The 55,677-nt window shown below is 74.2% G+C and carries 53 protein-coding genes (2 of these 53 only partly in view); 26 read left to right on the forward strand and 27 right to left on the reverse strand.

What is annotated here, in order from left to right:
* Positions 1 to 106, forward strand: the final stretch of a protein-coding gene (locus tag ABT112_RS08480; RefSeq protein ID WP_351506979.1) for a condensation domain-containing protein. 2,921 nt of this gene lie to the left of the window's left edge; only the last 106 of its 3,027 coding nucleotides appear in the window; its start codon lies off the left edge, out of view; its stop codon occupies positions 104 to 106.
* A 193-nt stretch (positions 107 to 299) separates the two neighbouring features.
* On the opposite strand, the gene ABT112_RS08485 is transcribed toward ABT112_RS08480, so the two are convergent.
* The 4 genes from ABT112_RS08485 to ABT112_RS08500 form a co-directional block, all read right to left on the reverse strand.
* The gene (locus tag ABT112_RS08485) at positions 300 to 746 is read right to left on the reverse strand and encodes an SRPBCC family protein (RefSeq protein WP_351506980.1); all 447 of its coding nucleotides are present in this window, start codon (positions 744 to 746) and stop codon (positions 300 to 302) included.
* A 228-nt stretch (positions 747 to 974) separates the two neighbouring features.
* A complete protein-coding gene (locus tag ABT112_RS08490; protein WP_351506982.1) occupies positions 975 to 2,171 on the reverse strand; it encodes an aminotransferase-like domain-containing protein in 1,197 nt (398 codons plus the stop codon).
* 644 nt (positions 2,172 to 2,815) lie between these two features.
* Positions 2,816 to 3,037, reverse strand: a complete 222-nt coding sequence (locus tag ABT112_RS08495) for a CsbD family protein (protein WP_351506985.1) — start codon at positions 3,035 to 3,037, stop codon at positions 2,816 to 2,818.
* A gap of 383 nt (positions 3,038 to 3,420) precedes the next feature.
* Positions 3,421 to 3,900 (reverse strand): NUDIX hydrolase, encoded by a 480-nt coding sequence (locus ABT112_RS08500; protein ID WP_351506987.1) that lies wholly within the window; start codon positions 3,898 to 3,900, stop codon positions 3,421 to 3,423.
* Positions 3,901 to 4,110: 210 nt separating this feature from the next.
* Between ABT112_RS08500 and ABT112_RS08505 the strand changes: the two genes are divergently transcribed.
* Entirely contained in the window at positions 4,111 to 5,187 is a 1,077-nt protein-coding gene (locus tag ABT112_RS08505) for an O-antigen ligase family protein (RefSeq protein WP_351506990.1), read from the forward strand.
* 148 nt (positions 5,188 to 5,335) lie between these two features.
* Here the strand turns inward: ABT112_RS08505 and ABT112_RS08510 are convergent, their stop codons facing one another.
* Positions 5,336 to 5,899, reverse strand: coding sequence for a hypothetical protein (locus tag ABT112_RS08510; RefSeq protein ID WP_351506992.1), 564 nt, complete (start codon positions 5,897 to 5,899; stop codon positions 5,336 to 5,338).
* A 215-nt stretch (positions 5,900 to 6,114) separates the two neighbouring features.
* Positions 6,115 to 6,903 (reverse strand): glutamate racemase, encoded by a 789-nt coding sequence (locus ABT112_RS08515; protein ID WP_351506994.1) that lies wholly within the window; start codon positions 6,901 to 6,903, stop codon positions 6,115 to 6,117.
* A 313-nt stretch (positions 6,904 to 7,216) separates the two neighbouring features.
* Between ABT112_RS08515 and ABT112_RS08520 the strand changes: the two genes are divergently transcribed.
* The gene (locus ABT112_RS08520) at positions 7,217 to 8,542 is read left to right on the forward strand and encodes a glycosyltransferase (protein WP_502975282.1); all 1,326 of its coding nucleotides are present in this window, start codon (positions 7,217 to 7,219) and stop codon (positions 8,540 to 8,542) included.
* Positions 8,543 to 8,546: 4 nt separating this feature from the next.
* On the opposite strand, the gene ABT112_RS08525 is transcribed toward ABT112_RS08520, so the two are convergent.
* Positions 8,547 to 9,881: a TerD family protein gene (locus tag ABT112_RS08525; RefSeq protein ID WP_502975285.1), complete on the reverse strand. Its 1,335-nt coding sequence runs from the start codon at positions 9,879 to 9,881 to the stop codon at positions 8,547 to 8,549.
* A gap of 296 nt (positions 9,882 to 10,177) precedes the next feature.
* Here ABT112_RS08525 and ABT112_RS08530 point away from each other — a divergent pair, with 296 nt between their 5' ends.
* From ABT112_RS08530 to ABT112_RS08545, 4 genes are all read left to right on the forward strand, one after another.
* Positions 10,178 to 10,630, forward strand: a complete 453-nt coding sequence (locus tag ABT112_RS08530) for a DUF6643 family protein (protein WP_351506998.1) — start codon at positions 10,178 to 10,180, stop codon at positions 10,628 to 10,630.
* 60 nt (positions 10,631 to 10,690) lie between these two features.
* Complete coding sequence (locus ABT112_RS08535; RefSeq protein ID WP_351507000.1) at positions 10,691 to 11,515, forward strand: MOSC domain-containing protein; 825 nt, start codon at positions 10,691 to 10,693, stop codon at positions 11,513 to 11,515.
* 90 nt (positions 11,516 to 11,605) lie between these two features.
* Positions 11,606 to 12,208, forward strand: coding sequence for an Rv1733c family protein (locus tag ABT112_RS08540; RefSeq protein ID WP_502975286.1), 603 nt, complete (start codon positions 11,606 to 11,608; stop codon positions 12,206 to 12,208).
* A 95-nt stretch (positions 12,209 to 12,303) separates the two neighbouring features.
* Positions 12,304 to 14,757 (forward strand): right-handed parallel beta-helix repeat-containing protein, encoded by a 2,454-nt coding sequence (locus tag ABT112_RS08545; RefSeq protein ID WP_351507004.1) that lies wholly within the window; start codon positions 12,304 to 12,306, stop codon positions 14,755 to 14,757.
* 56 nt (positions 14,758 to 14,813) lie between these two features.
* Here ABT112_RS08545 and ABT112_RS08550 read toward each other — a convergent pair whose 3' ends face one another.
* On the reverse strand, positions 14,814 to 17,189 hold the full coding sequence (locus tag ABT112_RS08550; protein ID WP_502975283.1) for a hypothetical protein: 2,376 nt from the start codon (positions 17,187 to 17,189) through the stop codon (positions 14,814 to 14,816).
* 218 nt (positions 17,190 to 17,407) lie between these two features.
* Here ABT112_RS08550 and ABT112_RS08555 point away from each other — a divergent pair, with 218 nt between their 5' ends.
* Complete coding sequence (locus tag ABT112_RS08555) at positions 17,408 to 18,250, forward strand: DeoR/GlpR family DNA-binding transcription regulator (protein WP_351507006.1); 843 nt, start codon at positions 17,408 to 17,410, stop codon at positions 18,248 to 18,250.
* A gap of 64 nt (positions 18,251 to 18,314) precedes the next feature.
* Positions 18,315 to 18,797 (forward strand): SRPBCC family protein, encoded by a 483-nt coding sequence (locus ABT112_RS08560; protein WP_351507008.1) that lies wholly within the window; start codon positions 18,315 to 18,317, stop codon positions 18,795 to 18,797.
* Positions 18,798 to 18,864: 67 nt separating this feature from the next.
* Here the strand turns inward: ABT112_RS08560 and cds1 are convergent, their stop codons facing one another.
* Entirely contained in the window at positions 18,865 to 20,010 is a 1,146-nt protein-coding gene (gene cds1 / locus ABT112_RS08565) for an L-cysteine desulfhydrase Cds1 (protein WP_502975284.1), read from the reverse strand.
* A gap of 149 nt (positions 20,011 to 20,159) precedes the next feature.
* On the opposite strand from cds1, the gene ABT112_RS08570 reads away from it, so the two are divergent.
* Both ABT112_RS08570 and ABT112_RS08575 read left to right on the forward strand, forming a co-directional pair.
* The gene (locus tag ABT112_RS08570; RefSeq protein WP_351507012.1) at positions 20,160 to 20,489 is read left to right on the forward strand and encodes a hypothetical protein; all 330 of its coding nucleotides are present in this window, start codon (positions 20,160 to 20,162) and stop codon (positions 20,487 to 20,489) included.
* Between the two features lie 153 nt (positions 20,490 to 20,642).
* Complete coding sequence (locus ABT112_RS08575; protein ID WP_351507014.1) at positions 20,643 to 21,185, forward strand: ATP-binding protein; 543 nt, start codon at positions 20,643 to 20,645, stop codon at positions 21,183 to 21,185.
* Between the two features lie 279 nt (positions 21,186 to 21,464).
* On the opposite strand, the gene ABT112_RS08580 is transcribed toward ABT112_RS08575, so the two are convergent.
* Both ABT112_RS08580 and ABT112_RS08585 read right to left on the reverse strand, forming a co-directional pair.
* Positions 21,465 to 21,770 carry an SHOCT domain-containing protein gene (locus ABT112_RS08580; RefSeq protein WP_351507016.1) on the reverse strand — a complete coding sequence of 102 codons (306 nt, stop codon included), beginning with the start codon at positions 21,768 to 21,770 and terminating at the stop codon, positions 21,465 to 21,467.
* 520 nt (positions 21,771 to 22,290) lie between these two features.
* A complete protein-coding gene (locus ABT112_RS08585; RefSeq protein ID WP_502975287.1) occupies positions 22,291 to 23,511 on the reverse strand; it encodes an ROK family protein in 1,221 nt (406 codons plus the stop codon).
* A 23-nt stretch (positions 23,512 to 23,534) separates the two neighbouring features.
* On the opposite strand from ABT112_RS08585, the gene ABT112_RS08590 reads away from it, so the two are divergent.
* From ABT112_RS08590 to ABT112_RS08600, 3 genes are all read left to right on the forward strand, one after another.
* Positions 23,535 to 24,770 (forward strand): MFS transporter, encoded by a 1,236-nt coding sequence (locus tag ABT112_RS08590; protein ID WP_351507020.1) that lies wholly within the window; start codon positions 23,535 to 23,537, stop codon positions 24,768 to 24,770.
* Positions 24,771 to 25,194: 424 nt separating this feature from the next.
* Positions 25,195 to 26,313 carry a DUF5937 family protein gene (locus ABT112_RS08595; RefSeq protein WP_351507022.1) on the forward strand — a complete coding sequence of 373 codons (1,119 nt, stop codon included), beginning with the start codon at positions 25,195 to 25,197 and terminating at the stop codon, positions 26,311 to 26,313.
* Between the two features lie 256 nt (positions 26,314 to 26,569).
* Complete coding sequence (locus ABT112_RS08600; RefSeq protein WP_351507024.1) at positions 26,570 to 26,881, forward strand: DUF6332 family protein; 312 nt, start codon at positions 26,570 to 26,572, stop codon at positions 26,879 to 26,881.
* On the opposite strand, the gene ABT112_RS08605 is transcribed toward ABT112_RS08600, so the two are convergent.
* The 3 genes from ABT112_RS08605 to ABT112_RS08615 form a co-directional block, all read right to left on the reverse strand.
* The gene (locus ABT112_RS08605; RefSeq protein WP_351507026.1) at positions 26,842 to 27,507 is read right to left on the reverse strand and encodes a response regulator; all 666 of its coding nucleotides are present in this window, start codon (positions 27,505 to 27,507) and stop codon (positions 26,842 to 26,844) included. The genes ABT112_RS08600 and ABT112_RS08605 overlap by 40 nt on opposite strands.
* Positions 27,508 to 28,797, reverse strand: a complete 1,290-nt coding sequence (locus ABT112_RS08610) for a sensor histidine kinase (protein WP_351507028.1) — start codon at positions 28,795 to 28,797, stop codon at positions 27,508 to 27,510.
* Positions 28,798 to 29,136: 339 nt separating this feature from the next.
* Complete coding sequence (locus ABT112_RS08615) at positions 29,137 to 30,366, reverse strand: geranylgeranyl reductase family protein (RefSeq protein WP_351507030.1); 1,230 nt, start codon at positions 30,364 to 30,366, stop codon at positions 29,137 to 29,139.
* Between the two features lie 187 nt (positions 30,367 to 30,553).
* On the opposite strand from ABT112_RS08615, the gene ABT112_RS08620 reads away from it, so the two are divergent.
* The gene (locus ABT112_RS08620; protein WP_351507032.1) at positions 30,554 to 31,927 is read left to right on the forward strand and encodes a dipeptidase; all 1,374 of its coding nucleotides are present in this window, start codon (positions 30,554 to 30,556) and stop codon (positions 31,925 to 31,927) included.
* Between the two features lie 66 nt (positions 31,928 to 31,993).
* Here ABT112_RS08620 and ABT112_RS08625 read toward each other — a convergent pair whose 3' ends face one another.
* Positions 31,994 to 33,031, reverse strand: coding sequence for an NUDIX hydrolase (locus ABT112_RS08625; RefSeq protein ID WP_351507034.1), 1,038 nt, complete (start codon positions 33,029 to 33,031; stop codon positions 31,994 to 31,996).
* A gap of 404 nt (positions 33,032 to 33,435) precedes the next feature.
* Between ABT112_RS08625 and ABT112_RS08630 the strand changes: the two genes are divergently transcribed.
* The gene (locus ABT112_RS08630; protein WP_351507036.1) at positions 33,436 to 34,071 is read left to right on the forward strand and encodes an MmpS family transport accessory protein; all 636 of its coding nucleotides are present in this window, start codon (positions 33,436 to 33,438) and stop codon (positions 34,069 to 34,071) included.
* Between the two features lie 313 nt (positions 34,072 to 34,384).
* On the opposite strand, the gene ABT112_RS08635 is transcribed toward ABT112_RS08630, so the two are convergent.
* A complete protein-coding gene (locus ABT112_RS08635; RefSeq protein WP_351507039.1) occupies positions 34,385 to 34,699 on the reverse strand; it encodes a hypothetical protein in 315 nt (104 codons plus the stop codon).
* A gap of 204 nt (positions 34,700 to 34,903) precedes the next feature.
* Complete coding sequence (locus ABT112_RS08640; protein ID WP_351507040.1) at positions 34,904 to 35,917, reverse strand: ROK family protein; 1,014 nt, start codon at positions 35,915 to 35,917, stop codon at positions 34,904 to 34,906.
* 118 nt (positions 35,918 to 36,035) lie between these two features.
* Between ABT112_RS08640 and ABT112_RS08645 the strand changes: the two genes are divergently transcribed.
* Positions 36,036 to 37,082 (forward strand): LacI family DNA-binding transcriptional regulator, encoded by a 1,047-nt coding sequence (locus ABT112_RS08645; RefSeq protein ID WP_351507043.1) that lies wholly within the window; start codon positions 36,036 to 36,038, stop codon positions 37,080 to 37,082.
* A 182-nt stretch (positions 37,083 to 37,264) separates the two neighbouring features.
* On the opposite strand, the gene ABT112_RS08650 is transcribed toward ABT112_RS08645, so the two are convergent.
* From ABT112_RS08650 to ABT112_RS08670, 5 genes are all read right to left on the reverse strand, one after another.
* Positions 37,265 to 38,545, reverse strand: coding sequence for a DUF6986 family protein (locus tag ABT112_RS08650; RefSeq protein WP_351507045.1), 1,281 nt, complete (start codon positions 38,543 to 38,545; stop codon positions 37,265 to 37,267).
* A 161-nt stretch (positions 38,546 to 38,706) separates the two neighbouring features.
* Positions 38,707 to 39,669, reverse strand: coding sequence for an electron transfer flavoprotein subunit alpha/FixB family protein (locus tag ABT112_RS08655; RefSeq protein WP_351507048.1), 963 nt, complete (start codon positions 39,667 to 39,669; stop codon positions 38,707 to 38,709).
* 90 nt (positions 39,670 to 39,759) lie between these two features.
* A complete protein-coding gene (locus tag ABT112_RS08660; RefSeq protein WP_351507050.1) occupies positions 39,760 to 40,545 on the reverse strand; it encodes an electron transfer flavoprotein subunit beta/FixA family protein in 786 nt (261 codons plus the stop codon).
* A gap of 461 nt (positions 40,546 to 41,006) precedes the next feature.
* Complete coding sequence (locus ABT112_RS08665; RefSeq protein WP_351507052.1) at positions 41,007 to 41,528, reverse strand: flavin reductase family protein; 522 nt, start codon at positions 41,526 to 41,528, stop codon at positions 41,007 to 41,009.
* Positions 41,529 to 41,727: 199 nt separating this feature from the next.
* Positions 41,728 to 42,141 carry a TlpA family protein disulfide reductase gene (locus ABT112_RS08670; protein ID WP_351507054.1) on the reverse strand — a complete coding sequence of 138 codons (414 nt, stop codon included), beginning with the start codon at positions 42,139 to 42,141 and terminating at the stop codon, positions 41,728 to 41,730.
* Between the two features lie 75 nt (positions 42,142 to 42,216).
* Here ABT112_RS08670 and ABT112_RS08675 point away from each other — a divergent pair, with 75 nt between their 5' ends.
* Together ABT112_RS08675 and ABT112_RS08680 are read left to right on the forward strand one after the other, a co-directional pair.
* Positions 42,217 to 42,630 (forward strand): DUF4395 domain-containing protein, encoded by a 414-nt coding sequence (locus tag ABT112_RS08675; protein WP_351507056.1) that lies wholly within the window; start codon positions 42,217 to 42,219, stop codon positions 42,628 to 42,630.
* 169 nt (positions 42,631 to 42,799) lie between these two features.
* On the forward strand, positions 42,800 to 43,522 hold the full coding sequence (locus tag ABT112_RS08680; protein WP_351507058.1) for a lysophospholipid acyltransferase family protein: 723 nt from the start codon (positions 42,800 to 42,802) through the stop codon (positions 43,520 to 43,522).
* A gap of 156 nt (positions 43,523 to 43,678) precedes the next feature.
* On the opposite strand, the gene ABT112_RS08685 is transcribed toward ABT112_RS08680, so the two are convergent.
* From ABT112_RS08685 to ABT112_RS08695, 3 genes are read right to left on the reverse strand one after another with little or no spacing between them, the layout of a single operon-like run.
* Complete coding sequence (locus ABT112_RS08685) at positions 43,679 to 44,761, reverse strand: threonine aldolase family protein (RefSeq protein ID WP_351507060.1); 1,083 nt, start codon at positions 44,759 to 44,761, stop codon at positions 43,679 to 43,681.
* Complete coding sequence (locus ABT112_RS08690) at positions 44,740 to 45,495, reverse strand: SDR family NAD(P)-dependent oxidoreductase (RefSeq protein WP_351507111.1); 756 nt, start codon at positions 45,493 to 45,495, stop codon at positions 44,740 to 44,742. Before ABT112_RS08690 ends, ABT112_RS08685 begins: the two co-directional genes overlap by 22 nt.
* 23 nt (positions 45,496 to 45,518) lie before the next feature.
* Positions 45,519 to 46,916, reverse strand: a complete 1,398-nt coding sequence (locus tag ABT112_RS08695; RefSeq protein ID WP_351507062.1) for a DUF6421 family protein — start codon at positions 46,914 to 46,916, stop codon at positions 45,519 to 45,521.
* Between the two features lie 362 nt (positions 46,917 to 47,278).
* Between ABT112_RS08695 and ABT112_RS08700 the strand changes: the two genes are divergently transcribed.
* The gene (locus tag ABT112_RS08700; protein WP_351507064.1) at positions 47,279 to 47,962 is read left to right on the forward strand and encodes a glycerophosphodiester phosphodiesterase; all 684 of its coding nucleotides are present in this window, start codon (positions 47,279 to 47,281) and stop codon (positions 47,960 to 47,962) included.
* Positions 47,963 to 48,034: 72 nt separating this feature from the next.
* Here the strand turns inward: ABT112_RS08700 and ABT112_RS08705 are convergent, their stop codons facing one another.
* On the reverse strand, positions 48,035 to 48,583 hold the full coding sequence (locus ABT112_RS08705) for a GNAT family N-acetyltransferase (protein ID WP_351507067.1): 549 nt from the start codon (positions 48,581 to 48,583) through the stop codon (positions 48,035 to 48,037).
* 454 nt (positions 48,584 to 49,037) lie between these two features.
* Between ABT112_RS08705 and ABT112_RS08710 the strand changes: the two genes are divergently transcribed.
* From ABT112_RS08710 to ABT112_RS08735, 6 genes are all read left to right on the forward strand, one after another.
* Positions 49,038 to 49,430, forward strand: a complete 393-nt coding sequence (locus ABT112_RS08710; protein ID WP_351507069.1) for a VOC family protein — start codon at positions 49,038 to 49,040, stop codon at positions 49,428 to 49,430.
* Between the two features lie 330 nt (positions 49,431 to 49,760).
* Entirely contained in the window at positions 49,761 to 50,330 is a 570-nt protein-coding gene (locus ABT112_RS08715; RefSeq protein WP_351507071.1) for a DUF5134 domain-containing protein, read from the forward strand.
* 101 nt (positions 50,331 to 50,431) lie between these two features.
* Positions 50,432 to 51,367 (forward strand): M56 family metallopeptidase, encoded by a 936-nt coding sequence (locus ABT112_RS08720; protein WP_351507074.1) that lies wholly within the window; start codon positions 50,432 to 50,434, stop codon positions 51,365 to 51,367.
* Positions 51,368 to 51,619: 252 nt separating this feature from the next.
* Positions 51,620 to 52,339, forward strand: a complete 720-nt coding sequence (locus ABT112_RS08725; protein WP_351507076.1) for a phosphatase PAP2 family protein — start codon at positions 51,620 to 51,622, stop codon at positions 52,337 to 52,339.
* An 18-nt stretch (positions 52,340 to 52,357) separates the two neighbouring features.
* The gene (locus ABT112_RS08730; protein ID WP_351507079.1) at positions 52,358 to 53,062 is read left to right on the forward strand and encodes an HAD family hydrolase; all 705 of its coding nucleotides are present in this window, start codon (positions 52,358 to 52,360) and stop codon (positions 53,060 to 53,062) included.
* A gap of 449 nt (positions 53,063 to 53,511) precedes the next feature.
* The gene (locus ABT112_RS08735; protein WP_351507081.1) at positions 53,512 to 54,324 is read left to right on the forward strand and encodes a TetR/AcrR family transcriptional regulator; all 813 of its coding nucleotides are present in this window, start codon (positions 53,512 to 53,514) and stop codon (positions 54,322 to 54,324) included.
* Here ABT112_RS08735 and ABT112_RS08740 read toward each other — a convergent pair.
* Positions 54,293 to 55,677: the 3' portion of an LVIVD repeat-containing protein gene (locus tag ABT112_RS08740; RefSeq protein ID WP_351507083.1), read on the reverse strand. It continues 97 nt past the right edge of the window; 1,385 of the gene's 1,482 nt are visible here — the last part of the coding sequence; its start codon lies beyond the right edge, outside the window; its stop codon occupies positions 54,293 to 54,295. The genes ABT112_RS08735 and ABT112_RS08740 overlap by 32 nt on opposite strands.

A 55,677-nucleotide genomic window follows, 5' to 3' on the forward strand; every position in this document is an offset into this window, starting at 1 on the left:
CCACTGGCGGTACCGCGCGGACCGGCTGGCGCCGGTGCTCACCGAACGGCCGGGCGAGGACTGGCGGTCGGTGCTCGCCGCCATGGTCGACCCGGCCACGAGCTGATACGGGTCACCCGAGGGGGGTGAACGGGCCGGTGAACGGCTCGTGACGGGCCAGGGGCCCGGTGCCGGCGACGGCGCCGGGCCCCTGGCCTGCTTCGGGCGGCCCGTGACACGGGCGAGCGCACCGCGACTGCGCCCCCTCAGTTGCCGGGTCCGCCCCGCGCCAACGAGGGCCGTCGCCCGGGCGCGGCGGGTCAGGACGCCTCGACGGCCGCCTTGATCCGGTGGGCGAACGCGTCGGCGTCCTTGCGCGCGGCGCCGACCGCGAGCCCCGCGAGCAGCTTGCCGAGGCCGTGCCCCTCCAGGACGTTGAAGACGCGCAGCCTGGTCCGGCCGTCCGCGGCGGGCTCCAGGTCGTAGCCGCCCTCGGGGGCCGTCACCAGGTTCGTCGAGATCTCGGTCCAGCGGATTCTCCGGGGCGGCTCGAACTCGCTGATGCGGAACTCCCGGTGGGTGGTCATCCCGGCGTCCTTGACCGTGCTGCGGTAGACGGTGCCCACCGTCGTCGCCCCCTCGGTCGTCTTCTCCATCCGCTGCACCCGGGGGCTGAACTTCGGGTCGTTCTCGCCGTTGGCGAGGAAGGCGAAGACCTCGTCCACGGGCCGGTCGATCTCAACGGTCGCTTCGAACTTTCCTGCCATGGTCTCTCCCTGGGCGCTCCTCGGCGGGCGGTGGCGAGCGCATCGTCCCAGACAGGCGCCCGAAGACCCGGTCAACGCGTCGGGCGCCGCCGGGCATCGCCACGACGGCCGAATCCCGGCCACCCGGCTCGGGGCTGCCCTGCCCCGTTCGGCGCACACCGCCGCGCACCGGGCACCCTGCCGCTGGCCGCCCTCTCGGAGCCGCCCCGGAAGCGGAGACCGACCGGCTCAGGCGAAGGTCTTCGCCAGACGGCGCAGCCCCTCGGAGATCTCGTCGGGCGAGTGCGTCGTGAACGACAGCCGCATCGCGCCCGGATCGGGAGTGCCCGCGAAGAACGGCGCGCCCGGGACGTACGCCACCTCGTGCCCGACCGCGGTCTTCAGCAGATCCGTCGCGTCGTACCCCGCGGGGAGGGTGACCCAGATGAACATGCCGCCTTCCGGGCGGTTCCACCGGCTGCCCGCGGGCAGCGCCGCCGGGAGTCCGTCGAGCATGGCGTCCCGGCGGTCCCGGTAGGCGGAACACATCGTCCGGACATGGGCGTCGAGGTCGCTGTCCCGCAGATAGCGGGCCGCGGCGGCCTGATCGACGGTCGAGGTGTGCAGGTCGGCCGCCTGCTTGGCTATCACGCAGGAACGGCGGAGACCGGCGGGCGCGCGCAGGTAGCCGAGCCGCAGCCCCGGCGCCATGATCTTGGAGAAGGAGCCGAGCAGCACGGTGCGGTCGGCCGCGGCCTCGGCACCGGAGACCCACGGCACCCGCTCCCCGTCGTACCGCAGGTCCCCGTACGGGTCGTCCTCCACGATCCAGAAGCCGTGCCGGGCGGCCACCTCGGCCACCGCACTGCGGCGCTCCGCCGGCAGGGTCCGCCCCGTGGGGTTCTGAAAGGTCGGCACCAGGTAGAGGAGCTTGGCCGGCTCGCGCGCCACGATCTCCTCGAGGGCGGCGGGGACGATGCCGTCGTCGTCGGTCGGCACCGGGACCACGCGCGCGCCGGAGAAACCGAAGCACTGCAGGGCGGCCAGGTAGCAGGGGTCCTCGACCAGCACCACATCGCCCGGTTCCAGCATCGCGGTGGCGATGAGGGTGAGCGCCTGCTGCGACCCGGTGGTGATCAGCAGGTCGTCGGGCCCGGTGGAGAGGCCACGCCCCGTCAGCCGGTCCGCGATCGCGGTCCGGAGCTCCGTGTCCCCCTCGGTCGTGGAGTACTGCAGGGCCCGCTGCGGCTCCTCCGCCAGCACGCCGTCGTAGGCGGCCCGGATGCCCGCGATGTCGAAGAGCTCCGGCGCGGGCAGACCACCGGCGAAGGAGATCACTTCGGGGCGGGCGGTGAGCGCCAGGATCTCCCGGACGGGCGAGGAACCGACGTTGGCGAGCCGCGAGGCACCCGCGGGCACCGGCGCATGGGGGGCGGAGGGAAGCATGGCGCCAGCATATCGGCAGCCAAGTGGGCCCTCCAGATCGTTGATTCGCCCGGCCGTCAACACCTTGGAGTATCCAACTCCGATTACCGGCAACCGACGATTCCCCTTCCGTGTCGGCCGCCGGATCCTCCGCCATCTCCACTTCCTTTCCCCGCTGTTCCTCCATCGGCTCGTCCGCTCCGGGAACCTTTCGCCGCCGCGGCCCGAACGTCTATTTCCCCCGCGCACCGTGCGGCGCGACAAACACCATCCCCGTCCGGCACCCCGTCCGAACAGCCCGGAGGGCAGGCACTGTTCACCGCCGGGGTTGCACCCTCTTCCACCGGGAGCGCGGGCAACAGCCGGGAAGGCACCGAGCCACTCCTGCTTCGCGGACTCCGCCCGTACTCCCGCCCCGGGGAATACCGCACCGGTCATTCCCAGGCGTCGACTCATTCCCAGGCGTCGACGGATCGACACGGCACGTGGCATTCCCGGGGAAATCGCAGCCGCCACCGCCCGTGGCATCGACGCATTCCGCCCCGAAATCCGACGAGCACCAAAGAATTGCGCGATCCACGGGGCGAGAGGCGCCGGCCGACACCGCCCGCGGACCCGCACAGCTCGCCGTCACGGGTCGCGCGGGCGGTACCGGCACCGATCGCTCAGCCCTTCCTGCGCCGGTTCCTGTCCTTCAGGGACTCCCTGGCACCGGCCAGGTTCTCCTTGACGTCGTGCATCGCCTCCCGGGCCCTGCCCTTCACCTGGTCGGCCCGGCCCTCGCCCCGGAGACGTTCGTCGCCGGTGACCTTGCCGACCATCTCCTTGGCCTTGCCCTTCCACTTGTCCGCGGGGCCGTGACGGCCGCCGCCGGTCCGCTCTCTCATGGGAGCCGCCCTCCTGTCGGCGGATGCTGATGTCCGTCGTCCACGCTGCCGCAGGCACCACGGGTTCGCACCTCGGACACCGGTCACCGGCCGGCTCGGCCCTCTGTCACCGGGCCCGCGCAGCCCCCACGACCTGCGACATCGACGGATGCCGACGGCTCACGGCTCACGGAACGCGGGCACGCCGACCGTCCCGGCAGGACCGCGGAACACACGACACCAGGCAGGGCGGACGGACGGCAGGCAGGGCGGACGGCAGGCCGGGCGACCGGACAAAGGCGTCGACCACACGGGCCGCAGCGATCCGGGACGGAAATCCGGTCAGCGGCGGGGCCCGTCAGCCGGAGGGACGGCAGCCACAGGAACGGCAGCCACAGGAACGGTCACTCTCCGACGGCAGGGTCGAACCAGGCAGGCCCGTCCCCCAGAGCCTGCTTGATCCGCATCAGCGCGAAGTCCTCCAGCTCGGGCAGGCTGTCCAGGGAGAACCAGCCCACGTCCAGCGACTCGTCGTCGTTGACCCGGGCCTCGCCTCCGACCGCGCGGCAGCGCAGCGTGACGTCCATGAACTGGCACCGGTCGCCGTTGGCGTACTCCATCGGGTCCATGGCCTGGACGAGCACGACCCGCTCTGGTACGCACTCCACCGCCGTCTCCTCGAAGACCTCGCGCACGGCGGTGCGGGCGGGCTGCTCGCCCGGTTCGCAGATGCCGCCGATGATGGACCAGCGGCCGGTGTCGGCGCGCTTGCCGAGCAGCACGCGCTCGTCGTCGTCGAAGACGATGGCACTGACGCCGGGGAGCCAGAGGAGCTGGTGGCCGGCGGTTTCGCGCAGGGCGAGGATGAAGTCGGGCGTTGCCATGCGACGAGCCTAACGGTCGTCCCGATCTTGAGCCCGGCACCCCGGCGGCGCCCGGCGACGTCACCCCGCGCTCCGCCCCGCCGTCGCCGCATTGCTCCTGCACAGGGCTCCACAGCCCGGCGTCCCAGCGGATACGGTGGGCCGACCATGTGCCCGCTCGGCACCCGTAGTGCCGCGAGCGGTGCCCGTCAGAACTGGGGGGTCGACGGGATGGCACCGTCTGTCGCTGAACCCGCCGCGCGGGAGCGCGGCAGCACCGCCGATGTGACCGGTGTCGTCGTCCTGGGGTGCTGCGCGGCCTGGGCCCTGATCACCGCGGCCGGCCGTGAGTCCCGCCCGGAGGGCATGCTGCTCGCGCTGCTCGCGGTGGCGGCGGGATACGCCTGCGGGCGGATCGGCGGAGCGCTGCTCCCGGTCGCCGCCCCGGTCGCCGCCGCGCTCGCCGGGGTGGCCCTGGCGGCCGGCACCCCGTACGACCTGCCCGGCCCGGCCGTGGGGCCCGCTCCCGGACACACCGGTGCCACCGCCGCCCAGCTGGCGCTGGCCGCGGGCGCCGCGTGCTGCGCCGCCTGGGCCACCCGCAGGCCCGCGCTGCGGCTGTCGCTGCGGCTGATGGCGCTGGCCGTCGCCGGGGTGGCGCTGGTTCTCGGCTCGGTGGCGGGCTGCGTGGCGGCGCTGCTGGTCCTGGTCTGTTCGCTGGCGGCGGGGGCGGCCCGGCACCGGCTGCCTGCCCTCGCCGGGGCGGCCGTGCTGGTGGCCTGTGCGGCCGGCGGTTCGTGGGCGCTCGCGGAGGGCCGGCTCCCCGACGGACTGGTGACCCGGGCCGAGGTGCGCCTGACCGAACACCGGATGCTGCTGTGGCAGGACGCGGTCGGGCTCGCCGAGGACCATCCGGTGCTGGGCGCCGGCCCCGACCGGTTCGGCGACCTCAGCACCACGGTGCAGCAGACGGCGAACTCGGACGGCAAGCCCCACTCGGCGGTGCTGAAGCAGGCCGCGGAGCAGGGGGTTCCCGGGGTGCTGCTGCTGGGCGCGGCCTACGGCTGGGTGCTCCATTCGCTGTGGCGGTCGGAGCGGTCGACCGGGGTCGCCCTCACGGCGGGGGCGGCGCTGACGGTGCTGGCCCTGCTGTCGGTGGCCAGCAATGCGTTGAGCTTTGTGCAGGTGACGGCGGCGGCGGGGCTGCTCGCGGGCCTCGCCGCGGCCCGTCCGCTCGGCGAGAGCAGCGGCGTGGCGGCCCCCGCCACGGGCTCCTGGCCCCGGGTGCAGGGCGCCTTTCCTCCCTGACGGACGCCGGCCGGGGGCGGTTCAGGGGCGGGCTGCCCGGTACGGATCGGGTGTGCGGTACGGCCCGGCGGCGGTACGCGGAGGCGCCCGGCTCAGGAGCCGTCAGGGGCCGGTCGCGCAGGTCGGCCCAGGCCCAGCAGGTCGAGGGTCAGGCGGGGTCGTGGGTCGTCGTCATCCTGCGCAGCCGGTCGTGGATCACCCGGACCGCGGCCTCGGCCTCGTCGACCGTGACCGTGAACCGGCGGCCGTCCCCCATCCGGAGCAGCAGGCCCTCGCCCCGGCGGACGACCACGGCGGTGCCCATCTCGGGGCGCCACCGGCAGCCCCAGCCACCCCACTCGTGCGGGGTCACCCGGGGCACGTACTCGGCGCCGACAACGTTCTCCAGCGCGATGCGACGGCGCGGCAGACCGACGTGGCCGCACCGGACCTCCAGGACCTCGTCCTCGATCCGCACATGGACGTGGACGAAGGCGAGCGTGCCGTAGAGCACCAGCAGGCCCACGGCGAGGCAGCCGATCACCGACATGAGCAGCGGCACGATGCCGGACGTCCAGGGGGCCTCGACGGCGAGTTCCACGCCCAGGGCCATGCAGCCGACGCCGAGGACGGCGAGCGGCCACTGCGCGCGGTTGGTCGCGCGCCCGGTCCACACCGCGGGGACGGGCTCGGCCGGGCCGCCCGGATCGTCGTGGTGGAGGTCGTCCCTCATGAAGCGAGCGTACTCGCGTTCCCCCGCGACAGCAGAGCGTGTCCGGTCCGCTCCACGGCGCACACGCCGCAGTGCTTCCGCGCAGGAGCCCGCCACCCGCCGACCGCCGACACCTCCGCGGGACTGCGGATCCGGGCCTGCGCGACAGGACGTGGCCGTCGGCGGCGGCGGGCGACGTCCTCGGCGCGGCAGGCGCCGGGCGGTCCGTGGGGCAGTCAGCCCACGGCGGGGCTCATGGCCGCGAGGAGCCGGCCTTCGGCGTAGGTCAGGGCGACCTCGGGCAGGGTGGTCTCGCGGCCGCTGAGGATCACCGTCAGGTCGTCGGACGGGTCCGCGGCGGGCGCCGGCTGGGCACCGATCCGGCGCAGGGCCTGCGCGGCGACGGCATCGGCGGAGCCGTGCAGCGCGATCGCGGGCCCGGACGGCTGCTGCACCGCCTCCCGGATGCGCTCGGCGACCAGCTCGTAGTGGGTACAGCCGAGGACGACGGCCCCTACGTCGCGGGGGGTGAGGGCGGCCGCCGCGGCGATGGCGGCGTCGATCGCCTCCTCGTCGCCGCGCTGCACGGCGTCGGCGAGGCCCGGGCAGGGCACGCCGGTGGTCGCCACGCCGTCGGCGAACTCCGCGATCAGATCGCGCTGGTAGGGGCTTCCGGTGGTGGCCGGGGTGGCCCAGATGGCCACCGGTCCGCCGCCGGCCGCCGCGGGCTTTACGGCGGGCACGGTGCCGATCACGGGCAGCCCGGGCTCCAGTGCCGCGCGGAGCGCGGGCAGGGTGTGGACGCTCGCGGTGTTGCAGGCGACGATCAGCGCGTCGGGCCGGTGGGCGGCGGCGGCCTCCGCACAGGCCAGGGCGTGCTCGGTGACATATTCCGGAGTTCTGGGGCCCCATGGCATGCCATCAGGGTCGGAGGACAGCACGAGTGCGGCGTCGGGGCGCAGCCGGCGCACCGCGGCGGCGGCCGCCAGAAGCCCGATACCGGAGTCCATGAGCGCGATCTTCACCCGGCAACCTTAAGCGATGGGCCGATCGGGGCAACGCCGCGGACCTTCGTCGGGCCCGCCCCGCACCGTCCCGTAGGAGGCGGGACGGCTCGGCCGCCGCCCGGCGCCGGACAACGGGAACCGGAGAGCGGGAACCCGAGAGCGCGAACCGGCTGCGGGAACCGGACGACGGGAAGATGGCCGCCGAACCGGCCCCGCCGAGCGGGGAACGACCGGCGGGACAGCGGTCGGGGGGACAGCAGTCGGGGGCAAAAGGGGCGACCCGCCGTGGTGCCGCGCCCTGCCGCCCCGCACGGTCCGGCAGACTGCCCGGGTGAGCGCGCTGAGCTGGGTCGCCGTGGGGTCGCTCGCGGTGTGGATGTGGCTGCTTCTGGGCCGTGCGTGGTTCTGGCGCACCGACGTGCGACTGCCGGAGCGGGAGGCTCCCGCGCGGTGGCCGGCCGTGGCGGTGATCGTGCCCGCCCGGGACGAGGCCGCGGTCCTGCCGACGAGCCTCGGCTCGCTGCTCGCCCAGGACTATCCGGGCCCGGTGGAGATCTTCCTCGTCGACGACGGCAGCACGGACGGCACCGGAGATCTGGCCCGGCAACTCGCCGCGGCGGCCGGGGGCCCGCGGCTGACGGTGTCCTCCCCCGGTGAGCCGGGGCCGGGGTGGACCGGAAAGCTGTGGGCGCTGCGCCACGGCATCGCCCTGGCCCGCACCCGCACCCCCGCGCCGGAGTACCTGCTGCTGACGGACGCCGACATCCGGCACGCCCGGGACAGCCTGCGGGAGCTGGTGGCCGCCGCGCACGGCGCCGGGCTGGATCTGGTGTCCCAGATGGCGCGGCTGCGGGTGGTGACGTTCTGGGAGCGGCTGGTCGTCCCGGCGTTCGTCTACTTCTTCGCCCAGCTCTACCCGTTCCGCCGGGTGGCCCGGCCGGGGGCGCGGACGGCGGCGGCCGCGGGCGGCTGTGTGCTGCTGCGGGACGCCGCCGCCGCGCGGGCGGGGATCCCGGAGAGCATCCGGGAGTCCGTCATCGACGATGTGGCACTGGCGCGGGCGGTGAAGAGCGGCGGTGGCCGGATCTGGCTGGGCCTCGCCGGCCCGGTGGCCAGCGTGCGGCCGTATCCGCGGCTGGGCGAGCTGTGGCGGATGGTGTCGCGCAGCGCCTACGCCCAACTGCGCCACAGCCCCCTGCTGCTGGCGGGCACGGTCGGCGGGCTGGCCGTGGTGTACCTGGCCCCGCCGGCCGCGGCCGTCGGCGGAGCGCTGTCCGGGAACCAGGTGGCGGCGGTGGCCGGAGCGGGGGCGTGGGCGGTCATGGCGGGCAGCTATCTGCCGATGCTCCGCTGCTACGGCCAACCGCCCTGGTACGCACCGCTGCTTCCGTTCACCGCCGCGCTCTATCTGCTGATGACCGTCGACTCGGCGGTGCAGCACCACCGGGGGCGCGGCGCGGCCTGGAAGGGGCGGACGTATCCGGCGCCCGGCCGGACCGGCACCCCGGAGGCACCCGCGCGCGCCGACGCCGTGGCCGCCCCCGCCCGGCCCGGAGCGACGGACACCGCCGCCCGGCCCGCGGACGCCCCCGCCCGGCCCGGAACACCGGACGCACCCGCCAGGACCGGCGCCGCCGAGGAGGGCGCGGGGCCGTGAGGCGTCACTTGCGGCCGGGGGTCCAGTTCATGCCCCAGCCGTAGGCCCGGTCGACGGTGCGCTGCGGGCTGACCCCGCGCTCGGGGACGAGGTAGCGGGCCTCGCGCCGGACGACCAGTTCGCCGCCGCCGGTGTTGGTGATGAGCGCCAAGGCGCAGACGGTGGAGGGGACGGTGCACTCGTCGAGGGAGAAGTCGACCGGCGCGCCGTGCTGCGGCTGCAGCGTGACGGTGGCGTGGAGGTCGGCGAAACTGCGCGCGCCCTCGTAGACCGTGACGAAGATCAGGATGCGCCGGAACCGGTCCTTGTGGTCGAGGCTGACGGTCAGATTCTCGCCGGACGCCGTGGCTCCGGTCCGGTCGTCGCCGTCGAGGTGGACGAACGGCGGGTGGTGCAGCGATCCGAAGGAGTTCCCCAGGGCCTGGACGACGCCCTTGCTGCCGTCGGTGAGCTCGTACAGCGCGCACAGGTCGAGGTCGAGGTCGGCGTGCAGGGCCATGGCCCTGCCGAGCTTGTTCCCCCAGCCCTTGAACTGCTTGCGCACCTCCCAGTTGAGGTTCACCCGCAGCGCGCCCGAGGTGCCGCCCTGCTTGGTCAGCGACACGGCCGGGGCGTCCTTGGTCAGCGTGACCTTGCTGAGGCGCACCGGCGCGGCGGGCGGGGCGGCGGCAGGGGCGGGCACCCCAGCGGCGGGCGCGGGCTGTACCGGAGGGAGGGGCGCGGCGGCGGGCGCCGGAGCAGGCGCGGGCGCGGCGGCGGGCGCGGGCGCTGAGGCGGCGGACGGCGCGGCGGGCGCCGGCGCCGCGCGCCGGGGCGCGGGGTCGTCCACCGAGATCCCGAAGTCCGTGGCCAGCCCGGCCAGTCCGGAGCCGTAGCCCTGCCCCACGGCACGGAACTTCCAGGCCCCCTGCCGGCGGTACAGCTCACCGAGGACGAAGGCCGTCTCCACCGTGGCGTCGGCGCTGTCGAACCGTGCCAGCTCGGTGCCGTTCGCCGCGTCGAGCACCCGGATGTGCAGCCCCGGCACCCGGCCGAAGCCGCCGCCGTCCGCGGAGGCGGCCAGGACGACGGTCTCGACGGCGGGTTCGACCGCGCCGAGGTCGACGGAGAGCGTGTCGGTCACCGCCTCCCCGGAGGTGCGCTTGCCCTCGTGCCGCACCGCGCCGGAGGTGTGCGCCGGCTGGTTGTAGAAGACGAAGTCGGCGTCGGAGCGGACCTTGCCCGAGCCCTGGAGCAGCAGCGCCGAGGCGTCCGCGTCGGGCACGCCCGGCCCGGCGCGCCAGCCCAGTTCGACCCGCACCGCCGCGGCCGGAACCGGAACGTTCGCACCCTTGCGCATCGTCATGCTCTCCCCCTCGCCGCCGTGCCGGACGTCCGGCCTCCGTGATGTCCGGGAACAACCTATGCCCGCCGGTTCGTGTGCGGTACGGCGCCGGGCGGCAGCAAGCCCTTTCCATACCTCCTCCAACCCGCGGTAACCCGTCGGGCGCAAGGCCTTTACAGGATCTCAACGCGACAAGAAGCCCGTTTTCCGCGAGTTCATCCCCATTGATGATCCATCCGCGCTCCGAACTCGTGAAACAACCCTCTGATCGGTCTCCCCAATCAGCACATCGTGGGCTTAACTTATGGAGCATGACCTCCCCCCGCTCCACCTATGGCGGCGGTTACTACTCCGCGCCTTCCTTCCCGGACACTCCGATCTACGACAGCCTCGTCGCAGAGCGGGGAACCCCGCAGATCGCCCCGATCCGGGTGCCTTCCGCCTACGACAGCGGAAGCTCGTTGCCCGCCCTCCCGTCGGCGCTGCCCGCGCTGCCCTCCGGCCCCTCGCAGCAGGCGCCGTCCTACGGCTATCCGGCCGCCGCTCCGCAGCCCCAGCCGCTGCAGAGCGCCCCGGCGCCGTACATTCCGCAGCAGGCGGGGGCGCCGCGCGGGTATCCGGGGCCGCAGCAGTACCAGACCCCGGCGGGCGGGAACGGCTACGACCAGATGCGTCCCGCCGCGCCGCGCCCGGCGGCTCCCCGGCCCGCTCCCTCGCCGTACGAGGACCAGTACGGCCGCCCGTATCAGGGGCGCGGTTACTGACCTGCCCCGAACGGCCCCACCGATCGGTCATTTGTCCGATCCTGCTGGCAGACTGGACTCATGCCGAATCCAGTACTCCGAGCGGTCCACGTCTACCCGGTCAAGTCGGTGGCGGGCTGCAACCCCGACGAGGCGGCCGTGGAGCCGTGGGGGCTCGCCGGGGACCGCAGGTGGATGCTGGTCGACACCGCCGACCGCTTCATCACGCAACGGGCCTACCCGCGCCTGGCCTTGGTGGCCGCCGAGCCACTGCCGGGCGGGGGCGTCCGGCTCACCGCTCCGGGCATGGAGCCGCTGACGGTGGAGGTGCCGGAGCCCGTCGCGCCGACCGCTGTGGAGGTCTGGCGCGACACGGTGAAGGCGGTGCCCGCCGCCGCGGCCGCGGGTGAGTGGTTCAGCAGCCACCTGGGCACCGACGCTCGCCTGGTGCATCTGGACGACCCGGCCCGCCGGCGCCCGGTGGACCCCGAGTACGGGCGGCCCGGTGAGACCGTGAGCTTCGCCGACGGGTTCCCGCTGCTGCTGACCACCACGGCATCGCTGGACGCGCTCAACTCCCTCATCGCACAGGGCGACCACCCCGACGAGGGCCCACTGCCGATGAACCGCTTCCGGCCCAGCGTCGTGGTGGACGGCACCGCTCCCTGGGCGGAGGACGGCTGGTCCCGGGTGCGGGTCGGCGAGGTGACGTTCCGCGTCGCCAAGCCCTGTGGCCGCTGTGTGATGACCACGACCGACCAGCGGACCGGCGACCGCGGCAAGGAACCCCTGCGCACGCTCGCCCGCCACCGGCGCATCGGCGACCAGCTGATCTTCGGCCAGAACCTGGTCCCGGAGCACACGGGGACGATCCGGATCGGTGATCCGGTGGAGGTGACCGGGTAACAGGGCGGGTGATGGCGTTCTCCGTTGGACTTCCCGTACACCTGCCGTGGGGTGTGCGGGCCTGACAGACACGGAAGGGGGTGCATGACCGTGCGCGTGATATCCGGCCTCTGGCGCTGGCGGCGGAACCCGCTGCGCCGGAGGACCGACACCGCCGAGACCTGGGCCGCGCTGCTGGCGGCCGTGCTGATCGTCCTCGGGGCCCCCGCGGCCGGGGTGGCCGTGGGCACCGGTGTGCACGACAGACTGGCGCAGTGGGTGCAGGACCAGCGCCAGGCGCGTCATCTGGTGACGGCGACCGTGGTGCGCCGGGTTCCGCACCCGCCGATCGACCCCGACCCGGAGACCTCCTCGGCCCGCGACGCGCACCACCGGGTGGTGGCCACCTGGCGCGCCCCCGACGGCAGGGTCCGGACCGGCCCGTCGATCTCCCCCCGGTCGGTCACGCCCGGCGACCGGTTCCGGCTGTGGACGGACGCCCGCGGACGCATCGTCCCCCGGCCGATGGACCTGTCCACGGCCACCTCGCACGCGGTGCTCGCCGGAGCCGGCGCCGCGGCCGCCACGGCGGCTCTGGTGGAGGCCGCGCGACGGCTCGTCGTATGGCGTCTCATGCATCGGCGGTACACCCGGTGGGACCAGGCGTGGGAACGAGCCGGTCAGGACTGGGGCAGGACCGGCACAGGCCGCTGAGCGGTCAACTGCCCCGTCCCGCACACGCTACGGTGGAGCGCCGATACAGCCGTACGCGATGAAGCACACGCACGAGGTGGGGGCACGTCAGCAGCATGGCACCACAGGGCACGGTCCAGGTGACGCACACCGGCACTTCGCGGTGGCGGCGCCGCACAGGCGAGTACGCCTCCCTCGGCGCGGCCCTGGACGCCGCCGGTGACGGCGATGTGCTGACCGTCGCCGCGGGCACGTACCGGGAGAACCTGGTCGTGACGCGGGCCGTCACCCTGCGCGGCCCCGAGGGCTCCCGCGGCGCTGTCCGGATCGCGCCGCCGGACGGTGTCGCCCTCACCGTACGCGCCTCCGCGATCCTCCAGGACCTGCACATCGAGGGCCAGGACTCCGCCGCGCCCGCGCTGCTGATCGAGGACGGCACCCCCGAGCTGACCGCGCTGCGGGTGGTCACCCGCTCGGCCGTGGGCATCGAGGTGCGCGGCGGCTCCCGCCCGGTGGTGCGCGGCTGCACGATCGACAACCCCGGCGGCATCGGCATCGGCGCCGTCGAGGGCTCGGGCGGGGTCTTCGAGGACTGCGAGGTGGTCTGCGCCGGCCAGGCCGGAGTGGCCGTGCGGGGCGGCGCGCACCCCCGGCTGGAGCGCTGCCGGATCCACCACTGCTCCGGTGCGGGCCTCTCGCTGACCGGGGAGAACAGCTCGCTGGAGGCCATCGGCTGCGAGGTGTACGAGATCAAGGGCACCGGGGTGCACATCACCTCGCGCGCCACCGGCCACCTCACCGACTGCACCGTGCACCGCACGTCGACGGACGGGATCACCCTCGACACCGACGCCGTCCTCACGCTGTCCGACTGCACCCTCCACGACATCCCGGAGAACGCCGTCGACCTGCGCTCCCGTTCGGTGCTCACGCTCACCCGCAGCACGGTGCGGCGGTTCGGGCGCAACGGGCTGTCGGTCTGGGATCCGGGGACCCGGGTCGACGCCCACCAGTGCGAGATCCACGACAGCACCGGCGACTACCCGGCGGTGTGGGTGAGCGACGGCGCGGTCGCGGTGCTGGACTCCTGCCGGGTGCACGACGTGCCGGACGCGCTGTTCGTACTCGACCGGGGCTCCCGGGCCGATGTGGTCGACAGCGACATCGCGCAGGTCCGCAACACCGCGGTGTCGGTGAGCGACGGGGCCACCGCCCAGCTCGACGACTGCCGGATCCGGGAGGCCGCGACCGGCGCCTGGTTCCGCGACCACGGCAGCGGCGGCACCCTGGCCAACTGCACCGTCGACGCCGTGGCCACCGGTGTCATCGTCACCAAAGGCGCGGACCCGACCGTGGAGCGGTGCACCGTCACCTCCCCGACGGAGGCCGGGTTCTACGTGTCCGCCGAGGGCCGGGGCACGTTCACCGGCTGCCGGGTGACGGGCAGCAGCGGCTACGGGTTCCACATCATCGACGGCTGCCGCACCACCCTCACCCGCTGCCGCACCGAGCGCTGTGCGCGCGGCGGCTACGAGTTCTCCGACCAGAGCGCCGCCTCGGGCGACGGCCGCACCGGAGGGCCCGTCTGCGAGGACTGCACCAGCGACGAGAGCACCGAGCGCCGCACTCCGGCGGCGGCCGGCGCTCTCACCGCACCGGCGGTGCAGACCGCGACCGCCACCACCGGCCTGCTCGGCACGGTGCCCGCGCAGCCGGCCCCGGCCGCCGCTCCCGCCGAGCCGGCCCCCGAGCCGGCCCGGCCGTCCACCGCGGTGCTCGGCGAACTCGACGCGCTGGTGGGCCTGGACAGCGTCAAGCGCGAGGTGCGGGCGCTCACCGACATGATCGAGGTCGGCCGACGGCGGCAGCAGGCCGGTCTGAAGGCCGCGTCCGTGCGCCGGCACCTGGTCTTCACCGGCTCCCCGGGCACCGGCAAGACCACGGTCGCCCGGCTGTACGGGGAGATCCTCGCCTCGCTCGGGGTGCTGGAGCGCGGCCACCTGGTCGAGGTGTCGCGGGTCGACCTGGTGGGCGAGCACATCGGCTCCACCGCCATCCGCACCCAGGAGGCGTTCGACCGGGCGCGCGGCGGGGTGCTGTTCATCGACGAGGCCTACGCGCTCTCGCCCGAGGACTCGGGGCGGGACTTCGGCCGCGAGGCGATCGACACGCTGGTGAAGCTGATGGAGGACCACCGGGAGGCGGTGGTGGTGATCGTCGCCGGCTACACCGCGGAGATGGAGCGCTTCCTGTCCGTCAACCCCGGTGTGGCCTCGCGCTTCTCCCGCACCATCACCTTCGGCGACTACGCCCCGGAGGAGCTGCTGCACATCGTGGAGCAGCAGGCCGAGGAGCACGAGTACCGCATCGGGGAGGGCGCCGCGGAGGCGCTGCTCAAGTACTTCACCCTGATCCCCAAGGGGCCGGCGTTCGGCAACGGCCGCACGGCGCGGCAGACGTTCGAGGCGATGGTGGAGCGGCACGCGAGCCGGGTCGCCCAGCTCGCGGACCCCAGCACGGACGAACTCACCCTGCTCTACCGGGAGGACCTGCCCGAGCTGTCGCCCTGAGGTGTCCTTGCACGATGCCCGCCCCGGGTCGCACGCTCATCGCGTAAGGCCCCCCCTTAAGCCTTGGGCGGGCAGGCCGGCTCCGCGCCGGGCCCGGGGCGTTGCTCCGGGACGCCCGGGAGGCGGGCCAGCAGCCCGCCGCGTTCGACGGCGAAGGCCGGGTCGGCCTGGTAGTCGGAGTGGCCCAGGATCGGTGCGGGCAGCGGGTGTTCGGCGGTGCGGCCGTAGACGAGGGGGTCGCGCAGCGGCCCGCGGTCGACCTCCGGGTCCGTGCCGCCGAGCGGCAGGACCGGGCCCCCGATGGGGTCGGTGCGGCGCCACAGATTGCGCCAGCAGTGCACTTCGCGGTGGAGGGCGCGCAGCGGCCCGGGGCCGAAGTAGGCGGGGAACCAGCGTCCGTAGAGCCGTTCCAGCGGGGAGCCGTACGTCAGCAGGGCCACCCGGCGCCGGGTGCGCGGGTCGAGCTGCCAGACGGCCGCGGCGGCCAGCACGCTGCCCTGCGAGTGCCCGGAGATCACCAGGCGGCCGCCCGTCCGCTCGGTCCAGGTGGACATGCGCCAGGTGAGGTCGGGCACGGCCCGCTCGGCATAGCACGGGGGCGCGAAGGGGTGGGCGGCACGGGGCCAGAAGGTGCCGACGTCCCAGAGGATCCCGATGGTGCGGCGGGCGGAGGCGTCCCGGTAGGCCTGCCGGCCGGCGGCGATGAACAGGATGAACAGCCCGCCGATCAGCCAGGATCCGAGCGCCTGGGCCGCCTGCGCGCCGGCGGCCAGCGGCCCGGGGGCGTTCTCGGCGGCCTCCCCGGGCACCTCGCCGGTCACCCAGGCGCCCAGGACCGCGGCACCGCCGAACAGCAGGGTCACCACGGCGATGGTGCCGACGAACCACGGGGCGCAGTCGGTGAGCCGGGCACGGGCGACGGTCCCGGCGATCCGGCGGGTGCGGGAGGTGTCCGGCGGTTCACCGGGGTACGCCTCGGGCATGAGCCGGATCTCCCGGCGCCGGGTGCGCCACGTCCGGTTGCCGAAGTGGGCCGCGATCACCAGCAGGACGACGAGCAGCAGCGGAATGACCGCGGCCTGCCAGGAGAGCAGCACGGGCGGGCCGTCGATCGGGCCGCCGTCCATGCCGGGAGTGCCCGGGCCGTCCAGCCAGTCGGCGACCCGCTGGGCGACGCCGCCGGACATGACGCCGCCGAGGGCGCAGGCCAGCGTGGCGACCGCGGCCCCGCCGAGGCCGCCGAGGACCGTGCGGTGCTCGGGACGGCTGCGGGCCAGCCACCAGGCGGTGGCTCCGATGGCGAGGACGAGGGCGCCCTGGCCGAGGGCGATCACCCCGAAGGTCTCGTCGCCGGGCAGCAGCCCCCGGGAGGTCCAGTCGGGCCGCGACCAGGCGGCGTGCAGTGCCGCGGCGGCGAGGACGGCGAGGGCGGTCCCGGGCAGGGCGCGGACGACGGCCCGGTCCAGCCGGTCGTCGGGCTCGCGCTCGCTGCGGCCCCGGCCGGCCACGACCCAGACCACGAAGACGCCGCCCGCGACGAGGGTGCCGTAGAGCAGCCAGCCGAGGGCGTCCAGCCAGCCGCTGCCGCCGGGTCTGCGGTCGTGGCGGGTGGCTGCGGCGGTGAGAGCGGCGGCCACGGTCAGGAATCCGGCCGCGGTGTGGGCGGCGCGCAGCCGGGCGACCAGCCGGCGGCCGTACCAGAAGCCGGGCAGCCGCAGGGCGGGGCGCGCCGCCGCCTCGGGACCGTCCTCGTCGGTGGGGCGGCGCAGCGGGGGCTGCGACTCGTAGGCGCTCCAGGTGCGGTGGGAGAGCCACCAGAGCAGTCCGGTCAGCAGGGCGGGGACCAGCGCGGCGAGGGCCAGGCGCCGCCCCGGCTGGGCCCACCAGCCGCCGTGCTCCGGGGAGAGGAATCCCAGCCAGGACTTGTCGCGGGCGCAGGCCGGGGAGCCGGCGCACTGCCAGGCGGTGAGGTCGAGGGCCACCTCGCAGGCGGCGGCGACCAGCAGCACGGTCAGGCTGAGGGCGAGCAGTCGGACGAGCACGCCGTAGGCGCGTAAGGCGCGGGGGCGGCCGGTGGCGGCGGGCCGCATCCAGTGCGCCAGGTTGGCCACCATGAAGGGCAGCAGGACGAGCCACAGGGCGCGGGCGCCGTTGCCGGAGGTCAGGTTGCACCAGCAGTACGCCTCGGGGACGGGCCGGTCGCGGTAGTCCTGGGGGCGGCGCTCGGCGTCCGCGTCGTCGCACCGCCGGTGGATGCCGGCGGTGTCGTCCCCAGTGACGCGGACGGTCCGGGGGTCGTCGAGCATCGCCTGCGGTGTGGTGCCTCCGACGCCGTGCACCAGGAGTTCGAGGGCCAGTTCTCCCCCGGTGTCCGGTGCCGTTGCCGGGGCGCTCGTGGGCACGCCGGATTCCTTCTCCATGGCCGACGCCATCGCCACTCCCCGAGTCGTCGAGTGCGTTACAGGATCCTGCGGAGGCGGGGCGGGCGCACCCCTGCGAACGTCAGGAGAGGCCGGATCGTGATGCGACGGACCGGCGCACGGGAGCACGGGTGGGCACAAGGGCGCTCGCCTGCACGGTTGTCGCAGGCCCATGGGAGGATGATGGCGAGCGGGCCGGAACGATCAACGGTCGGAAGGGACGGGCCGGGGTGAGCGACAACCAGAATCTCCTCGCGGAACAGCGGCGGGCCCTGATCCTCGACGAGGTGCGGCGGCGGGGCGGGGTCCGGGTCAACGAGCTGACCCGGAAGCTCAATGTCTCGGACATGACGGTCCGTCGGGACCTGGACACCCTCGCCCGGCAGGGTGCGTTGGAGAAGGTGCACGGCGGCGCGGTGCCGGTCGCCGAGGCGAGCACCCACGAGCCGGGTTTCGAGGCGAAGTCGGGCCTGGAGCAGAGCGCCAAGGAGGACATCGCGCGGGCCGCGGCGCCGCTGGTGGCCCCGGGCAGCGCCATCGCCCTGTCCGGGGGGACGACCACGTTCGCGCTGGCCCACCATCTGCTGGACGTACCGGATCTGACGGTGGTGACCAACTCCGTGCGGGTGGCGGACGTCTTCCACACCGCGCAGCGCGCGGCCTCGCACGGCGGGGCGGCGCAGCGGCCGGGTCCGGCGACGGTGGTGCTGACGGGCGGGGTCCGCACCCCGTCGGACTCGCTGGTGGGGCCGGTCGCCGACCAGGCCATCCGCTCGCTCCACTTCGATGTGCTGTTCCTCGGGGTGCACGGGATATCGGTGGAGGCCGGGCTGTCGACGCCGAATCTCGCCGAGGCGGAGACGAACCGCCGGTTCGTCCGTTCGGCGCGCCGGGTCGTGGTGGTGGCCGATCACACCAAGTGGGGGACGGTGGGGCTGAGTTCGTTCGCCTCGCTGGACGACGTCGACGCGATGGTGACGGACGCGGGGCTGCCGGCCGCGGCCCGGGCGGAGATCTCCGAGCATCTGCCGCAGCTGGTGGTCGCGGGCGAGTCCGGGACCGAAGACATCTGACGGTCCGGCCGCTATGGTGTCCGCCCCCGTCCGAACGGCAGACACCGCTGGAGGTGCAGGCCCCATGGCCCGCCGACTCCGTCCCGTGGACCTCGACTTCGTGCGCACCGCCCCGGTGCGGCTGGTCTTCCGCACCGGCGCGGCCGCGCCGCCCGAGGCGGTGCACCGGGCGCTCGCGGAGGACGTCACCGGCTGGCCGCGGTGGTTCCGTGCCGTGGCCGCGGTCCGGCCGACGGACGGCGGCCGGGGCCGGGAGGTCCGGCTGCGGGGCGGTGTCCGCTTCGCCGAGACGGTCATGGCCGCGGAGGCCCCGGACCGCTATGCGTACCGGGTCGACGCGACCAACGCCCCCGCCCTGGGCGCCCTGCTGGAGGAGTGGCGGCTGACCGCGGACGGGGCGGGCACGCGGGTGCAGTGGACGTTCGCCGCCGACGGCCCCGCTCCGCTCCGGTTCGCCCTGCGGCTGCTCCGGCCCGGGCTGGGCCACGCCTTCCGCACCGCTGTGCGCACCCTCGACCGGCGGCTCATGGCGGGCAGCGCGGCGTAGGCCGCCTGCGGACGGGGCGGCGGCGGGCCCGGCCCGGGCCCGCCCGCGTCGGACGCGCCCCGGCCGCTCAGGGCCAGACGCCGGTGGCGAGGAAGGAGTCGATCGCCGCGCTGTACGGGGTGATGTCCAGGCCCTCGGACGACAGCCAGGCGTCGGAGTAGTACTTGTCGAGGTAGCGGTCGCCCGGGTCGCAGATCAGGGTGACCACACTGCCGGTGCGCCCCTCGGCCACCATCTCCGAGACGATCTTCAACGCGCTCCACAGGCCGGTGCCGGTGGAACCGCCCGCGCGCCGGCCGATGGCCCGTTCCAGGGCCCGCACCGCGGCGACGGAGGCCGCGTCCGGCACCTTCATCATCCGGTCGATCGCGCCGGGCACGAAGCTCGGTTCCATCCGCGGACGGCCGATGCCCTCGATCCGTGAGCCGGAGTCGCTGGACACCCCCGGGTCCCCGGTCGTCCACCCCTCGAAGAAGCAGGAGTTCTCCGGGTCCGGCACGCAGACGAGGGTGTCGTACTGCATGTAGCGCACATAGCGGGCGATGGTCGCCGAGGTGCCGCCGGTGCCGGCGGTCGCGACGATCCAGGCCGGTTCGGGGTACCGCTCGCGGCGCATCTGCTGGTAGATCGACTCGGCGATGTTGTTGTTGCCGCGCCAGTCGGTGGCCCGCTCGGCGTAGGTGAACTGGTCCATGTAGTGACCGCCGGTCTCCGCCGCCAGGCGGGCCGAGACCTCGTAGACCGTCCCGGGCTCGTCCACCAGATGGCACCGGCCGCCGTGGAACTCGATGAGCCGGGTCTTCTCCCGGCTGGTGGTGCGCGGCATCACCGCGATGAACGGCACCCCGATCAGCTTCGCGAAGTACGCCTCGGAGACCGCCGTGGAACCGCTGGACGCCTCGATCACCGGCCGGCCGGGGCGGATCCAGCCGTTGCAGAGGCCGTAGAGGAAGAGCGAGCGCGCCAGACGGTGCTTCAGACTGCCGGTGGGGTGGGTGGATTCGTCCTTCAGGTACAGGTCGATGCCCCACTGCTCCGGCAGCGGGAACTGCAGCAGATGGGTGTCGGCGGACCGGTTGGCGTCCGCCTGCACACGGCGGACGGCCTCCTTCAGCCAGGCCCGGTACTCCGGGTCGCTGCGGTCGATGTCGACAGTCGCGACCGGCTTTCCGGTCCGCCCCTGGTCCGTGGTGCCCACCGGCGCGCTCCTCATGATCTTCCCTGGTCGGCAGCGGTGCGGCCAGGTCCTGCGCATCATAGAGGGGGGACACTGGCGCACCGGCCCCGGCGCGGGCAGACTGCGCAGGAGAGGGGACAATGGGGGCGCGGACGGCGCATTCTTCGCCAAGGGGACGGTGCGGCATGGCAGAGCAGGAGTTCACCGCGACGGGGGTCCGGATCGGGCGCTGGCTGCGTCAGCTCACCAGCGCGGGCCAGGTACTCATCCGCGACGGCAGGCTGACCCTGCTGACCAGCTACGGCAGTGAGATCGACAGCGCACCGGTGCATCTGGTGCGGGCGGGCAAGCCGTGGTTCGCCACCCGCGACCGCGCGCTGGCCACCGTCAACGGCACCCGGTATCTGCTGACGCTCAGCGAGCAGGACCCCGCACCGGGCGAGGCGGGGCCGCCGTCGGCGCACCGGTTCCTCGACGCGGTGCGGACGGCGGGCGGGCACGCGGCGCGGAGTTGAACCGTTGCGCGAGTTGCGCGGGGGCCCTGCCGGGTTCACTCTGGTGGGACGTGACTGAGGGTTCACCGGCGGTGACGCACCGGCCGACCGGGCACAGCATCAGCCAGCACTGAATGCGTTCTTCGTCTTCCGAACCTCATCAGGGAGTCGTCCGTGATCAGTAAGCCCAGCAGGCACTGCGCGGTGGAGCTCCAGGCCCTGCCGTCGCGGATCGGCCAGGTCCGCAGAATCCTGTCGGCGCAGTTGCGCTACTGGCATCTCGATCCCCTGATCGACGCGGCGGCCCTCGGGGTCACCGAGCTGCTCACCAATGTCCACCGGCACGCCGAGCCGGACAAGCAGTGCAGCATCGAGATCGCGTTCTTCCTGGACCGGCTCACCGTCTCGGTGCGGGACAACGACCCGCGGGTGCCGAGCCTGCGGGGCGCCGACCTCGCCGCCACCTGCGGGCGGGGCCTGGCGCTGGTCGCCTCGGTCAGCGAGAGCTGGGGGGTGCGGCCGCACGACGACGGGGGCAAGGTGGTCTGGTTCTCGCTGCCGGCGCCCGTTCCCGCGGTGCCGGCGGCCCCGGCCCGCCCCGTGGCCCCGTACTCCCTGAACGCCCCCGCCCCGGCCGCCCGGGGTGCCGTGGACCCCGTGACGGTGGCGGCCGTGTGCCTGGAGGGGACCCGGGCCCGGCCGACCGTCGTGGGCTGACCGGGCGGGGGTCCCAGACGCGGCGGGCGGCACCCGCCGCGTCGCGGTGACGACGGCCCGCCGCAGGGCTCGTCGGACGGGCACGGACCGCGCAGGACGGGCCGCGCTTCCCGGCGCGCGGGGCGCCGGCCCGTGAGGATCAGGCCGTCCGCCCCGGCACCGCTCGTGCGTACCGGGGCGGCCACGTGACCACTGGGGCCCGCGCGCCGTGACGGGTCACGGTGTCCGCGGTCCCGTCCACACCACGGCAGGGCACCGACGGCACAGCGGCCGGGGCGGTCATCCCGTTGCGTCCCTGCGACGGCCGAACTCCTCGTCCAGGACGGAGAGTCGGCGCCAGTACTCGTCCTCGTCGATCTCCCCCGCCGCGAACCGCCGTCCGAGCAGGTGCAGCGGCGAGTTCTCGTCGTGGGCAGGCCGCGGCTGCCACGGCCCGTATCCGCGGCCGAGGCGGCGGCCGCGCAGGACGGTGCGGCGCAGCAGGACGACGGCTCCGGCCACGACGGCCGCCCAGACCAGCGGGAAGAACAGGATCCACGGGCCGGGGCCGGGACCGTCGTAGGCGATATCGGCAAGTGTGTTCATGGTGGCTCAGCTCCTCCGTGCGGTTCTCTCGATACGTCGAGACTCACCGCGGGAGGGGGTCCGCGTCGTCGTGCACCGGTCGGCTCCTGACCTGCTTCCCCGGGAGTAGGGCGGGGTGCGCAGGAGCGCCGGGGAGCGCCCTCCGGCGTACGGCACGCCCCGCCGCCTGCGACGGCGCCCCGGACCGGGCCGCACGCCGCTGCTGTACCGACTGGTGCGCACACGCCGCTGCCTGCCGAATCTCACCACCACCACGACCGCCACCACCGCCACCCACGGGCGCGGGAACGGACGCCGGTGTCAGCTGACCCCGGGCGCAGCTGACACCGGGCACAGCTGCGCACCGGCCGTCGGCCCGTCCCGGCCGCCGTGTCCGGGCCTCGTGTCCCAGTCCCGCCGTCCGGGCCCCCGTGTCCCGGCCCGCCGGAGCCGCAGCGGCGGCGGAGCGTGCGGCTGGGTGCGCTGTGTCCGGACAGCGCACCCGGGCCGCTCCGTTCGGACCGACCGACCGGGCCGAACGCTACTGGGGCAGCACCGACAGCGGATCGTCCAGCACCGGCTGCCAGGCCAGTTCGGCCGCTCCCACCAGGCTGTTGTGGTCGAGCGAGCAGGCTAGGAGCGGAACGCTGCCGCTCTGCCCCCACAGGCTGCGCTCCGCCACCACGGCGCGCAGCCGCTCGGGGTCGGCCGCCAGCAGCTCGCGGTGGAGGCCGCCGAGGATGACGCGGTCCGGGTTGAGGATGTTCACCAGCCCCGCGAGGCCCAGGCCGAGCCGGTCGATGAGCACCTGGACGGCCGTGCGCACCGAGGGCGACTCGCGCTCGTCGCGGAGCAGGTCCCGGGCCTGCTGGAGCAGCGACACCTCGGGCCCCGGGTCCCGACCCGCCGCGGTGAGGAAGGCGAGGGGGTCGGCCTCGATGTCCAGGCAGCCGCGGCTTCCGCAGTGGCAGGTCCTGCCCTTCGGGTTGACGGTCAGATGGCCGACCTCCAGGGCGAGGCCCGAACTGCCGCTGTGCAGGCGTCCGTCGAGGACCAGCGCCCCGCCGACGCCCCGGTGACCGGTGGCCACGCACAGCAGGTCCCGGGCACCGCGGCCCGCTCCGTGCCGGTGTTCGGCGAGGGCGGCGAGGTTGACGTCGTTGCCCGCGAAGACGGTGACGCCGGAGCCGGCCGTCGCGAGGATGCCGGCATCCCGCACCCGTTCGGCGAAGATGTCCCGGACCGGCGCGCCGGCCGGCCAGGCGACGTGGAGCGGGTTGAGGGCGGTGCCCTCGGGCTCCGCGACGGCGGACGGCACCGCCAGCCCCGCCCCCAGGCAGCGGCGGCCGGTCTCCCGCAGCAGCTCCGCCCCGGCGTCGACCACGGCGGCCAGCACATGTGCCGGGTCGGCGGGGACGGTCATGCAGCCGGGCGCGGTGGCGACGATCCGGCCGCCGAGCCCGACGAGCGCGGCGCGGAAGCCGTCGGCGTGCACCTGGGCGGCGAGCACCACGGGCCCGGCGGGGTCGACCGCGAGCCGGTGGGACGGACGGCCCTGCGAGCCGGCCGCGGCGGTCGGGCGGGAGTCGACCTGGATCAGTCCGAGCGCTTCCAGTTCGGCCGCGACGGCGCCCGCGGTCGCGCGGGTGACGCCGAGTTCCGAGGTCAGGACGGCGCGGGTGGGCGCACGGCCGGTGTGTACGAGCTCCAGGGCCGGTCCGAGGGCACTGCGGCCTCTCTCCAGGCGTGTTGTCCGAGTCAGGGTCACCCCTCTATTCTGACTTTGTGCCGAACTTAAACAAAACACGGACGGCCCTTTCCGGCGGACGGCGCGGAAATACCGCGGATCCCGCCCTCCGACGCCTCCGCATCGCCCTCACCGCCTTCTTCGCTCTGGACGGTCTGCTCTTCGCCGGCTGGGTGGTCCGGATCCCCGCCATCAAGCAGCAGACCGGTGCCTCCACGGGCGACCTCGGACTCGCCCTGCTGGGCGTGTCGGCCGGTGCCGTCGCCACCATGACGGTCACCGGACGGCTGTGCACCCGGTTCGGCAACCACCCCGTCACCGTGGTGACCGGGCTGCTGTTCTCGGTGGGCATCGCGCTGCCTCCCCTGGCCGGTTCGCCCCTGGTCCTCGGCCTGGTGCTGCTCGTCTTCGGCACGGCGTACGGCGCGATCAACGTGGCCATGAACAGCGCCGCCATCGATCTGGTCGCCGCGCTGCGCCGGCCCGTCATGCCGAGTTTCCACGCCGCCTTCAGCCTCGGCGGCATGCTCGGCGCGGGGCTGGGCGGGCTGCTGGCCGGGCAGTTGACCGTCACCCGGCATCTGCTGCTGCTCGCCGCCTGCGGACTCCTCATCACCGCTCTCGCGGGCCGGGTCCTGCTCACGACACCGGCGCCGGATTCCGGGGAACGCGGGCCGCGCAGGACCGGGATGGACCGCGCCGCGGCCCGGCCCGCGGGAGGGCACCGCAGGGCGGTGGTGTTCCTCGGGCTGATCGCTCTGTGCACGGCGTACGGCGAAGGGGCCCTCGCCGACTGGAGCGCGCTCCACCTCGAAGAGGATCTCGGCGCGCACGCCGGGCTCGCCGCCGCGGGCTACTCCGTCTTCGCCCTCGCCATGACCGTGGGCCGGCTCACCGGGACGGCGCTGCTCGAACGCCTCGGGCAGACCCGGGCGCTGGTCGCGGGCGGGGCGACCGCCACGGTCGGCATGCTCCTCGGCGCCCTCGCACCGAGCCTGCCCGTCGCCCTCGTCGGCTTCACGGTCACCGGTCTGGGGCTGTCCAACATCTTCCCCGTCGCCATCGGGCGCGCCGGGGAGCTGGCCGGCCCGAGCGGTGTCGCCACGGCCTCCACCCTCGGGTACGGCGGGATACTGCTGGGCCCGCCCGCCATCGGGCTGCTCGCGGACCGTTCTTCCCTGCCCGTCGCCCTGACCACGGTCGCGGCGCTCTCCGCCGTGGCGGCGCTGGTCGCCTGGGCCGTCCGGGACACGGCGGGGGCACGCTCGGGGTGACCCGGACGGTCCGTGGGTCCCGGCTCGGGGCGACCCGGACGGCCCGTGCGTCCGGCTCCGGGTGACCCGGACGGCCCGTGCGTCCGGCTCCGGGTGACCCGGACGGCCCGTGCGTCCGGCTCCGGGTGACCGTGGCCGGACGGCGGTCGTGGCTCCGCCGCACCTCGCGGAGCCGCCCGGCCAGGTCCCGGGCGATGACCTCACCCGCGTGCGGACATCACCGGACCCGCGCCCGACCTCGTCGGCCCGGGCCGCTGCCGTGACGGCACCCGGGCCGGGCCGGGAACGGCTCTCCGCGTGCCCGGCCGCTCTCCGCGCGCCCGGCCGCGCGAGGGCACCGGCGGCACCGACGGACGGGCACCGGCGGACGAGCAGGGTCGCTTCGATGGCGTCGGCCCGCGCCCGGGCAGGCAGCATGGAGCTCATGAGCGTGACCATCGACATAGCGGGACTCCCGCCCGAGCACCTGGTCTTCAGCCCGTCGCCCCTTGCCGAACTGTGCGCCGCGCTGCACGCCCTGGCCGAGCCGAAGCACCATCCCGGGCTGCAGGGCTGGACCACCGCGACGAACGCCGCCCTCCGGCCGGACCTCGCGGACCGGCTGTGCGAGGCGGAGTTCCTGTGGCGCTCCGCGCACAGCGACACCGATATGCCGTTCGCCGCGCTGCCGGACACCCGCGGCCGCCCGGGCGCCACCCTCGCCGAGGACCTCGACCTGCTGGACCGGCTGGACGACGACCTCTTCGTCGACGCGGCCCTGGACATCTCCTGCCACCGGGACTACGAGCCGAACGGCCCGTCCCCGCTGGTCAACGCCGCGGTCCGCGCGCATGCCCTGGAGCGCGCCACCGCGCGCGGCACCCGGCAGGCCGAGTTCGCGCAGCGGCTCCTGACGGACCCGCAGGCGGTTCGCGCCTGGCTCCGCCGGCTGTTCGAGGACTGCGCGGAGGCCTTCTTCGACGACCTCTGGCAGCGGGTGCGCCCCCGGCTCGCCGCCGACGCCCGGCACAAGACGGAGGTCCTGCGCCGCAAGGGCCTGGCCCAGGCGCTGGCCGAGATGTCACCCGCCCTCGCGCTGGACGACAGCAGCACCCGGATCGTCGTCGACAAGCTCAGCAGCGGACATGCGGACGCCCTCGACCCGGCAGCCGGCCCGGGCGTCACCTTCGTGCCGTCCTCCGTGGGCCGCCCGCATCTCTGGGTCCTCCACGCACCGGGCTGGCGCCCCGTGGTCCACTACCCGGCCGCGGCGCCCGACGTGCCGGGACCCGGCTCCCTGGACCTGCTGCAACTGCGGATGGAGGCCCTCTCCCACCCGCTGCGGATCCGGATGTGCCGCTACCTGGCCCGGTCCGCCGTCACCACCGGCGAGCTGGCCGCCGCGCACGGCATCACCCCACCCGAGGTGTCGCGGCACATCGCGGTCCTGCGGAAGGCCGGGCTGATCACCACACGGCGTCGGGGCCGCTATGTGCTCCACCAGCTCGATCTGACGGCGGTCGCGCGGCTGGGCAGCGACTTCCTGGAAGGGGTGCTGCGCTGACGCCGGGGCGGCCTCATGTCCGACGGCCCGGGACAGCCGGGGGAAACGACAACAAGACCGGGACGGCCAGGGGAACGGCACCAAGAGTCGACCGGCAGGCGGCCGCACCGGATCCGGCCCCGCTGCCCCGACCGCTCTCCGGCGCGGGGAGCCCGGACGATGCCGGACGGGTGCGGGTGCCCGTCGGGCCGAGCACGCACCGTCGGTATCCGGACAGAACGATGCCCCGAGCCCCGCCGAGTGGCACACTGCCCGCATGCCGCCCGCGCGCACACCACTCGACCGCGACGCCCTGACCGTCGAGTTGGTCTTCGCCTTCGTCACGGGAGCGGGGGTCGCCGCCGTGGTGTTCCTCGCGGTCGCGAGCCCCGCGCTGCTGGGCGACCTGTCCCCGGCCAAGGAGCGGCAGGTGCTGACGGCCGGCGCGGTCGCCGCCGGGGCGGGCTTCCTGTGGCGGGTGGTGCGCGTTCTGCGCGGCGTCCGGCGGGCGCCGGTAGGGGCGTGCCAGGCCGACCAGGAAGCTGCCCGTCAGCCCAGCCAGCCGGGCCGGACCAGCCCCGACTCGTAGGCGAGGACGACCAGTTGGGCGCGGTCGCGGGCGCCCAGCTTCACCATGGTCCGGCTCACATGGGTCTTGGCGGTCAGCGGGCTGACGACCAGGCGGCGGGCGATCTCCTCGTTGGACAGGCCGATGCCGACCAGGGCCATCACCTCCCGCTCCCGCTCGGTGAGCGCGGCCAGCCCCTCGGCGGCCGCGGGTTCCTTCGAGCGGGCGGCGAACTCCGCGATCAGCCGTCGCGTCACTCCCGGCGAGAGCAGGGCGTCGCCGTCCACCACCGCCCGTACCGCGCGCAGCAGTTCATCCGGTTCGGTGTCCTTCACGAGGAAGCCGGAGGCACCGGAGCGGATGGCCTCGAAGACGTACTCGTCCAGCTCGAACGTGGTGAGCATGACCACCTTCACGGCCGCCAGCTCCGGGTCCTCGCTGATCCTGCGGGTGGCGGCCAGACCGTCCAGCTCCGGCATGCGGATGTCCATCAGCACGATGTCCGGGCGGAGTTGCCGGACCAGCGCCAGGGCCTGCGCGCCGTCCGCGGCCTCGCCGGTGACCTCGATGCCGGGCTGCGCGTCGAGCAGGGCGCGGAACCCGGCCCGGACGAGCAGCTGGTCATCGGCGAGCAGTACGCGGATCACTTAGGTCTCCTCCTCGGCGACGGGGGGCCTCTCCCGGCTCACCGTAGCCGCCGCGCCGAGCGGAATGCGGGCGAGGACACGGAAGCCGCCGCCGGGCCGGGGGCCCGCCTCGACGCCGCCGCCCAGGGCGACGGCCCGCTCACGCATGCCGACGAGACCGTTCCCGCCGCCGCTCGCCGCTCGCCCCGCGGTCGCCGGGCCGTCGTCGTCGACCCGGATCTCCAGCCGCCGCGGCGCATAGCGGAGCAGGACGGCGGCGGTGCGCGAACCGGAGTGCCGGACGACGTTGGTCAGCGCCTCCTGGACGATCCGGAAGGCCGCCAGGTCCGCACCGGGCGGCAGTGCGACCGGCGTTCCCTCGGTGCGGACGTCGACCGCCAGGCCCGCGCCGGACGCCTGCTGGGTCAGCTCCGGAAGCCGGTCCAGTCCGGGGGCGGGCGAGCGCGGCGCGTCGCCGGGGGTGCGCAGAGTGTCGAGGACCTGCCGGACCTCACCGAGCGCCTCCTTGCTGGCCTCCTTGATGGTGATCAGAGCGGTCCGGGCCTGCTCCGGCCGCTGGTCGAGCAGGGCCAGTCCGACCCCGGCCTGCACGTTGATCAGCGAAATGCTGTGGGCCAGGACGTCGTGCAGCTCGCGCGCGATCCGCAGGCGCTCCTCGTTGGCCCGGCGCCGCTCGGCCTGCTCCCGTTCCGCGCGCTCCCGGGCGAGCCGCTCCCTGCGCATCCGGGCCAGCTCCGAGCCGGCGACGACCGCCGCCACCCAGGCGGCGACGACCAGTTCCTGGCTCCAGGGCGCGGCGCCGTCGTCCGCGGGCGGCAGCCAGGGGTGGAGCCAGTGGCCGATGACCAGGTGCCCCGCCCAGAGCAGTCCCAGAGCGGACCAGGCGGCCCACCGGTGACCGGCGACGACCGCGGTGAAGCAGGCGACGACGACGCTGATGAAGACCGGGCTGTAGGGGTATCCGGCGCCGAGGTAGAGCAGCGTGACGGCGGCGGTGCCGAAGACCACGCACCGCGGGTACCGGTGGCGCAGCAGCAGCAGGGCGGGCCCGAGGAGCAGCAGCACATAGCCGAACGCGGCGAGGCCTTCCCGGTGCGGCTGCTTCTCCATCGCGAAGCGGGAACCGGCCAGCTGGGCCGCCGCCACCGCGACGGAGACGGCCAGGAGCGGGATCAGGGCCGGGCGGGCGCCGGGCGGTGCGGGCCACCGCCACCGGGCACGCGCCCATCGGCCCGTGTCCCGGTCCTCCGTGCCCCGGTCCTCTGTGCCCCGCACCCGTCCCTCGCTCATACCGGCCACGCTAGACCGGCCGGGCTCCGCGGAACGTCGGACCGGCGGCGTGGTCGCGCCTACTCCCGGGGGAGTAGCGCGTCGGCCGCGGAGGGCCATCGGTGCCGACCGGGACGGTGGGGTGGCCGGGACGGTGGGGTGGCCGGGCACCCGTCTCTCGTGCGGCGGCGCGCGGCCCCCACGGCAGCGCGGCCACGGGGACAGTCGCGGCGGGTGCGGGCCCGGCGGGTACGGGCCCAGCGGGTACAGGCCCGGCGAGGGCGGGCCCGGCGGGTACAGGCCCAGCGGGTACAGGCCCGGCGAGGGCGGCGCGCCGTCCCGGCCGGGCCCGTACCGGAATCACTCGGGCGCGCCGGCCTCCGTACGGTCCCGGTCCATGGCCGTCAGCGCCCGCCGGGCCATCGGACGGGTCCGGACGATCTCGGCGAGCGTGGTCGTGCCGCGGGTGATCTTCGCGAAGGCGTTCCAGGCCGGGCGGAAGCCGGTGATCGCCGCGTGCAGCAGGCCCGGGCGGCGTTCGAAGGCGGCGAGCATCCGGCGCCCCACCCCCATCTCGACGCCCAGGCCGGCCTTGATGGCGAAGGCGTAGTTGAGGGCCTGGCGGCGGGCGTCCACCGCGTCGTGCGCCTCCGCGATCCGCACCGCCCACTCCCCCGCGAGCCGCCCCGAGCGCAGCGCGAAGGAGATGCCCTCGCGGGTCCAGGGCTCCAGCAGCCCCGCCGCGTCCCCGCACACCAGCACCCGGCCGCGGGAGAGCGGCGAGTCGTCCGCCCGGCAGCGGGTGAGGTGCCCCGAGGAGATGCTCGGCTCGAAACCGGCCAGCCCGAGCCGACCGATGAAGTCCTCCAGATAGCGCTTGGTCCCGGCGCCCTCGCCGCGGGCCGAGATCACCCCGACGGTGAGGGTGTCGCCCTTGGGGAACACCCAGCCGTAACTGCCGGGCATCGGGCCCCAGTCGATGAGCACCCGCCCCGCCCAGTCCTCCTGCACGGACTCCGGAACGGGGATCTCCGCCTCCAGACCCAGGTCCACCTGGTCCAGCTTCACCCCGACATGCGCTCCTATCCGGCTGGCGCTGCCGTCCGCGCCGACGACCGCACGGGCCAGGACGGTCTCCCCGCCGGAGAGCACCACCGCGACGGTGCGCCGGTCGGGCACCGCCGGGCCGTGCTGCTCCACCCGTGTCACGGTGACGCCGGTCCGCAGCGTGGCGCCGGCCTGCTGCGCCGCGGCCACCAACTGCTGGTCGAACTCCGGGCGGTTGATCAGCCCGAAGAGCATCCGGCGGGAGCGGCGGGTGCGGGCCAGCCGTCCGTTCAGGGAGAACGTCACCGCGTGCACCCGGTCGCGCAGCGGGAGTTCGAAGCCCGGCGGCAGGGCGTCCCGCGACGGGCCGATGATGCCTCCGCCGCACGTCTTGTACCGGGGCAGTTCCGCCTTCTCCAGCAGCAGGACCCGCCGCCCGGCGGCGGCCGCGGCATACGCCGCCGACGCACCCGCGGGGCCGGCCCCCACGACCACGACGTCCCACTCCGGCTCGGTGCCCTGTTCCGCGTTCTCGCTGCTCACCTGTGCTTCTGCTCCCGCTCGGCCTGGGTCCCCCGACCGAAGCCCAGAGGTGGCTCCGGCTACCGTTCGCATCCTACGGCTCATGGTCACCACGGCTCACTGTGGGAGGATCGGCAGCGTATGCACGGTACGTACGGCTCACCCCTGAACGTACCTCCGCCTTCGCACCCACGAGGAGCGCCGCCCCATGGAGCAGACCGCGGTCACCCCACTCGCCGAGACCGTCGCCTCGCTGCTGCCCCGCGCCCGGACGGAACTGGCCGAACTGGTCGCCTTCCAGTCGGTCGCCGACCCCGACCAGTTCCCCCGGAGCGAGTGCGAAGCGGCGGCCGCCTGGGTCGCCGAGGCACTGCGCGCCGAGGGCTTCCAGGACGTCGCCCTGCTGGACACGCCGGACGGCACCCAGTCGGTGTACGGCTTCCTGCCCGGCCCCGAGGGCGCCCCGACGGTGCTGCTCTACGCGCACTACGACGTGCAGCCGCCGCTCGACGAATCCGCCTGGGTCTCCCCGCCGTTCGAGCTGACCGAGCGCGACGGCCGCTGGTACGGTCGCGGCGCCGCCGACTGCAAGGGCGGCCTGATCATGCACCTCACGGCGCTGCGGGCGCTCAAGGCGCACGGCGGCGTCCCGGTGAACGTGAAGGTCATCGCCGAGGGCTCGGAAGAGCAGGGCACCGGCGGTCTGGAGCGGTACGCGGAGGCGCACCCGGAGCTCCTCGCCGCGGACGCGGTGGTCATCGGCGACACCGGCAACTTCCGGGTCGGGCTGCCGACCGTCACCGCCACGCTGCGCGGGATGACCCTGGTCCGGGTGCAGGTCGACACGCTCGAAGGCAACCTGCACTCGGGGCAGTTCGGCGGCGCCGCGCCCGACGCGCTGGCCGCGCTGATCCGGGTGCTGGACACGCTGCGCGCCGAGGACGGCTCCACGGTGGTCGACGGGCTGGCGCACGACGCGCGCTGGGAAGGCCTGCAGTATCCGGAGGAGGCGTTCCGCAAGGACGCGAAGGTGCTCGACGGGGTGGAGCTCATCGGCTCCGGCACCGTCGCCGACCGCATCTGGGCACGCCCCGCGGTGACCGTCCTCGGCATCGACTGCCCGCCGGTCGTCGGCGCCACCCCGTCGGTCCAGGCGGGTGCCCGCGCCCTGGTGAGCCTGCGGGTGCCGCCGGGCACCGACGCGGCCGAGGCGACGAAGCTGCTCACTGCGCACCTGGAGGCCAAGGCGCCGTGGGGCGCCCGGATCACGGTGGAACAGGCCGGCCAGGGGCAGCCGTTCCGCGCCGACACCGCCAGCCCGGCGTACGAGGCGATGGCGGCGGCGATGCGGGCCGCCTACCCCGGCGAGGAGATGCAGACCGCCGGGCAGGGCGGCTCCATCCCGCTCTGCAACACCCTGGCCACGCTCTACCCGGAGGCGGAGATCCTGCTGATCGGCCTGAGCGAGCCGGAGGCGCAGATCCACGCGGTGAACGAGAGCGTGTCCCCGGAGGAGCTCGAGCGGCTCTCCCTCGCGGAGGCGCTGTTCCTCACCGACTACGCGGCGTCCGCCCGGGGGTGACGGCGTCCGGGTCCGGGGCCGCGGAGCGGATGCGGCCCCGGGCCCGCCCGGCGCAGGCGGGAGGAGTCAGCCGACGGGCACACCCGCCTCCAGGTTGAGCACGGTGGCCCGTTCGCGGGCGCGCAGCGCCCAGCGCAGCCGTTGGAACCGCTCCTCCGGCAGCAGTTCGGCGGCCTCCTCCTCGCTGACGAAGCGCCAGCCGCGCAGTTCCGCGCCCGGCAGCAGGACCCGCTCGGCGGAGCCGGGGCCCAGGCGCCCACCGTCGAAGAGGAGCCGCAACCCGCCGAAGGCCGGGGGCCTGGGCGGTTCCCAGTCGACCAGGAGCAGCCCGGGGACGCGGTCGAGCTCGATGCCGGTCTCCTCGGCGACCTCGCGCATCGCGGCCCGGGCGGGGGCCTCACCCGGCTCGACGACGCCGCCGGGGAACTCCCACCCGGGCTTGTACGTGGGATCCACCAGCAGCACCCGGTCCTGCTCGTCGAAGAGCAGGACCCCGGCGGCCAGCGTCGGGGCGGTGGGCTCGGGGGTCTGCACGATCTCGCACGCCCCCGCGGCGCCGGTGCGTATCGCCTCGGCGATCCGTTCCGCGGTCTCGCGCGGGGTGAGCGCGCCGTTGTCGACGGGGTGGGCGTCGGCGGTGAGCCAGGGCAGCGCCTCCCGGTACCGGGCCAGGCTGTCGAGCGACCACTGCCGTACGGCGGCGCTGCGCGCGGGGTCGTCGGCGAACTCCTCGCGGCCCGATATCCGTTCGCGCAGGATCGTTTCGTCAGGCGTGAGCACCACATGCCGTACCGGGATGCGGCGCGCGGCGAGCGCGCCGAAGATCTCGTCGCGGTAGTCCTGGCGGAGCACCGTCATGGGGACCACCAGCACGCCGCCCACCTCCGCCAGCACGGCGGCGGCCGCATCGACGACCAGGCGCCGCCAGATCGCGAGGTCCTGGTAGTCGGTCACCTCGTTGAGCCGCTTCTGCGGCAGCAGATACGCCAGTGCGCCGCCGATCACCTCGGGGTCGTAGAAGGTGCTGCCCGGGATCAAGTCGGTCAGTTCACGAGCCGTACTGGTCTTCCCCGCACTGAACGCACCATTGATCCAGACGATCACATTTCCCCCTATGCCATAGCACCCAGTGGATTGCCCGCTACACCTTGCCACGGAAATGCCGCGCGGCAAGGTGGCCCCCGGGGCGCCCCGGGGCCCGCCGGCGGGCGCTCGGGCACCCCGGCGGCGGGAGCAGCGCCGATGCGCTCCGGCGGAGGGAGAGCCGGCGAAGGCGTGCGCCCACCGGGCGGTCGGCCCCACGGCCCGCCGACCTCCCCATATCGTCGCATTCCTCGGCTTCCGCGCCATCGGTGCGCAGCGTCGGCACAGCGGCCACGGGGGCGTGTGGGGCGGATGGACCGGATCACAACAACGACGAGGAATGTCGCAGTTCAATAACCTCGCCCGCGATCGCCCGACGGTGCCGCTAATTTCGTCTCCTGTTCAACTACCCGAGGGGGGACTTCATGTCCTGGGGACATCAGCAGTCACCGCAGTCGCCGCAGCCACCGCAGTCGCCGTATCCGCAGGGACACCCGCAGCCGGCTGCGCCCGCCCCGGCCCGGCCGCGCTGGGCCCGCAAGCGCATCGCGCTCCCTGTAGCCGCCGGACTGTTGCTGTTCGGCGTCGGCATCGGTTCGGCGGGCGACGACTCCACATCGCGGGCCGCGGCGGCCGAACCCGCCCCCACCGTCACCGCCACGGTGACGGCGCGGGCCGCGGCCGATCCGGCCCGGAAGCAGAAGCCGAAGTCCAGGAAGGCACCGGCGCGGAGTGAGGCGAAGGCCGAACAGGCCGAGCAGAAGAAGAGCGCGCCGTCCGGAAAGGCGGTCTTCAAGGTGTGGGGAACCGCCCCGTCGGGTGCGGACATCACCTACGGCAGCGACACCGAGAACCTCGACGGCAGCGGCCTGCCGATGACGAAGACCCTCACCGTCAAGGACGACGCGCTCTACTACCAGATCTCGGCCCAGCTCCAGGGCGGCGGGGACATCCGGTGCTCCGTCACCATCGACGGCGAGACCAAGAGCGGGCGCGCCCGCGGCGGATACAACATCTGCTCCGCCCAGTTGAACGGCGGCCTGCTCGGCGGCTGGAACTGACCGACGGCCACCGTCCGTCGGGCTCCGGCGGACGGTGGCACGGCCCCGGCCCCGAGGCCCCGAGGCCCCGAGGCCCCGACCCCGATGGTGCGCCGTCGCGCCGCCGTGGCCGGCGCCCGGCAGCCGCGCAACACCCCGGCTCCGAGGGCGTCCCGGCCACCCCCTGCGCCGGTATCCGGCCGGCCGGGCATCCGGAAGGCCCGTGCTGCGGGGACCGGGCCGCGCTTCGCGGCCGTGGGTGCCGCGAACAACCGTGGCCGCCGCGGACCGCCATGGGTGCCGCGGACCGCCGTGAACACGCGGCCGGAATCCGTCACTTGCTCAGCTTGTCGGCGTTCCGCTCCCGCAGGCCCCAGCGTTCCCGGCCGCCGCTCTCGAAGCAGAGGGCGCCCGCACGGACCAGGAGTTTGCGCAGTTCGTCGTCCTCGAAGCCCTTGAGATAGCCGCGGATGGTGGTGAAGTAGCGCGTCGGCCACCGGGAGTCCTTCAGCAGGGCGTGCAGCGCGGCCTCGGCCATGAACTCGGTGCGGAGCTCCGCCCGCAGCCGGGACTCGTGCTGCTTCCAGGCCAGCACGGAGGTGATGAGCGAGACCACCAGGGGGATGGCGACAGCCGTGATCCAGACCATCGCGGAACCGTAAACCTCCCGGGGTGATCCATCGGCCGAGATACGGGAACCCCCGCCGGTCAACCCGCGGATCCGGCCAACTCCGCGCCTTCGCCGCCGCCCGCACCGGCGCCCGCACCGCTGCCTGCGGCCCCGCGGAGCCGCAGGCGGCATACGTCCGAACGCACCGGCGGAGCCCCGCCGTTGCCGCGCCATGGATCCCGGCTACGGCACGGTGGGCGCCGACGCCTCCACGGCCGTCGGCGAACCGGACCGCGCCCGGACCGCGGCCGCCGCCCCCACCAGGCCGGCGTCGGTGCCCATCTGCGCCGGAACGACCTCCAGACCCTGGACGAAGGACAGCCCGGCGTAGTCCCGGAGGGCCGCCCGGAGCGGGGCGAACAGCACCTCACCGGCCGCGGCCACTCCCCCGCCGATCACCGCGACCTCGATCTCCACCAGGGTCGCGGTGGCGGCGATCCCCGCCGCCAGGGCCTGAGCGGCCCGCTCGAAGGAGCCGCGCGCCACCGGATCGCCGGCCCGCGCCGCCCGCGCCACCGCTGCTGCCGTGGCATCGCCGTCCGGCCCGGGCCGCCAGCCGCGCTCCAGCGCCCGGCGGGCGATGTTCGGCCCACTGGCTATGCGCTCCACACAGCCGCGGGCCCCGCACGGGCAGGGATCGCCGTCCAGGTCCACGCTGATGTGCCCGATGTGCCCGGCGTTGCCGGTGGGCCCCGGGTGCAGCCGGCCGCCCAGGACGAGTCCACCGCCGACCCCGGTGGAGACCACCATGCACAGGGCGTTCGCCCGGCCGCGGGCGGCGCCCTGCCAGTGCTCGGCGGCCGTCATGGCCACCCCGTCGCCGACCAGGGTGACCGGGAGCCCGCCCGCCGGCCACCGGCCCGTCGGACCGCCGGGGCGCATGCCGCCCAGCGCCGCCCGCACCGCGTCGACCAGCGGATAGTCCCGCCAGCCGGGCACGTTGACCGGGCTGACCGTGCCGGTGGACGCGTCGACCGGTCCCGCGCTGCCGATGCCGGCCGCGGTGACCCGCTCCCAGCCGGGGGCGCCCGCGAGCTCGCCGAGCACGGCCGTGACGGCCGCCATGACGGTGTCCCCGTCCTCGTGCGCGGGGGTGGGCCGCTGCGCACGGACGACCAGCCGGCCGGCGCTGTCGACCAGCGCCCCGGCGATCTTGGTTCCCCCGATGTCGAGGGCGGCGACGAGGTCGTTCTGCATCGGGGTCGTATCTCCTGGTCGGCGAGGCTCCGGCGGTTCAGTCTCCCCAGTTTTGACAACGTTGTCCAGGCCTTATGCTCGTATCCACCCCGCCCGTGGACGCTTAAGGACCCGCACCGTGGCCGACATCGCCCCCCGCACCGAGCGCCGCTACGGCACCCGGCCGACCATGAAGGACGTCGCGGCACGCGCCGGCGTCGGACTGAAGACGGTCTCGCGGGTGGTGAACGGCGAACCGGGCGTCACACCGGACACCATGCGCCGGGTGCAGGAGGCGATCGACGCCCTGGGATTCCGCCGCAACGACAGTGCGCGGATCCTGCGGAAGGGCCGGACCGCGAGCATCGGGCTCGTCCTGGAGGACCTCGCCGACCCGTTCTACGGCCCGATGAGCCGCGCCGTGGAGGAGGCCGCACGGGCCCACGGCGCGCTGCTCATTCACGGCTCCAGCGCCGAAGAGGCCGAGCGGGAACAGGAGTTGGTGCTGGCGTTCTGCGCCCGGCGGGTGGACGGTCTGGTCATCGTCCCCGCCAGCGACGACCACACCTACCTCGAACCGGAGATAGCCGCCGGGGTGGCCACGGTGTTCGTGGACCGTCCCCCCGGCCGGATCGACGCGGACGTGGTGCTCTCCGACAGCTTCTCCGGGGCCCGCGACGGTGTCCGTCACCTCATGGCCCACGGCCACCGGCGGATCGGGTTCATCGGGGACCGGCCCCGCATCCACACGGCGGTCGAACGGCTGCGGGGCTACCGCGCCGCGATGGCCGAGGCCGGGCTCCCGGTCGACGAGTCCTGGGTGTCCCTCGGCTCCACCGAGCCGGAGCGGGTCCGGTCCGCCGCGCTGGCCATGCTCGACGCACCGGAGCCCGTCACCGCGTTCTTCTCCGGCAACAACCGGGTGACGGTCACCGTCGTCCGCGTCCTCAACGGCCGCCCGCGCCCGGTCGCCCTGGTCGGCTTCGACGACTTCGAACTGGCCGATCTGCTCTCCCCCGGCGTCACGGTGGTCGCCCAGGACGCCGCCCAGCTGGGCCGCACGGCGGCCGACCGCCTCTTCCGCAGGCTCGACGGCGGGGCCGGTGAGCCCGCCCGGGTGGAGCTGGCCACCCGGCTGATTCCCCGCGGCTCCGGCGAACTCCCGCCGTACGACGGCCCGGCCTGACCGCACCCGGCGGCGCTCCCGGTGCGGGGATGCCGGTGCGGGGATGCCGCCCATCGGTCGCGCCGTGAGCACCGGTCCTGCCCGCTTCACCCGGTCAGCCCCCGCCCGCATGCCGAACTCCGGCTCACGACAAGGGAGTCCGGGGCGGAAGGGCCGGACCACCGAACGGAGAGCGCGGCGGTTCAGGAAGCCGCGGGACGCCCGGCCAGGTGGTCGAGGTCGGCCCGGGACAGGCCGGTGAGCCGGGCCACCTCGTCGGCGTCCGTCGCGCCGCAGTCCACACCGCGGAGCAGGTAGCCGCTCAGCGCCCGCGCGGTGGCGGGCTCGTCCAGGACGGCGCCGCCCGCACGGTTCACATAGGCGGCGAGCCGCTCCGCGGCCCGGTCCAGCCCCTCGCGGTAGAAGGCGTAGACGGCGGCGTACCGGGTGGGCAGGTGGCCGGGGTGCATGTCCCAGCCCTGGTAGTAGGCGCGGGCCAACGAGCGCCGGACGAGCCCGTGGTGGAGCCGCCAGGCGTCGTGGACCTGCGCGGTGGTGCCCACCGGCAGGACGTTGGTGGAGCCGTCGGAGAGCCGGACGCCGGTGCCCGCGGCCGCGACCTGCATGACGGCCTTGGCGTGGTCGGCCACCGGGTGGTCCATGGACTGGTAGGCGGCGCTGACCCCGCAGGAGGCGCTGTAGTCGAAGGTGCCGTAGTGCAGTCCCGTCGCACGCCCTCCGGCCGCGTCGATCATGCGGGCGACGGTGGCCCGGCCGTCGGCGCCGAGGACGGCCTGGGTGGTCTCGATCTGGATCTCGAAGCCGATCCGGCCGGGCGCCAGCCCCCGCGCCCGCTCGAACTCCTCCAGCAGCCGCACCATCGCGGTGACCTGCTGGGGGTGGCTGACCTTGGGGAGGGTGAGGAGCAGGCCGTCGGGCAGGCCGCCCGCGTCCATCAGGCCGGTGAGGAAGATGTCCAGGGTGCGGATGCCGCGGTCGCGGACGGCGGCCTCCATGCACTTCATCCGGATGCCCAGGTACGGCGGGGCGGTGCCGTCGGCCACGGCGTCCGCGACGAGCCGCGCGGCGCGGGCCGCCGCGGCGTCCTCCTCGGCGTCGGGGCGGGGCCCGTAGCCGTCCTCGAAGTCGATGCGGAGGTCCTCCACGGGCTCGCGCAGCAGCTTCTCCCGCACCCGCCGGTACACCGGTCCCGCGAGGTCGTCACCGAGCCCCAGCGCCGCGGCGAACGTCCCGGCGTCGGGGGCGTGCTCGTCGAGCGCGGCCAGCGCCCGGTCGCCCCAGCCGCGCACGGTGTCGGCGGCGAAGGTGTCGGCGGGGACGTAGACGGTGTGCACGGGCTGGCGGGTGCCCGGGTCACCGGGGTAGCGGCGGGCGAGTTCGGCGTCCACGTCGGCCAGGGAGGCCCCGATCTCCTGGCCCACCGCTCCGGCGAGGCTGGTGGCCACCCTCTCGTCCCGGCCCATACGACACCCTCTCTCTTCCGCTGAACGGAATCAACTATCCGTAACGTGAAGCTATCCAGGGCAGGTCCGCAGGTCAACACCCTCACGGCCGGGCGGCGGGGGCCGCGGACGCACGAGGCCCCCGGTCGCGGCGGCGTCCGGGGGCCTCGGGGCGAAGCGGCTCAGCCCTTGCGGGTCTTGACCTCTTCGGTCAGCTGCGGGACGACCTCGAAGAGGTCGCCGACCACGCCGTAGTCGACCAGGTCGAAGATCGGGGCCTCGGCGTCCTTGTTGACGGCCACGATGGTCTTCGAGGTCTGCATGCCGGCCCGGTGCTGGATCGCGCCGGAGATGCCCGCCGCGATGTACAGCTGCGGCGAGACGGACTTGCCGGTCTGGCCGACCTGGTTGGAGTGCGGGTACCAGCCGGCGTCCACCGCGGCGCGCGAGGCACCGACGGCCGCGCCGAGCGAGTCGGCCAGGGTCTCGACGATGTGGAAGTTCTCGGCACCGTTGACGCCACGGCCGCCGGAGACCACGATCGCGGCCTCGGTGAGCTCGGGGCGGCCGGTCGACTCACGCGGGGTGCGGGAGACGACCTTGGTGCCGGTGGCCTTGTCGCCGAAGGTGACGGCGAGCTGCTCCACGGTCCCGGCGGCCGGGGCGGCCTCCGGAGCGGCCGAGTTCGGCTTGACGGTGATGACCGGGGTGCCCTTGGTGATGCGGGACTTGGTGGTGAAGGCGGCGGCGAACACCGACTGGGTGGCCACCGGGCCCTCGTCGCCGGACTCCAGGTCGACGGCGTCGGTGATGATGCCGGAGCCGATCCGCACCGCGAGGCGGGCGGCGATCTCCTTGCCCTCCGCGGAGGACGGCACGAGCACCGCGGCGGGGCTGACGGCCTGGTAGGCGGCCTCGAGCGCGTCCACCTTGGGCACGACGAGGTAGTCCGCGAACTCGGGGGCGTCGGCGGTCAGGACCTTGACCGCACCGTGCTCGGCGAGCACCGGCGCGGCGGTGTCGGCACCGGCGCCGAGGTGCACGGCGACGGGCTCGCCGATGCGGCGGGCGAGGGTCAGCAGTTCGAGGGTCGGCTTGCGGACGGCACCGTCCACGTGGTCGACGTAGACGAGAACTTCAGCCATGGGATTGCTCTCCTGCGAGTGCGAAGAATCTGGGGGCGGTTGGGGTGATCGCGGCAGCTCGGACGGACGCCCGGGCCGCGAGGCAGCGTTCTAGATGAACTTCTGACCCGCGAGGAACTCCGCGAGCTGCTTGCCGCCCTCGCCCTCGTCCTTGACGATCGTGCCGGCGGTGCGCGGCGGACGCTGCGCGGCGCCGTCCACCGTGGTCCAGGCGCCCTCGAGACCGACCTCTTCCGCCTCGATGCCGAGGTCCGACAGGTCCAGCGTCTCCACCGGCTTCTTCTTGGCGGCCATGATGCCCTTGAACGACGGGTAACGGGCCTCGCCCGACTGGTCGGTCACGGACACGACGGCCGGGAGGGACGCCTCGAGCTGCTCGCTGGCGGCGTCGCCGTCACGGCGGCCGGAGACCTTGCCGTCCTCGACGGAAACCTCGGACAGCAGCGTCACCTGCGGCACGCCGAGCCGCTCGGCAAGGATCGCCGGCAGCACGCCCATGGTGCCGTCGGTGGATGCCATACCGCAGATGACCAGGTCGTATCCGATGTGCTCGACAGCCTTGGTCAGAACCAGCGAGGTGCCCAGCGCGTCGGTGCCGTGCAGGTCGTCGTCCTCGACGTGGACAGCCTTGTCGGCACCCATGGAGAGCGCCTTGCGGAGGGCGTCACGCGCGTCCTCCGGGCCCACGGTCAGGACGGTGATCTCCGCGTCGTCGGCCTCGTCGGCGATCTGGAGGGCCTGCTCGACGGCATACTCGTCGAGCTCGGACAGCAGGCCGTCGACCGCGTCACGGTCGGTGGTCAGGTCCTCGGCGAAGTGCCGGTCGCCGGTGGCGTCGGGCACGTACTTCACACAGACAACGATCCTCAAGCTCACGCCGGCTCTCCTACTGCATCGTCTCTACTGGGGTGCCTCTTGCTGGCAGCATAGGCGCCATTCGGGGCGGATCCCCTGGTTGGGGCGCTCCGCACTCCCACCAAAATATTACTCGTCAGTACACTCGTACCGTTCCCGGTTATCAAGCGCTCACACCTGACCGCCAGGATGCCGTTTACGCAGGTCAGAGGCCATATCTTCGGATCGTTGGAGATGCATCTCACACGGCGGTGCCGCATATTCCGCCTCGATCACCGGCCATGGGCATCGCACGAGCCGTGCGGAACGGCCCGAGGGACGGACCGCCCGGAGCGGGCACGCGCGACGAGCGCCGTGACGGAGAGGCCCGGGGCCGGCGTACGGCACGGCCCGCGTCGGGCCGAACCCCGCCGCGTCCGGGGCGCCTTGCCGCGCCGGCCCGCCGGAACGGGAAGCGGCCCGCCGGAACGGGAAGCGGCGGGTCAGTCGCGCAGGGCGTTGAAGCCGCCATGGTGGTAGAGCAGCGGCCGCACACCCTCCGGCCCCGAGGCGTCCGGCACGACCCCCTCGACGACCTCGGCGAGCACCAGCCGGTGGTCGCCGGCGGGTATCCGGGCCACCACCCGGCAGACGAGCCAGGCCAGCACGCCGTCCAGGACCGGCACCCCGTGCGGCCCGGAGTGCCAGCGGGTGGGCGGCGCGAAGCGGTCGGCGCCGCTGCGGGCGAACGTCGCGGCGAGCTCCTGCTGATGCTCGGCGAGGACGTGCACCCCGACGTGGCCCGCGTCGGCGAGGAGCGGCCAGGTGGAGGACCCCGTGCCGACTCCGAACGAGAGCAGCGGCGGCTCGGCGGCGACGGAGGCGAGCGAGGTCGCGGTGAACCCGGCGGGGCGGGCCCCCGGAACGGTGATCACGGCGACGCCGGCGGCGTGCCGGCGGAAGGCGGAGCGCAGGAGGTCGGTACCGGCGAGCCGCGGAGTGCCGAGATCGTGCGTGGCCGTCATGGAGTTGTCCTTCTGTGGTGTGGGCCGGGTGGAGTCGTCGTTGCTCAACAGACCGGACAGCGCGCGCTGGCGTGCCGGACGAGGTCCACGTGCACCCGTCCGAAGAGAAGGAGTTCCGACCGCATGAGGGTCAGCCTGACGAGCGGCAAACCGCGACGTCAAGTGTGGTCCGGGAGATGGGAGAACCATCACGCCGCCGTCACACGGCCTCCCCCAGCGCCGCGATGACGTCCGCCCTGCGGGGCTGGCCGGAGGCGCGACGCACCACGCGGCCCTCCGCGTCGAGCACCAGGACGGTGGGGGTGCGCAGGATCTGCAGGGAGCGGACGAGTTCGAGCCGGTCCTCCGCGTCGATCTCCACATGGGCCACGCCGTCGACCATCCCGGCGACCTCGGTGAGCGTCCGGCGGGTGGCCCGGCAGGGCTGGCAGAAGGCGCTGGAGAACTGGACGAGCGTCGCCTTCCGCCCCAGGCTCGCGCCCAGTTCGGCCGCGCCCAGCCGTACGTCACCGTCACGACCCCGCACCTTCAGCCTCCCGCTCCGTCGCGTGTGCACACTTCCGTAGGCGCCGGCCACCGCCAGCACCGCCAGGCACACCATCAGTCCGGTCATCCCCGCCTCCAGCGTTCATGGGACTGCAAGAATTCCCGAAGCCATCATTCCGCTTCGCTGCGGCATGCTGAGGCCATGACTGCGGCCATGGACATACGAGGACCGAGATTCGGCGCCGCCGTGACCAGTGCGGTGCTGGCCACCGTGCTGATCACGGGGAGCGTGCCGCTGCTGGCCTGGCAGGCCCTGTGCTTCGCGGTGGGAGCGGCGGCCGGGGTGCCCCGGTCGCCGTACGGATGGCTGTTCCGGACCGCGGTGCGCCCGCGGCTGGGACCGCCGGCCGCGTTCGAGGACCCGGCTCCGCCGCGCTTCGCGCAGACCGTCGGCCTGCTCTTCGCCCTGGTGGGCCTCGCCGGGTATCTCCTGGGGCCGCAGTGGCTGGGCATGGCGGCGACCGGGTGCGCCCTCGCGGCCGCCTTCCTCAACGCCGCCTTCGGCTACTGCCTGGGGTGCGAGATGTACCTGCTGGTCCGCCGGGCCACGGCATGAGCGAAGGTGGGGCAGAAGGGGCAGACGTGACGAGGATCTCCTGACGAGGAGCCTCCTGGACTGGCCGAAGCCTCCGCGATCAGGCACGATCTGCCCAAAGCCAGAAACCTACGTCTGCGTAACTTCGCCGGGAGCACCCTCCCCGGGCCGCACAGAAGGGTCCCCCTGCATGGCAGAGCTCGTCTACCCGCCGGTGATCGGCGCCGCCCGCACCATGTTCAAGGCGCTCGACCTGCGCTTCGACATCCAGGGAACCGAACACATACCCCGGCGCGGTGGAGCCGTCCTGGTCAGCAACCACATCGGCTACCTGGACTTCGTGTTCTGCGGGCTCACCGCCCTGCCGGCCAAGCGCCTGGTGCGCTTCATGGCGAAGGAGTCGGTCTTCCGGCACAAGGTCTCCGGTCCGCTGATGCGGGCGATGAAGCACATCCCGGTGGACCGGGCGCAGGGCGAGCACGCCTATGCGCACGCGCTCAAGGCGCTGCGCTCGGGCGAGATCATCGGGGTGTTCCCGGAGGCCACGATCTCGCAGTCGTTCACCCTGAAGAACTTCAAGTCGGGGGCCGCCCGGCTGGCGCAGGAGGCGGGCGTGCCGCTGCTGCCGATGGCGCTGTGGGGCACCCAGCGGCTGTGGACCAAGGGCAAGCCGCGCAACCTCGGCCGCAACCACATCCCGATCACCATCCGGGTGGGGGAACCGATGGACACCGAGCCGGGCGAGACCGCGGTGGGCATCACCCAGCGGGTCCGGGCGCGGGTGCAGGACCTGCTGGAGGCCGCACAGCGGGCCTATCCGGTGCGCCCCAAGGGTCCGGAGGACACCTGGTGGGTCCCGGCGCACCTGGGAGGCACCGCCCCGCTCCCGCCGCAGCCCGCCGGGCAGGGCTGAGGCCCGCGGACCGTCCTCGCGAACGCGCCGACGGGCCCGGAGGCGGCACCGATGTGCTGCTTCCGGGCCCGTCGGCGCATCCGCTCCCGGCCCGCAGGCGCAGAAAGCACCCGCCGTCATCAACCGAATGACGGCGGGTGCCTGCCCACTGCAGCGCTACAGCTTGCCCATCTCCTCGGCCACGGCGGTGGCGAACGCGTCCACATCCGCCTCCGCGGTGTCGAAGGAGCACATCCAGCGCACCAGACCCGCGGCCTCGTCCCAGAAGTAGAAGCGGTACCGCTTCTGCAGCCGCTCCGCGACATCGTGCGGCAGCGTCGCGAACACCGCGTTGGACTGCACGGGGTACACGATCTCCACACCGGGCACGTCCCGCACCCCGTCGGCGAGCCGCCGGGCCATGGTGTTGGCGTGCCGGGCGTTGCGCAGCCACAGGTCCCCGGCGAGCAGGGCCTCCAACTGTGCCGAGACGAAGCGGCACTTGGACGGCAGCTGCATGGAGAGCTTGCGTATGTGCTTCATCGCCCGGGCGACGTCCGGGTTGATGACGACCACGGCCTCGCCGAACACCATGCCGTTCTTGGTGCCGCCGAGCGAGAGGATGTCCACGCCCACCGCGTTGGTGAACGCCCGCATCGGACGGTCCAGGGACGCCGCGGCGTTGCCCAGCCGGGCACCGTCGAGGTGGACCAGCATCCCCAGCTGGTGGGCGTGTTCGCAGATCGCCCGGATCTCGTCCGGGGTGTAGACGGTGCCCAGCTCGGTGCTCTGGGTGATCGAGACGACCTGCGGCATCGCGCGGTGCTCGTCGTCCCAGCCGAACGCCTGCCGGTCGATCAGCTCGGGGGTGAGCTTGCCGTCCTCGGTGGGCACGGTGAGCAGCTTGAGCCCGCCGACCCGCTCCGGCGCCCCGCACTCGTCCACGTTGATGTGCGCGGACTCGGCGCAGATCACGGCGCCCCAGCGGTCGGTCACCGACTGCAGCGCCACGACGTTCGCACCGGTGCCGTTGAAGACCGGGAAGGCCCGCGCGGTCGGCCCGAAGTGGCTGCGCACGACGCGCTGGAGGTGCTCGGTGTACTCGTCCTCGCCGTAGGCGATCTGGTGACCGCCGTTGGCGAGGGCGAGCGCCGCCAGGATCTCCGGGTGCGCGCCCGCGTAGTTGTCGCTGGCGAATCCGCGCAGCTCGGGATCGTGGCGCCGCTTGGCGTCAGAGGTCACGGTTGCGGAGTCAGCCACAGACGGTTTCCGTTCACTTCCTCGGCGGGCCGGCCCCAGACGTCGACGATGGACTCGGCCAGGTCGTTGACGTCGGTGAAGCCCGCGAACTTCGCGTTGGGGCGCTCGGCACGCATGGCGTCGTGCACCAGCGCCTTCACCACCAGGATCGCAGCCGCGGCCTGCGGACCGCCGTCGCCCCCCTCCTTCTTGAAGGCGTCGGCGAGGGCGAGGGTCCAGGCCTCCGCGGCGGCCTTGGAGGCGGCGTACGCGGCGTTGCCCGCGGTGGGCTTGCTGGCTCCGGCCGCGCTGATCAGCAGGTAGCGGCCGTTGCCGCTCCGCTGCAGGGCGTCGTGGAAGGCCAGCGAGGTGTGCTGCACGGTGCGGATGAGCAGGTTGTGCAGCGTGTCCCAGTCGGCGAGCGGCGTCTCGCCGAACGTCCGGCTGCCGCGCCAGCCGCCCACCAGGTGGACCAGGCCGTCGACCCGGCCGAACTCCTTCTCGGTGCGGGCCGCCCACTCCCGGGTCGCGTCCAGGTCGAGGAGGTCCACCGTGTCGCCGGTGACCGTGGCGCCGCCGTGCGCGTAGCGCGCCTCGTCGACCGCCTCGGCGAGCCGGGCCGCGTCCGCGTCGGACGCCACGACGGTGGCTCCCGCCTCCGCGAGCCGGAGCAGCGTCGCCCGCCCCGCGGGGCCGGCCGCGCCCGCCACCGCCACTACGGCGCCCTCGAGGGCCCCCTTGCCGTTGCTCGTCATTGTCGTCGCCTCTCCGGACTCGGTCACGCGGCCACCTGCTCGGCACTCTGCGCCGTGATGCCCTTGGTGGAGGCGATCACGCCCTTGAGCTTCTTGGCGAGGGCCTCGTAGAACATGCTGAGCGGAAACTCGTCGGGAAGCACGTCATCGACGAGCTTGCGGGGCGGCTGTGTGAGGTCGAGGGCATCCGGGCCCTTGGCCCAGGTGGATCCGGGGTGCGGGGCGAGGTAGGTCGAGACCAGGCCGTACGCGGCGAACCAGTGGACGAGCTTGGGGCGGTCGATGCCGTCGCGGTACAGCTTCTCGATCTCGGAGCAGAGCTGGTTGGTGACCTGCGGGGCTCGGTCCCAGTCGATGTGCAGGGTGTTGTCCGTCCAGCGTACGACGTCGTGCTGGTGGAGGTAGGCGAACAGCAGCTGGCCGCCGAGCCCGTCGTAGTTGCGCACCCGGTCGCCGGTGACCGGGAAGCGGAACATCCGGTCGAAGATCACCGCGTACTGCACGTCGCGGGCCTGGGCGAAGCCCTCGGCCTCGAGCTTCACGGCCTCCTTGAAGGCGGTGAGGTCGCAGCGCAGCTCCTCCAGGCCGTACATCCAGAACGGCTGGCGCTGCTTGATCATGAACGGGTCGAACGGCAGGTCGCCGTGGCTGTGGGTGCGGTCGTGCACCATGTCCCAGAGGACGAACGCCTGCTGGCAGCGGTCCTGGTCGGCGAGCATCTCGCGGATGTCCGCGGGCAGGTCGATGCCGAGGGTCTCGACGGCGGCCTCGCTGACCACCCGGAAGCGGGCGGCCTCGCGGTCGCAGAAGATGCCGCCCCAGGTGAAGCGCTCCGGCGCCTCGCGGACGGCGATGGTCTCCGGGAAGAGCACCGCGGAGTTGGTGTCGTAGCCGCTGGTGAAGTCCTCGAAGGTGATGCCGACGAAGAGCGGGTTGTCGTAGCGGGTGCGCTCCAGCTCGGCGAGCCACTCGGGCCACACGACGCGGAGGACGACGGCCTCCAGGTTGCGGTCCGGGTTGCCGTTCTGGGTGTACATCGCGAAGACGACGAGGTGCTGGAGGCCGTCGGCGCGCTGTGCGGCGGGCTGGAAGGCCAGCAGGGAGTCCAGGAAGTCCGGCACCCCGAAGCCGCCCTCGGCCCAGCGGCGCAGGTCGGCGACGAGCGCCCGGTGATACTCCGCGTCGTGCGGCAACAGCGGAGAGAGCTCCTCGACGGCCGATATCACGCGGGTGAGCGCGGCCTCCACGGTGGCGCGGGCGGGCGCGCCCTGGGCCTCGAGGTCGATCGAGCCGTCCTTGGCCTGCCAGGGGCGGATCTCCTCCACGGCATCCTTGAGCACGGGCCAGGACGGGTGATCAACCACGCGATCCGCGGGCAGAACTCCGCCTTCCGCACGGCTCTGCACAAGAATTTCCGTCATCACTCACCTTCCACGAAAGAACCTCGCGTCAAGACACGGTATCCGGACGACGTGGCTTCACTCAAGCGGAGTAGCCGAAAATTATCCGGCCCGACCGGCCTCGAAGCCGAGGTTTTTCCTGCCGGGGACCCGTACCCATGATGACCACACCCATTCCCTCGGCGGTACGCGAACGGGCGGACGGGGAGATCACCGGGCCCCTGGGGGCCGGAACGACGGCCCGGAACGGGGTATCGCGTCAGCTCACCGGGGGACGCGCCCACGCACGGGTGACCGGCTTCGCACCCTGCAGTAACGGCCGTACCCGCGGTTAGGCTGCCTAGCCGGTTCAGTGGCAGCCGACCCACGGAATGGAGACAACCGTGACCTTCCTCACCATCGGGCACCGCGGCGTGATGGGTGTCGAGCCGGAGAACACCCTGCGTTCGTTCGTGCGCGCCGACCGCGAGGGGCTGGACGTCATCGAGCTGGATCTGCATCTGAGCAAGGACGGCGCGCTGGTGGTGATGCACGACGCGGAGGTGGACCGCACCACGGACGGCCAGGGCCCGATCGCCGACTTCACCCTGGCCGAGCTGCGCGGGCTGGACGCGGGTCAGGGCGAGCGCATCCCGGTGTTCGAGGAGGTCCTCGACGCGGTGCGGGCCCCGCTCCAGGCCGAGATCAAGGACGTCGCAGCGGCGCAGGCGCTCGCCGAGGTCATGCGCCGGCGCGATCTGGCGGGCCGGGTCGAGGTTCTCTCGTTCCACGACGAGGCCATCACGGAGATGCGCCGGCTGCTGCCGGAGGTGCGCACCGCGCTGGTCGCCAGCCGGTACGGCACCGAGGTCGTGGACCGCGCGGTCGCGGCCGGGGCCGGGACGCTGGTGCTGAACATCCGGCGGCTCACGCTGGAGACCGTGGAACGGGCCCGCGCCGCGGGTCTGCGGGTGATCGGCTGGGTGGTCAACACCCAGGACCAGCTGCGCCTGGTGCGGGCGCTCGGGCTGGACGGCGCGACCACCGACTTCCCGGAGATCAAGCGGACCAGCCGCTTCACGGCATAGCCGTACCGCCCCGGCACCCGGTGCGGGGGCGCCCGCGGCCGGTCCGCACGGGCCGGCCGCCGGGGCCCCGGATCACCCCAGGTCCTTGACCAGGAGCTCGAACTGCAGGTCGTCGCGCTGCGGAATGCCGAACCGCTCGTCGCCGTACGGGAAGGGGGTCATCCGGCCGGTGCGCCGGTAGCCCCGGCGCTCGTACCAGGCGATGAGGTCGTCCCGCGCCGAGATCACCGTCATGTGCATCTCGCGCACGGCCCAGCTCTCGCGGGCGGCCCGCTCGGCCTCCGCCAGCACCACCCGGCCCAGCCCCGATCCCTGGAGTTCGGGGCGGACGGCGAACATCCCGAAGTAGGCGTGTTCCCCGCGGTGTTCCAGCTGGCAGCAGCCGACGAGGGCGCCGTCCCGCTCGACGACGAGCATCCGGCTGTCCGGGCTCTGCACCACGGCCGCCACCCCGTCGGGGTCGGTCCGCTGCCCCTGGAGCAGGTCCGCCTCGGTGGTCCAGCCGACGCGGCTGGCATCGCCGCGGTACGCCGACTCGATGAGTCCGACGAGCGCCGGGATGTCGGCTTCGGCCGCGTCCCGGAAGGTCGGCGGGGCGGAAGGGGCTGCGGTGATGTCCATCGCGGTCGGTCCTCTCGTACAGCCTGGCGCCTCCCCGGGGCCGGGGCGTGCCCATGGTGTCCCGCCCGGCCTGCGGCCGGACGGCGGGACCCTGCGGACACGCCCCGGCGACGCGGCGCATGGCGTCCGAGGCTAACAACGCGGCGCCGGTGCGGGCCCCGTCGGCCGGACGGTTCCGGCCGACCCAGGGGCCGGACGGGCCCGGGAACGGGCCGGGCCGCAGCGGGGCGACCGGTGGCCTCCCGCGTCTGCGGACGGCGGGCCGCGGACTGCGGACTGCGGACTGCGCCGACCGGGCGGTACGGGCGCCGGCCCCGGTGCCGGTGGCCGCGCGCCGCTGCCGGGTGCCTCGGCCCGCCGGGACCGCCTTCGCGCGCGGTCCCGGCGCCCGGCGAGCGGGTTCACCCAGGGGGTCCCGGGGTTTACCCGGGGGGTTTCTGTGCAGTTTCCCGGCATGGTGCATGTACTGAGCAGCCGCATCCTGTTGCGTCCCACCGATCCGGACCGCTCCCGGGCCTTCTACGGCGAGGCGCTGGGCCTGGCCGTCCACCGCGAGTTCGGCACCGGCCCGGAGCGGGGCACGGTGTACTTCCTGGGCGGGGGCTTCCTGGAGGTCTCCGGGCGCGCGGAGGAACCGGCCTCCCCCGGCCTCCAGCTCTGGCTCCAGGTCGCGGACGCGGCGCAGACGCACGAGGAGCTGGCCGCCCGCGGGGTGACCGTGCTGCGCCCTCCGGTGCGGGAGCCCTGGGGGCTGATCGAGATGTGGATCTCCGATCCGGACGGCACCCGGATCTGCGTCGTCGAGGTGCCCGAGGACCATCCGCTCCGGTACCGCCCGGGTATCTGAACGCACTCCGGCGTGCGGGCGGACGTATCCGCGGACAGGGGCTCAGGAGCGCCGTACCCGGGCTCCGAGGCTTCGAGCCCGACGGTCCGTGTCTCCATGCCTCCGTGCCTCCGTCTCTCCGTACCCCCCGCCTCCGTACCTCCGTCTCTCCGTGTCTCATGTCGCCCGTGCCGGTGGCCGGGCCCCGGCGGTCCGTTCCCGGCCGCACCGCCCGCCCGCAGGCCGGCCCGCAGGCCGGCCGTGCCCCCCGTGGTGCGCCCGTGCGCTCCCGTGTGCCGGGGAGCCCTGGGCAGCCTCCCCACGTGTCCCGTCCGGACCGGGAGGTGCGCCGTGCACGGACCGCCGCTGGTCGGCTGGCTGCTCGTCGTGGTGTGCGGAGCGAGTGGGGCGTACCTGCTGGTCCTGCGGTCCGCCGACCCGCCGGAGCTGCGGCGCGGCGCCGGGGGCGAGGCGCTGATGGGGCTGGTCATGGCGGCCATGGCGCTGCCGCTGCCCCAGCCGCAGCCGTGGTCGGCCCGGGCGTTCGCGGTGGTGTTCGCCGTCCTGGCGGTGCACGGCCTGCTCCCCGCGCGCGGGGACGGTCACCGGGTGCATCACGTCGTGGGCTCGCTCGCGATGGTCTACGCCGCACTGGCGATGCCGACGGCGGCCGGACCGGGGCACCCCGGCCACGGGGTCGCCCAACCGCCGGGCGGATTCCCCCTGGTGACGGGGCTGCTGCTCGGTTACTTCGCGGTCTACATGCTGTGTGCGGGCGCCCGGCTCGTGCCGGCCGGCCGTGCGCCGGCCCCGCGCCCGGCACCTCCGCCGGGCCTCGGCCGGGTGCTGCGGCCCGAACCCGCCACGGCCTGCCGGGTGTCGACGGCGATGGCGATGTTCGCCATGCTCCTGACCGTCTGAAACCGGCCGGGCGCCGTCCGGCCCCACCGGGTTCGTGGTGTACGTCACTTCGCGGTCGAGGTCATACCCGACGGTAGCCGGGCGCTCGTAGGCTGGCGGCCATGATGCTCCCGCTCGCGCTGCTGGTCCTCGCCGGGCTGACCGCGGCCATCGCCCCGCGCCTTCTGCCGGGCACCGAGTGGGCGGACCGCGAACCGGTGCTCGCTCTGTGGGTGTGGCAGTGCGTGGTGGCGGCGGTGCTGCTGTGCTGCACGCTGGCGATGGCGCTGAGCGCGGCGGGTGCCTGGGAGGCCGTCCGCGGCCGGGTCTTCGCCCCGGCGCCGCACGGGGTGGTCGAGGCGTACGCGCTCCACGGGTACGGGCCCTGGGCCGGCACCGTGGCCGCCGTCCTGGCCTGTGGCGGCGCGTGGACCGCGGCGATGCTCACCCGCGAGATCCGGGCCGCGCGCGCCGAACGCCGCGTGCGGCGGACGGAGTTGCTCCGGCGCTCCCCCCGGCTCCCCGGCGAGCACGCGGCCGAGGACCGGCTGGTGGTCCTGGAGGGCGAACGCCCGGACGCCCGCTGGCTCCCGGGGCCGACGCCCCGGCTGGTCATCACCACCGCGGCGCTGCGGCGGCTGGACCGGCGCCAGCTGGACGCGGTGCTGGCGCACGAGCAGGGCCACGCCCGGGCCCGGCACGACTGGCTGCTGCACTGTTCCTCGGCCCTGGCCAACGGCTTTCCCCAGGTGCCGGTGTTCGCGGCGTTCCGCGACGAGATGCACCGGCTGGTGGAGCTGGCCGCCGACGACACCGCGTCACGGCGTTTCGGGCGGCTGGCGATCGCCCTGGCCCTCGTCGAACTCAACGAGGAGCGCGGGGTGTTCGGCCCGTGCCCGACGCCGCTGGCCCAGGTCCCGCAGCGGGTGGACCGGCTGCTGGCGCCCGCGCCCCGGCTGAGCCCGGGGCACCGGCTGCGGCTCACCGCGGCCGCGGCGCTCGTTCCGGTGGTCCCGCTGCTCGTGACCGGCGTCCCGGCCCTGAGCGTGCTCGGTTAGAACCTTCCGCTCCGAGCGGCGTAGCCCAGGAGCCTCCCTCCCCCGGAGCACCCGGAGCAGGTCAGGGTCCTTCCGTTCGGTGCGCGGGACCGGTCCTGTCGTCCGAGGTCCGGCCCCGGGCGGCACGCGATGCCGTGCGGCGCCGGGGGGCGTGAACGACTGGCCGTCACCTCCTGCGTCCCCACGATCACCCGGGCCCGGTCCGGGGGCCCGACTGGCCAGGCGTTCGGGCCGTCCGTCAAGATCTCCCCCATGGATGCGCCGCCTCTCAGCCCGCCCGACGGCCTCAGCGCCCCCCGTCCCGGTGCCCGGTGCCTGCTCTGGACGGCGGCGCTCTGCGGCCTGCTCAGCGGCGTGCTCCTGGTCCTGGTCGTGGCCGACTGGGCGCCGCTGACCGCGACCGACCGGGACGTCGCCGACGATCTGCACGGCTCGGCGGTGCGCAGCCCCGGCTGGACCGGTACGAGCCGGATCCTGACGGACTGGTTCTGGGACCCGTGGACGTTCCGGGCCCTGCTGGTGGCCGCCGGAGCGCTGCTGCTGTGGCGCGGCTTCCGGGTCGTCGCGCTGTGGCTGCTGCTGGTGACACTGGCCGGGTCCGCCCTGCAGCAGGGCGTGAAGTTCGCGGTGGGGCGGGAGCGCCCGCAGTGGCCGGATCCGGTGGCCACCGCCCACTACACGTCCTTCCCGTCCGGCCATGCGATGACCGCGGCCCTGGGCTGCTGTCTGCTGCTGTGGCTGCTGGCGGCCTGGGGCGTACGGGGCCGGTGGCTGCGGGCCGCGGCGGCCGTGGCCGTGGTCTCGGTCCTGGGCGTGGGCTTCACCCGGCTGTATCTGGGGGTGCACTGGCTCTCGGACGTGCTGGCGGGCTGGCTGCTGGGGGTGGCCCTGGCGGCGCTCGCGGTCGCGGCGCTCCCCCGGTGCCAGGCCGTGGCGAACCGGCGCAAGGTGCCCTTGTCCGGCGGGGAGTGAACCCGGGAGGATCGCCCCATGGCGATCAAGGGCGTGCTCTTCGACTTCTCCGGGACCCTCTTCTGTGTCGAGTCGACGGAGTCCTGGCTGCGGACGGTGACGGGACGGGCCGGCCTCGCGCTGCCCCAGGGGGAACTCCTGCACTGGACCCGGCGGCTGGAGTGGGCGGGCGCCCTGCCCGGCGGGGTGGCTCCCCGCATGGTGCCGGCGCATCTCGCCCAGCTGTGGGCGGACCGCGACCGGAGTGCGGAGCTGCACCGCGCCGCGTACGAGGGTCTGGCCCGCGAGGCGCGGCTGCCCTGGCCGGAGCTGTACGGCCCGCTCTACGAACGGCACATGGAGCCCGCCGCGTGGGCCCCGTACCCCGATGCGGCCGAGGTGCTCGAGGCACTGCGCGCCCGGGGCACGGGGGTCGCCGTGGTCAGCAACATCGGGTGGGACCTGCGGCCGGTGTTCCGCGCGCACGGTCTGGACACCCTGGTGGACACGTTCGCACTGTCGTACGAGCACGCCGTGCAGAAGCCGGATCCGCGGCTGTTCTCGGTCGCCTGTCACGCGCTCGGGGTGGCGCCGCAGGACACGCTGATGGTGGGGGACGACCGGCGCGCGGACGCGGGCGCCGCGGCGCTGGGCTGTGCCGTGCACCTGGTGGACCACCGTCCGGTGGCGCACCGGCCGGACGCCCTGCGCCGGGTCCTGGACCTGGTCGACCGGGCGGACTGAGGCTCGGGAAGCGGGGGCATGGAACGGGGCAGGCGGTGGAGGAGCGGACGGAAGTGGCGCCGTACGGCCGGGGACGGTCGGGCGGGCTCGCGCCGACGGCTGGTCCGGGGGCGGAGGTGTTCCGAGGCTCCGGGGTGGTCCGGGGGGCGGGGGTGGTCCGGGGGGTGTTCCGGGGGGCGACAGCGCTGGTGACGGCGCCGTGCGGTCCCGTCGAGGGGTGCGGTGCGGGGGCGGTTACGGGGCCCCGGCAGGTGCTGCCCGGCGGACGCGGTGCGGTGCTCCGGGTGCGGCACGGGTGCGACGAGGACGGCTTGAAACCGCCGTTTCGGACGATCCCCCGCGTCGCCCGAAACGGCGGCAGCCCTGGTAATCCGGCCCTCGAGCAGGGTCGGACGGCCATGGGCGGGCTCAGTATATTGGCTCGAAGCCAGTCAACGCAGGAGTTCAGCATGTCCCCGCGCAGCGCATCGGTCAATGAAGAGTTGCGCCGACGTTCCCGGGAGCGTCTGCTGCAGGCCACGGTGGAGTTGGTGGACGAACGGGGCTACGAGGCGACCACGCTGGCCGACATCGCCGACCGGGCCGGCTCGGCCCGGGGCCTGGTCTCGTACTACTTCCCGGGCAAGCGGCAGCTGCTGCAGTCGGCGGTGCACCGGCTGATGCATCTGACCCTCGCCGCGGCGCTGGAGCGCGAGCCGCGGACCGAGGACGGCGAGGAACTGCTGGCCCGCGCCATCGACGCCGTCCTGGGCACGGCCCGCGATCATCCGACGCTGATGCGTACCCATATGGCCGGAATCCTCTCGGCCGAGGGGTTCGTCCAGTGCCCGGAGCAGCAGCAACTGGCCGCCCTGCTGCGCGGCACCGTGGTGGCCTACGGCTCCGCCGACCCGGACACCGACTATCCCCTGCTCCGGGCGCTGCTGATGGGCGCGGTGGTGGCGCTGCTGCTGCCCGGCGCCCCGATGCCGCTCGGGCGGCTGCGCGCCGAGCTGTTCCAGCGGTACGGGCTGGCGTGGGAGCGCGGTGCACCACCGGACGGACCGGGCGGGCCGCTGGACGGGCCCGGCAGGCCGCCGGGCGGACCCGGTGGGCGATCGGGCGGGCCCGGTGGGCCACCGGGTCTCGGTGGGCCACCGGGCGGAGCTGCTGTGCCACCGGACGGACCTGGTGTGCCACCGGGCGGGCCGCCGCCCGGTGGCACCTCGCCGCTGCCGGCGCAGGGTCCGGTCAGCGGTAGTCGGGCTGCGTCTGCACATTGAGCCGGGACAGCCGGACGCTCTTGGCGCTGTCCGTCCGCGGGTCGTCGATGCGCAGCACATCGAGGCCCTTGACCATGTCGTTCGAGTAGATGTGGCCGTTGTAGTAGTACGCCGACCAGGAGCCGCCGCCGACGAGGGTGCTCGTGGAGAGCGGTCCGCGCTCGAAGTACCCGATCTCCCGGGGCTTCGCGGAGTCGGTGAAGTCCCAGACCGAGACGCCGCCCTGGTACCAGGCCTGGACCATGATGTCCCGGCCCTTGGCGGGGATCAGCGAGCCGTTGTGCGCGACGCAGTTCTCGGTGGCGGCCTGGTGCCGGGGGATCTTGTAGTAGCTGCGGAAGACCAGCTTGCGCGCGTCCCCCTTGCCGACGATGTCGTAGATGCCGTCGGCGCCGCGGTCCGGGCCGACCTCGGCGTTGCAGGTCGCCGCCCCGCCACCGCCGAGCTCATCGGTGAAGACGACCTTGCTGCCGCGCTCGTTGAAGGTCGCCGAGTGCCAGAAGGCGAAGTTCACGTTGTCCTGGACCCGGTCGAGGACTCTCGGCTCGGCCGGCCGGGAGATGTCCAGCAGGACGCCGTCGCCCATGCAGGCACCGGCGGCCAGCTTCAGCGTGGGGAAGGCGGTGATGTCGTGGCAGCCGGTGGTCTTGGAGACACCGAAGTTGACGGGGCCGCCGGGGTTGCCGCCGTCCGGGAAGAGCACCGGGAAGCCGACGACGGCCGCCTTCTGCGGGGCGTGCCGCGGCACCTTGATGACGGAGATGCCGTCGTGCGGGGGCCGGCAGTCGGGGAAGGAGTCGCTCGGCGAGTACGAGGAGACGTAGACGTAGACGTCGCCGCGGTCCGGCACCAGGGTGTGGGTGTGCGAGCCGCAGGCGGTCTCGACGGCGGCGACGTACTTCGGGTTCTTCTTGTCGCTGATGTCGAAGATCTTCATGCCCTCCCAGGAGGACTTCTCGGTGGCCGGCTGGGCGGTGCTGGCACACGAGTCGTCGCTGCGGGAGGAGTCGGTGGAGAGGAACAGCAGGTCGCCGGAGACGGAGACGTCGTTCTGGGAGCCGGGGCAGAGCACCTGGCTGACGGTCCTGGGCTCCTTCGGGTTGCCGATGTCGAAGATCCGGAAGCCGTCGTAGTTGCCCGCGAAGGCGTACCGGCCCTGGAAGGCCAGGTCCGAATTGACTCCGGGGAGCGCGTCCTTGGGGATGTTCCCGAGCGGGGTGACGTTCGAGCTGTGCACGATCTCGTCGACGCCGGGCAGGTCACCGCGCGCGATCGCGGCCTCGGTACCGGCCGAGGAACTCCGGCTCACCGGCTTCTCGACCGGAGCGCCGCCGGGGTCGGGGACCGCACCCG

Source organism: Streptomyces sp. NPDC002055 (assembly GCF_040296705.1).
Classification (GTDB): Bacteria; Actinomycetota; Actinomycetes; order Streptomycetales; family Streptomycetaceae; genus Streptomyces.

Excerpts from the sequence above, each read along its gene's own strand:
- ABT112_RS08695 (WP_351507062.1), bottom strand. The coding sequence starts at position 46,916 with ATGACGGAAATTCTTGTGCAGAGCCGTGCGGAAGGCGGAGTTCTGCCC.
- ABT112_RS08680 (WP_351507058.1), top strand. The coding sequence starts at position 42,800 with ATGGCAGAGCTCGTCTACCCGCCGGTGATCGGCGCCGCCCGCACCATG.
- ABT112_RS08665 (WP_351507052.1), bottom strand. The coding sequence starts at position 41,528 with ATGACGGCCACGCACGATCTCGGCACTCCGCGGCTCGCCGGTACCGAC.
- ABT112_RS08725 (WP_351507076.1), top strand. The coding sequence starts at position 51,620 with ATGGATGCGCCGCCTCTCAGCCCGCCCGACGGCCTCAGCGCCCCCCGT.
- ABT112_RS08705 (WP_351507067.1), bottom strand. The coding sequence starts at position 48,583 with ATGGACATCACCGCAGCCCCTTCCGCCCCGCCGACCTTCCGGGACGCG.
- ABT112_RS08550 (WP_502975283.1), bottom strand. The coding sequence starts at position 17,189 with ATGGCGTCGGCCATGGAGAAGGAATCCGGCGTGCCCACGAGCGCCCCG.
- ABT112_RS08640 (WP_351507040.1), bottom strand. The coding sequence starts at position 35,917 with ATGCAGAACGACCTCGTCGCCGCCCTCGACATCGGGGGAACCAAGATC.
- ABT112_RS08535 (WP_351507000.1), top strand. The coding sequence starts at position 10,691 with ATGCCGAATCCAGTACTCCGAGCGGTCCACGTCTACCCGGTCAAGTCG.
- ABT112_RS08655 (WP_351507048.1), bottom strand. The coding sequence starts at position 39,669 with ATGGCTGAAGTTCTCGTCTACGTCGACCACGTGGACGGTGCCGTCCGC.
- ABT112_RS08545 (WP_351507004.1), top strand. The coding sequence starts at position 12,304 with ATGGCACCACAGGGCACGGTCCAGGTGACGCACACCGGCACTTCGCGG.
- ABT112_RS08735 (WP_351507081.1), top strand. The coding sequence starts at position 53,512 with ATGTCCCCGCGCAGCGCATCGGTCAATGAAGAGTTGCGCCGACGTTCC.
- ABT112_RS08610 (WP_351507028.1), bottom strand. The coding sequence starts at position 28,797 with ATGAGCGAGGGACGGGTGCGGGGCACAGAGGACCGGGGCACGGAGGAC.
- ABT112_RS08580 (WP_351507016.1), bottom strand. The coding sequence starts at position 21,770 with ATGAACACACTTGCCGATATCGCCTACGACGGTCCCGGCCCCGGCCCG.
- ABT112_RS08710 (WP_351507069.1), top strand. The coding sequence starts at position 49,038 with ATGGTGCATGTACTGAGCAGCCGCATCCTGTTGCGTCCCACCGATCCG.
- ABT112_RS08635 (WP_351507039.1), bottom strand. The coding sequence starts at position 34,699 with ATGGTCTGGATCACGGCTGTCGCCATCCCCCTGGTGGTCTCGCTCATC.
- ABT112_RS08675 (WP_351507056.1), top strand. The coding sequence starts at position 42,217 with ATGACTGCGGCCATGGACATACGAGGACCGAGATTCGGCGCCGCCGTG.
- ABT112_RS08490 (WP_351506982.1), bottom strand. The coding sequence starts at position 2,171 with ATGCTTCCCTCCGCCCCCCATGCGCCGGTGCCCGCGGGTGCCTCGCGG.
- ABT112_RS08530 (WP_351506998.1), top strand. The coding sequence starts at position 10,178 with ATGACCTCCCCCCGCTCCACCTATGGCGGCGGTTACTACTCCGCGCCT.
- ABT112_RS08595 (WP_351507022.1), top strand. The coding sequence starts at position 25,195 with ATGAGCGTGACCATCGACATAGCGGGACTCCCGCCCGAGCACCTGGTC.
- ABT112_RS08495 (WP_351506985.1), bottom strand. The coding sequence starts at position 3,037 with ATGAGAGAGCGGACCGGCGGCGGCCGTCACGGCCCCGCGGACAAGTGG.
- ABT112_RS08650 (WP_351507045.1), bottom strand. The coding sequence starts at position 38,545 with ATGGGCCGGGACGAGAGGGTGGCCACCAGCCTCGCCGGAGCGGTGGGC.
- ABT112_RS08485 (WP_351506980.1), bottom strand. The coding sequence starts at position 746 with ATGGCAGGAAAGTTCGAAGCGACCGTTGAGATCGACCGGCCCGTGGAC.
- ABT112_RS08510 (WP_351506992.1), bottom strand. The coding sequence starts at position 5,899 with ATGAGGGACGACCTCCACCACGACGATCCGGGCGGCCCGGCCGAGCCC.
- ABT112_RS08690 (WP_351507111.1), bottom strand. The coding sequence starts at position 45,495 with ATGACGAGCAACGGCAAGGGGGCCCTCGAGGGCGCCGTAGTGGCGGTG.
- ABT112_RS08500 (WP_351506987.1), bottom strand. The coding sequence starts at position 3,900 with ATGGCAACGCCCGACTTCATCCTCGCCCTGCGCGAAACCGCCGGCCAC.
- ABT112_RS08670 (WP_351507054.1), bottom strand. The coding sequence starts at position 42,141 with ATGACCGGACTGATGGTGTGCCTGGCGGTGCTGGCGGTGGCCGGCGCC.
- ABT112_RS08730 (WP_351507079.1), top strand. The coding sequence starts at position 52,358 with ATGGCGATCAAGGGCGTGCTCTTCGACTTCTCCGGGACCCTCTTCTGT.
- ABT112_RS08570 (WP_351507012.1), top strand. The coding sequence starts at position 20,160 with ATGGCAGAGCAGGAGTTCACCGCGACGGGGGTCCGGATCGGGCGCTGG.
- cds1 (WP_502975284.1), bottom strand. The coding sequence starts at position 20,010 with ATGAGGAGCGCGCCGGTGGGCACCACGGACCAGGGGCGGACCGGAAAG.
- ABT112_RS08620 (WP_351507032.1), top strand. The coding sequence starts at position 30,554 with ATGGAGCAGACCGCGGTCACCCCACTCGCCGAGACCGTCGCCTCGCTG.
- ABT112_RS08525 (WP_502975285.1), bottom strand. The coding sequence starts at position 9,881 with ATGCGCAAGGGTGCGAACGTTCCGGTTCCGGCCGCGGCGGTGCGGGTC.
- ABT112_RS08505 (WP_351506990.1), top strand. The coding sequence starts at position 4,111 with ATGGCACCGTCTGTCGCTGAACCCGCCGCGCGGGAGCGCGGCAGCACC.
- ABT112_RS08630 (WP_351507036.1), top strand. The coding sequence starts at position 33,436 with ATGTCCTGGGGACATCAGCAGTCACCGCAGTCGCCGCAGCCACCGCAG.
- ABT112_RS08600 (WP_351507024.1), top strand. The coding sequence starts at position 26,570 with ATGCCGCCCGCGCGCACACCACTCGACCGCGACGCCCTGACCGTCGAG.
- ABT112_RS08560 (WP_351507008.1), top strand. The coding sequence starts at position 18,315 with ATGGCCCGCCGACTCCGTCCCGTGGACCTCGACTTCGTGCGCACCGCC.
- ABT112_RS08720 (WP_351507074.1), top strand. The coding sequence starts at position 50,432 with ATGATGCTCCCGCTCGCGCTGCTGGTCCTCGCCGGGCTGACCGCGGCC.